Source organism: Vibrio sp. TRT 17S01, from assembly GCF_050113695.1.
GTDB lineage: Bacteria > Pseudomonadota > Gammaproteobacteria > Enterobacterales > Vibrionaceae > Vibrio.
This window is the reverse complement of record NZ_JBNJOG010000018.1, coordinates 1-57671: the sequence shown is the minus strand read 5'-3', so window position 1 is coordinate 57671 and position 57671 is coordinate 1. Positions and strand designations below refer to the sequence as shown.

General features: G+C 44.1%; 49 protein-coding genes (1 of these 49 running past the window's edge). 25 read left to right on the top strand and 24 right to left on the bottom strand.

What is annotated here, in order from left to right:
- Positions 1 to 1078, bottom strand: partial view of a cytochrome c peroxidase gene (locus tag ACQEXS_RS19805; RefSeq protein WP_427014944.1) — the 5' portion only. The gene continues 1283 nt to the left of window position 1, outside the view; only the first 1078 of its 2361 coding nucleotides appear in the window; it begins with the start codon at positions 1076 to 1078; its stop codon lies off the left edge, out of view.
- Between the two features lie 444 nt (positions 1079 to 1522).
- Here ACQEXS_RS19805 and rplY point away from each other — a divergent pair, with 444 nt between their 5' ends.
- Entirely contained in the window at positions 1523 to 1801 is a 279-nt protein-coding gene (gene rplY / locus ACQEXS_RS19800) for a 50S ribosomal protein L25 (RefSeq protein ID WP_367986653.1), read from the top strand.
- Positions 1802 to 2051: 250 nt separating this feature from the next.
- Here the strand turns inward: rplY and ACQEXS_RS19795 are convergent, their stop codons facing one another.
- The 4 genes from ACQEXS_RS19795 to ACQEXS_RS19780 form a co-directional block, all read right to left on the bottom strand.
- Positions 2052 to 3584 carry a leucine-rich repeat domain-containing protein gene (locus tag ACQEXS_RS19795; RefSeq protein ID WP_427014943.1) on the bottom strand — a complete coding sequence of 511 codons (1533 nt, stop codon included), beginning with the start codon at positions 3582 to 3584 and terminating at the stop codon, positions 2052 to 2054.
- 272 nt (positions 3585 to 3856) lie between these two features.
- A complete protein-coding gene (locus ACQEXS_RS19790; RefSeq protein WP_427014942.1) occupies positions 3857 to 4585 on the bottom strand; it encodes a hypothetical protein in 729 nt (242 codons plus the stop codon).
- Between the two features lie 532 nt (positions 4586 to 5117).
- On the bottom strand, positions 5118 to 7124 hold the full coding sequence (locus ACQEXS_RS19785; RefSeq protein WP_427014941.1) for an HD domain-containing phosphohydrolase: 2007 nt from the start codon (positions 7122 to 7124) through the stop codon (positions 5118 to 5120).
- Between the two features lie 110 nt (positions 7125 to 7234).
- Complete coding sequence (locus ACQEXS_RS19780; RefSeq protein WP_427014940.1) at positions 7235 to 8047, bottom strand: nickel-binding protein; 813 nt, start codon at positions 8045 to 8047, stop codon at positions 7235 to 7237.
- Between the two features lie 204 nt (positions 8048 to 8251).
- Between ACQEXS_RS19780 and ACQEXS_RS19775 the strand changes: the two genes are divergently transcribed.
- Positions 8252 to 8827, top strand: a complete 576-nt coding sequence (locus tag ACQEXS_RS19775; protein ID WP_427014939.1) for a hypothetical protein — start codon at positions 8252 to 8254, stop codon at positions 8825 to 8827.
- Positions 8828 to 9011: 184 nt separating this feature from the next.
- Here ACQEXS_RS19775 and ACQEXS_RS19770 read toward each other — a convergent pair whose 3' ends face one another.
- Entirely contained in the window at positions 9012 to 9896 is an 885-nt protein-coding gene (locus ACQEXS_RS19770) for an alpha/beta hydrolase (protein WP_427014938.1), read from the bottom strand.
- 123 nt (positions 9897 to 10019) lie between these two features.
- Between ACQEXS_RS19770 and ACQEXS_RS19765 the strand changes: the two genes are divergently transcribed.
- Both ACQEXS_RS19765 and ACQEXS_RS19760 read left to right on the top strand, forming a co-directional pair.
- A complete protein-coding gene (locus ACQEXS_RS19765; protein ID WP_427014937.1) occupies positions 10020 to 10901 on the top strand; it encodes a LysR substrate-binding domain-containing protein in 882 nt (293 codons plus the stop codon).
- A 252-nt stretch (positions 10902 to 11153) separates the two neighbouring features.
- Entirely contained in the window at positions 11154 to 11324 is a 171-nt protein-coding gene (locus ACQEXS_RS19760) for a hypothetical protein (RefSeq protein ID WP_427014936.1), read from the top strand.
- 430 nt (positions 11325 to 11754) lie between these two features.
- Here ACQEXS_RS19760 and ACQEXS_RS19755 read toward each other — a convergent pair whose 3' ends face one another.
- From ACQEXS_RS19755 to ACQEXS_RS19745, 3 genes are read right to left on the bottom strand one after another with little or no spacing between them, the layout of a single operon-like run.
- The gene (locus ACQEXS_RS19755) at positions 11755 to 12456 is read right to left on the bottom strand and encodes a hypothetical protein (RefSeq protein ID WP_427014935.1); all 702 of its coding nucleotides are present in this window, start codon (positions 12454 to 12456) and stop codon (positions 11755 to 11757) included.
- A complete protein-coding gene (locus ACQEXS_RS19750) occupies positions 12453 to 14519 on the bottom strand; it encodes a lipase family protein (RefSeq protein WP_427014934.1) in 2067 nt (688 codons plus the stop codon). The genes ACQEXS_RS19755 and ACQEXS_RS19750 overlap by 4 nt, the downstream gene beginning before the upstream one ends.
- Before the next feature lie 3 nt (positions 14520 to 14522).
- Positions 14523 to 15341, bottom strand: a complete 819-nt coding sequence (locus ACQEXS_RS19745) for a DUF4123 domain-containing protein (RefSeq protein ID WP_427014933.1) — start codon at positions 15339 to 15341, stop codon at positions 14523 to 14525.
- A 619-nt stretch (positions 15342 to 15960) separates the two neighbouring features.
- Here ACQEXS_RS19745 and ACQEXS_RS19740 point away from each other — a divergent pair.
- Complete coding sequence (locus tag ACQEXS_RS19740; protein WP_427014932.1) at positions 15961 to 16797, top strand: DMT family transporter; 837 nt, start codon at positions 15961 to 15963, stop codon at positions 16795 to 16797.
- 50 nt (positions 16798 to 16847) lie between these two features.
- On the opposite strand, the gene ACQEXS_RS19735 is transcribed toward ACQEXS_RS19740, so the two are convergent.
- Positions 16848 to 18293, bottom strand: coding sequence for a mannitol dehydrogenase family protein (locus tag ACQEXS_RS19735; protein WP_427014931.1), 1446 nt, complete (start codon positions 18291 to 18293; stop codon positions 16848 to 16850).
- A 187-nt stretch (positions 18294 to 18480) separates the two neighbouring features.
- Between ACQEXS_RS19735 and manD the strand changes: the two genes are divergently transcribed.
- From manD to ACQEXS_RS19685, 10 genes are all read left to right on the top strand, one after another.
- Entirely contained in the window at positions 18481 to 19689 is a 1209-nt protein-coding gene (gene manD / locus ACQEXS_RS19730) for a D-mannonate dehydratase ManD (protein ID WP_427009380.1), read from the top strand.
- Between the two features lie 18 nt (positions 19690 to 19707).
- Positions 19708 to 20394: a FadR/GntR family transcriptional regulator gene (locus tag ACQEXS_RS19725; protein WP_427009381.1), complete on the top strand. Its 687-nt coding sequence runs from the start codon at positions 19708 to 19710 to the stop codon at positions 20392 to 20394.
- Between the two features lie 7 nt (positions 20395 to 20401).
- Positions 20402 to 21415, top strand: coding sequence for a Zn-dependent oxidoreductase (locus tag ACQEXS_RS19720; protein WP_427014930.1), 1014 nt, complete (start codon positions 20402 to 20404; stop codon positions 21413 to 21415).
- Between the two features lie 38 nt (positions 21416 to 21453).
- On the top strand, positions 21454 to 22416 hold the full coding sequence (locus ACQEXS_RS19715) for a TRAP transporter substrate-binding protein (protein ID WP_427009383.1): 963 nt from the start codon (positions 21454 to 21456) through the stop codon (positions 22414 to 22416).
- Between the two features lie 125 nt (positions 22417 to 22541).
- Positions 22542 to 23129, top strand: coding sequence for a TRAP transporter small permease (locus ACQEXS_RS19710; protein WP_427014929.1), 588 nt, complete (start codon positions 22542 to 22544; stop codon positions 23127 to 23129).
- The gene (locus ACQEXS_RS19705; protein WP_367986633.1) at positions 23129 to 24403 is read left to right on the top strand and encodes a TRAP transporter large permease; all 1275 of its coding nucleotides are present in this window, start codon (positions 23129 to 23131) and stop codon (positions 24401 to 24403) included. The genes ACQEXS_RS19710 and ACQEXS_RS19705 overlap by 1 nt, the downstream gene beginning before the upstream one ends.
- 16 nt (positions 24404 to 24419) lie before the next feature.
- Positions 24420 to 25355: a sugar kinase gene (locus ACQEXS_RS19700; protein ID WP_427014928.1), complete on the top strand. Its 936-nt coding sequence runs from the start codon at positions 24420 to 24422 to the stop codon at positions 25353 to 25355.
- A gap of 10 nt (positions 25356 to 25365) precedes the next feature.
- Positions 25366 to 25995, top strand: coding sequence for a bifunctional 4-hydroxy-2-oxoglutarate aldolase/2-dehydro-3-deoxy-phosphogluconate aldolase (locus ACQEXS_RS19695; protein ID WP_427014927.1), 630 nt, complete (start codon positions 25366 to 25368; stop codon positions 25993 to 25995).
- A gap of 169 nt (positions 25996 to 26164) precedes the next feature.
- Positions 26165 to 26896 carry a glycosyltransferase family 2 protein gene (locus ACQEXS_RS19690; protein WP_427014926.1) on the top strand — a complete coding sequence of 244 codons (732 nt, stop codon included), beginning with the start codon at positions 26165 to 26167 and terminating at the stop codon, positions 26894 to 26896.
- 17 nt (positions 26897 to 26913) lie between these two features.
- A complete protein-coding gene (locus ACQEXS_RS19685) occupies positions 26914 to 28239 on the top strand; it encodes an LssY C-terminal domain-containing protein (protein ID WP_427014925.1) in 1326 nt (441 codons plus the stop codon).
- A 13-nt stretch (positions 28240 to 28252) separates the two neighbouring features.
- Here ACQEXS_RS19685 and ACQEXS_RS19680 read toward each other — a convergent pair whose 3' ends face one another.
- From ACQEXS_RS19680 to ACQEXS_RS19630, 11 genes are all read right to left on the bottom strand, one after another.
- Entirely contained in the window at positions 28253 to 29608 is a 1356-nt protein-coding gene (locus ACQEXS_RS19680) for an ATP-binding protein (protein ID WP_427014924.1), read from the bottom strand.
- Positions 29598 to 30257, bottom strand: a complete 660-nt coding sequence (locus tag ACQEXS_RS19675; protein WP_427014923.1) for a response regulator transcription factor — start codon at positions 30255 to 30257, stop codon at positions 29598 to 29600. Before ACQEXS_RS19675 ends, ACQEXS_RS19680 begins: the two co-directional genes overlap by 11 nt.
- A gap of 9 nt (positions 30258 to 30266) precedes the next feature.
- On the bottom strand, positions 30267 to 30665 hold the full coding sequence (locus ACQEXS_RS19670) for a PepSY domain-containing protein (RefSeq protein WP_427014922.1): 399 nt from the start codon (positions 30663 to 30665) through the stop codon (positions 30267 to 30269).
- Between the two features lie 107 nt (positions 30666 to 30772).
- Entirely contained in the window at positions 30773 to 32509 is a 1737-nt protein-coding gene (locus tag ACQEXS_RS19665; protein WP_427014952.1) for a DEAD/DEAH box helicase, read from the bottom strand.
- A 161-nt stretch (positions 32510 to 32670) separates the two neighbouring features.
- Positions 32671 to 33387 (bottom strand): glutamine amidotransferase-related protein, encoded by a 717-nt coding sequence (locus ACQEXS_RS19660; RefSeq protein WP_427014921.1) that lies wholly within the window; start codon positions 33385 to 33387, stop codon positions 32671 to 32673.
- Between the two features lie 15 nt (positions 33388 to 33402).
- Positions 33403 to 34569 carry an iron-containing alcohol dehydrogenase gene (locus ACQEXS_RS19655; protein ID WP_427014920.1) on the bottom strand — a complete coding sequence of 389 codons (1167 nt, stop codon included), beginning with the start codon at positions 34567 to 34569 and terminating at the stop codon, positions 33403 to 33405.
- A complete protein-coding gene (locus ACQEXS_RS19650) occupies positions 34569 to 35960 on the bottom strand; it encodes an aldehyde dehydrogenase family protein (RefSeq protein ID WP_427014919.1) in 1392 nt (463 codons plus the stop codon). The genes ACQEXS_RS19655 and ACQEXS_RS19650 overlap by 1 nt, the downstream gene beginning before the upstream one ends.
- 31 nt (positions 35961 to 35991) lie before the next feature.
- Positions 35992 to 37359, bottom strand: coding sequence for a glutamine synthetase family protein (locus tag ACQEXS_RS19645; protein WP_427014918.1), 1368 nt, complete (start codon positions 37357 to 37359; stop codon positions 35992 to 35994).
- Positions 37360 to 37403: 44 nt separating this feature from the next.
- Entirely contained in the window at positions 37404 to 38456 is a 1053-nt protein-coding gene (gene dctP / locus ACQEXS_RS19640; protein ID WP_427009393.1) for a TRAP transporter substrate-binding protein DctP, read from the bottom strand.
- A gap of 62 nt (positions 38457 to 38518) precedes the next feature.
- On the bottom strand, positions 38519 to 39841 hold the full coding sequence (locus ACQEXS_RS19635; RefSeq protein ID WP_367986620.1) for a TRAP transporter large permease: 1323 nt from the start codon (positions 39839 to 39841) through the stop codon (positions 38519 to 38521).
- Entirely contained in the window at positions 39838 to 40383 is a 546-nt protein-coding gene (locus ACQEXS_RS19630) for a TRAP transporter small permease subunit (RefSeq protein WP_427014917.1), read from the bottom strand. Before ACQEXS_RS19630 ends, ACQEXS_RS19635 begins: the two co-directional genes overlap by 4 nt.
- Before the next feature lie 245 nt (positions 40384 to 40628).
- Here ACQEXS_RS19630 and ACQEXS_RS19625 point away from each other — a divergent pair, with 245 nt between their 5' ends.
- The 4 genes from ACQEXS_RS19625 (at position 40629) to ACQEXS_RS19610 (ending at position 44337) form a co-directional block, all read left to right on the top strand.
- Entirely contained in the window at positions 40629 to 41489 is an 861-nt protein-coding gene (locus ACQEXS_RS19625) for a MurR/RpiR family transcriptional regulator (protein ID WP_427014916.1), read from the top strand.
- 92 nt (positions 41490 to 41581) lie between these two features.
- Positions 41582 to 42283, top strand: a complete 702-nt coding sequence (rsuA, locus tag ACQEXS_RS19620; protein WP_427009396.1) for a 16S rRNA pseudouridine(516) synthase RsuA — start codon at positions 41582 to 41584, stop codon at positions 42281 to 42283.
- Positions 42284 to 42463: 180 nt separating this feature from the next.
- Positions 42464 to 43675, top strand: a complete 1212-nt coding sequence (locus ACQEXS_RS19615; RefSeq protein ID WP_427014915.1) for a Bcr/CflA family multidrug efflux MFS transporter — start codon at positions 42464 to 42466, stop codon at positions 43673 to 43675.
- A complete protein-coding gene (locus ACQEXS_RS19610) occupies positions 43675 to 44337 on the top strand; it encodes a DUF2913 family protein (RefSeq protein ID WP_367986615.1) in 663 nt (220 codons plus the stop codon). The genes ACQEXS_RS19615 and ACQEXS_RS19610 overlap by 1 nt, the downstream gene beginning before the upstream one ends.
- 38 nt (positions 44338 to 44375) lie before the next feature.
- On the opposite strand, the gene ACQEXS_RS19605 is transcribed toward ACQEXS_RS19610, so the two are convergent.
- A complete protein-coding gene (locus ACQEXS_RS19605) occupies positions 44376 to 45812 on the bottom strand; it encodes a DUF2867 domain-containing protein (RefSeq protein ID WP_427014914.1) in 1437 nt (478 codons plus the stop codon).
- A 105-nt stretch (positions 45813 to 45917) separates the two neighbouring features.
- Here ACQEXS_RS19605 and ACQEXS_RS19600 point away from each other — a divergent pair, with 105 nt between their 5' ends.
- The 5 genes from ACQEXS_RS19600 to nhaA all read left to right on the top strand — a co-directional run bounded on the left by ACQEXS_RS19600 (position 45918) and on the right by nhaA (position 53039).
- A complete protein-coding gene (locus ACQEXS_RS19600; protein ID WP_427014913.1) occupies positions 45918 to 47291 on the top strand; it encodes an MATE family efflux transporter in 1374 nt (457 codons plus the stop codon).
- Between the two features lie 123 nt (positions 47292 to 47414).
- Positions 47415 to 48086 carry an ABC transporter ATP-binding protein gene (locus ACQEXS_RS19595; RefSeq protein WP_367986612.1) on the top strand — a complete coding sequence of 224 codons (672 nt, stop codon included), beginning with the start codon at positions 47415 to 47417 and terminating at the stop codon, positions 48084 to 48086.
- Positions 48067 to 50520 (top strand): ABC transporter permease, encoded by a 2454-nt coding sequence (locus ACQEXS_RS19590; protein ID WP_427014912.1) that lies wholly within the window; start codon positions 48067 to 48069, stop codon positions 50518 to 50520. The genes ACQEXS_RS19595 and ACQEXS_RS19590 overlap by 20 nt, the downstream gene beginning before the upstream one ends.
- Complete coding sequence (locus ACQEXS_RS19585; protein WP_427014911.1) at positions 50521 to 51645, top strand: lipocalin-like domain-containing protein; 1125 nt, start codon at positions 50521 to 50523, stop codon at positions 51643 to 51645.
- Positions 51646 to 51896: 251 nt separating this feature from the next.
- Complete coding sequence (nhaA, locus tag ACQEXS_RS19580) at positions 51897 to 53039, top strand: Na+/H+ antiporter NhaA (protein ID WP_367986606.1); 1143 nt, start codon at positions 51897 to 51899, stop codon at positions 53037 to 53039.
- A gap of 44 nt (positions 53040 to 53083) precedes the next feature.
- Here nhaA and ACQEXS_RS19575 read toward each other — a convergent pair whose 3' ends face one another.
- Entirely contained in the window at positions 53084 to 53698 is a 615-nt protein-coding gene (locus tag ACQEXS_RS19575) for an OmpA family protein (protein WP_427014910.1), read from the bottom strand.
- A gap of 2 nt (positions 53699 to 53700) precedes the next feature.
- A complete protein-coding gene (locus ACQEXS_RS19570) occupies positions 53701 to 55014 on the bottom strand; it encodes a TolC family outer membrane protein (protein WP_427014909.1) in 1314 nt (437 codons plus the stop codon).
- Between the two features lie 285 nt (positions 55015 to 55299).
- Between ACQEXS_RS19570 and ACQEXS_RS19565 the strand changes: the two genes are divergently transcribed.
- Positions 55300 to 57671: VCBS domain-containing protein (locus ACQEXS_RS19565; RefSeq protein ID WP_427014908.1), on the top strand; the 2372-nt coding region annotated here is incomplete at its 3' end.

Here is a 57671-nt window from a genome sequence, read left to right as displayed (position 1 = left end):
GGAATGTTAGGGGAAAACCAAACTCCGCTTCTTTAAACAACTTACTTAGCTCTTTAACAGTTGGAAGTTTCCAATTGTTTACCTGACATAGGTACGATTGGTTGATGGAAGACACTAAGTTTGTGGCTGTGTCAGCATCAATGTCCGCCATAGAATCATTGTTCGAATACCAAAGGCGCGTACCATAATCACGGCTGGAGACTCGGCGAATATCGTCAACACAGGTCCAAGGCGTTTCCTGATAGCTCAGTGTTTGCGCTTGTATCGGCCATGCGCGTTCATCTAAACGCAGAAAACTGGTTGACTCAGGGTTCTCTGGTTCCTCGATGTTAAACAGATCTCGTTTCGCCTGATGGATCTCATCACTGTTTGTGGCGAAAAACGCACGCTTTACGGCTTCATCTTTCACGAAGTCTGCCATCATGTCATAGCTCGATGGATAGTAGAGCTTGGATGGGTGCTGGTGGATAACCTCCGTCGCGACCATGAGGTCTTGCACATTCTGTTGGTAGGAACCAAGTGCACTATCCGATGTCATTTGCGCAATTTCTTCGTCAGATAAGGCTTGATCGAAGTTCTTATCGGCAAGCGCGTATTCTGCGGTGGACTGTAACGTGATTTGAGCAAGGGGAGTGTCAACTTCATTATCGCGATATGCATTGGGCTCTGCCGAGCGAGACATCGCCTTACGCTCAGAGATGGTTTCTAGGGTATCAACATCCTCACTAAGGTATTTATAGGTATCGACACTCATCGCTACCGAAACTTGAAGAGGGGAGTCTAACGCAACTCCGGGTGGGATCACCGCTTGTATTTCCCCGGCATTGTCAACCGTTCCACTGAGCGTCCAGTTGGTTTGAGGTTGTTGAATGACATAGTCGCTACCAGCAGCTTCGTTGTGATCAACATGTGCGCGAAACAAGAAACTATGTTGAGTTTCGGTTGGTTTTTCTGGTGGGATCACGTCAACAGGTTGAGAAGAGGTGGTGTGATCATGGCAGCCAGAAAGGAGAGCAAGTGAGCTAATTATCACGGCTTGCGTGACAACCACTGAATGTAATTTTATTTTGTTTTTCATAATGCAAATGATAGTGATTACCGTTACGTTTACTTTCGCGAAGGAAGGTAACCATTTCCACGGGGTGCTTCAAATATTTGATATAAGTAATGATGTTTTTCTCATATTTGAACCCGATTAATATTGGGTGGAATGAGCCATGAGGAGAGGGGGAATTGAATAAATATGAGGTTGAGAGCTGCGAGGTTATGGGAAAAATTTAACACTGAGCAGGTGGTCTAAAAATAGTCAAAACCGACTCTTTGATTACTTTGTTAGCACAAAGAGTCAAAACACAGTGTTAAAAGAGATTTCCTTTGCCAGTTTCTCTTGTTTTGGAGCTGATTGAATGATAGTATCCGCGCTCGTTTTGACAGTAATAACTTATTACTTGTTGAAACCATACCACATCACAAGGTCGCATTGTGACGTGAAGTTTTTTACTATTTTTTTGAGAGTAATACTATGAAATTTGAAGCAGTAGTACGTACTGAACTAGGTAAAGGTGCGAGCCGCCGCCTACGTCACGCTGGTCAATTCCCTGCTATCGTTTACGGTGGTGAGGCTGCGCCAGTATCAATCGCTCTAAACCACGACAACGTTGTTAACCAAATGGACAAGCCTGAGTTCTACGAAGGTATCGTTCTAGTGATCGACGGCGCTGAAGTAAAAGTTAAGCCACAAGACGTTCAACGTCACGCTTACAAGCCAAAAGTTGAGCACATGGACTTCATCCGTATCTAATTCCCCACCAAGGAATTATTCGGATTTAATCCAAACCTTTTGCATATAAGATAATCGGCCTTACCAACCGAGACATCTAAAAATTCGAAACCCCGATGCTACCAACATCGGGGTTTCACCGTTTTTGAGCCCTCAATTCTATTCAACTTACTGAAACGCAACTAACCATAAGCACACTATGTTTGGGAAGATTAAACTCAACGTGGTTAAGCACTTCTCTTTTCTTGTCAGTGACTTTGAATATCAGCTTCTAATCACTACACTTACCCGTAACAAGCTTTTGTATCTCTTCGACCGTTGAAGTATCACTCGTCACTCGTATACTACTCGGTAGGTGGTACATACAGAGTTCTTTCAAATTTGGCACATTTTTGAGTACCAGTGATTTTACCGAACCATGGTAGATCTGAAGCTTCTCTAATGCAGGCATATCTTCTAGGTACAGTTCATCTAATGGCGAGCGGCTGAGTATCAGTTTAGTCATTTTTTTCGCTTGCTTAACCGTTATCTTCGGAGTGTTTACTTCATATATACGTAGCAATTCCAGACTCGGTTGTGGCTCGATCGTGAACACGTCTAATTGCTCTAGGTTCTCAACGAATAAGTTAGTAAGTTTAGGTAATGTCGGAATGGTTAAGTTCCTGATATCACTGTCTTCAAGAATGACTTCTTCTAAACTAGAGCCTGTAGGCCATTTGATCTTATTCAGGTTGGTGACTCTCAGATAAACCCGTTCGAGTCCATCTAGAGTCGACATATCAAGGTTTCCGTCGTTGATTCGAGCTTTCAGTGTAAGTGATAACAGACTGTTAAATTGGGTAAAATCACCGTTTTCTACAACATAGCCGAATGACCGATCACACTTAATACGCGATATGTGCGAAAAATAAGGCAGTTCTCCTCCCCTTGTTATGCACGTATATATTCCCGTCCCTTTCGCGAATTTCTCCTCAACCTTCGCCAATGGATTATTGTCCACTGAATATTGGTCAAGATTTGGAAAGATCTTAGCATCAAACGATGACAATTGGTTATTCTGCAATCCTAATATAGTAATGACATTTGGGTTTGCGTATCGCATACTTTTAAGTTGGTTGTTGGCTAGGTACAACTTATCCAAGGCTGGTGCGTCACTACTATCGAGCGATGTTAACTGGTTATCCTGAGCGTTTAAGAAATGTAAGATTGGCAAGTTTTTAAGCGTTAAGTCAGACAGTTTATTATCGTTTAAGTGTGCTTCCGTTAATTTAGGCATATCGGCAAGCGTTAAAGATGATAGTGGAGTGTTGATAATCGTAAGTTCCTCCAACTGAGGAGTATTGTCAAGAGACAAAGACTTTAAGCCAGGCCCATCAATAACCATCTCCGTCAATGCGGGTAGCTCAAGAGTCAATGCTAGGTTCGCTGGTAAAGCCTTATTTCTAGTAGTATCGAGGATAGAAATTGAACGCAATTTACTATGCTGTAAGGATAGGGTGATATCATTTTTAGTCGGTGTCCCTAAAGATATGAACTCTTCAAGTTTTGGTAACTGCGTTTCAAATGTATTTGGCGTGAGATCTGTTTTCTCCAGATACTCGCCTATAACGAATAAAGAAGTAAGTTCGGGTAATGTGCCAAACGTTATTGAACTGAAGCCGTCTTCTCCAACCTGCCCCCAAAGCTCAATGTGTTTCAGCTTAAGGTTATTGCTTACATCTAAGTTATTAAGATAGTTGAGAGAAAGATCTAGGTAATTCAGATCGTTGAAATACTTGATTTCATCAGCCCTTTTTATATTCATCCTTGGGCATTCGATATGCGTTATTTTGGAAAGTTCTTCAACACCTAAATTTAAAACACATTTTTCGAAATTTTTATCTACGAAACGAATTTCTGAAACCTTACTTGGCAGCTTAAATCCCACTAATACTGCTAATAAAGAGACCCCAATAGTGAACGTGCCAAATATATATTTAACCATAACTACCTGTTAATTGACTATATGAACCATCGATCAGCTTACTAAATAAAAGGACTAAATTTCGACCTTCCTTACAAAAAATAGTGATTTTTTTAACTATAATGGTCAAACAACAAGCCATGACGAATCTTTACTTCTTGCTCAGAATCAGAAGAATAGATTTTCTGAGTTTTTCCATCAACCTCAATCGTAACTATACATAATGTGAAGTGACTGGTCATCCCTGTGGTTGAGATGGCTTTTTCTTTCGAACACTTTTCAATTTGAGAAACTTCAATCACAGTTTCAGGATAAGGATAAACGATCTCCAGTAGCAAGATAATCATCACGATATTCATTGTATGTACAGAAAAGCTGATGTGCTTAAGTGCCCAATCAACAGGAAAATGGCGCTTTATCAGCAATATACTAAACGAGGCAACAGTAAAGAATACCCAGAAACTAAAACCGGAAGACATCACTGAAAAGAACAATGTGTTAATAGTAGAAAGAATCAAAAGAGGAGGTAAAACGAATACCGAGAGCATTAACATTGTACCTAGCCGATCTTCTGCATTGACGGAGAAGAGAAATTGCAAATATATCTTAACCATTAGCCAAGAAACAAATAATAGGATGACGACGATAACGGGTACTCCTAACATTACCAATCCTATAACCGGACTTGAATATGCAATCGTAAAACTAACTGATAAGAAGACAGATAAGAGTGTAATAGGCTTAAAAAACAACCAAATAAAAAGACCACCGGCATACTGTTCTATTCCATCTACTATTTTTTGAACTGGTTCTTTCAACATAATCACGTTCGAATCTGACATAACAATATTCCGATCAATAAAACAACAGCGAAAACGCAACAAATCTCACTAGCGGCCAAACCATCATTTTAAGGGAGAATTACTCAATCAGTGCTAAGATTAGCTTGCCTAACTAGCGTAAATCTCATTGTTAAATATGTAAACGCTGAGCATTGAATCTTTAGTTATCATGTCACTCAATAAGCTAGGTGGTACTTAAAGTGCATTGCCAAAGATTAGAAGGTGACGCCGAAGTTTTTTGTTAGACTAACATAACACTCGGAAATATATATTAAATTTTTTAATTGACAGGTTGTATATAGTTAAAAATGCCAAATCATCTGCGTTACAAACTTGAAAGGGGAGGGGCATAAAACCTTTTCTCTTCTCTCGTGCAAAAATGAAGATTATTTAAGAAAAACTATGTATTAAAGTTGTAGCAAGGTTTGTATTACGTGGCAGCTTAATATCACAATGAGTGAACCGAATAAGTTCAAAATACTCTCAACGTCCCTTTGGTGCTTATTTTAAGAGTCTAAGCATCCGATGATATTTAGCTATGATCAAGTAGATCAAAATCACACACATGGTGATGGAAATTACCGCACTCATTACAGTCATTTTTGTACTGCTTATTTTTGATTGCGAGATAGGCTTTTGTATCAATAAATAGCTTCACTAAATCGCCATTTAGCTGACCTTTTTCAGCCTCATTGAATAGAATCTTAAACGCAATATCGTTGGGAAGTGCGTTTTTGTACGGTCTATCAGAGGCAGTTAGCGCGTCATAGATATCACACACGGTCATAATTTGGGAAGCGAGTGGAATTTGTTGACCCGTTAAGCCTCTTGGATAACCACTACCATCTATTTTTTCATGATGTGCACCAGCAATGTGAGGTATGTCTTGAAGGTCTTGCGTCCAAGGGATCTGTTTTAAGAATGTTTCAGTGTGGATGACGTGAGAGCGTATCTCTTCCATCTCACTCAAGGTCAGGCTCCCTTTAGGAATCGATAATGCGTGTAGCTCATCTTCAGTGATGAGTGGTGCCAGCATACCACTGTCATCAACAGCATGATAAGCATGGATCTGTTGCAGATTATCTGAGACCGACTCTGGCAACACAGCTGGTTCATTGGCTTGTAAAATGTCGAGCCAAAACTGTTCTAGTTGAGAGATTTGTTGTTGAATGTCTTCTAATTTTCTAAGGGTAGAGTGCGAGTTCTGAGCGGGCATTTTACCAAACAACTTAAGTTCGATTTCGGCTCGCTGACGAAGCAAGGTTTGTTGTGTGAGGCGAATACGATATTTAATAATATCCAATTGATGGTCAGTTAGCTTTTTCGCTTTGGTTAACACGGACTCTTTAACACCTACTTTACCAAAATCATGCAGTAGGGCGGCGTACTTTAGTTGGCGCAACTCTTTTTTACTCAGATGCTGATTTTGATACTGCTTAAGGTTTGAGTTGGCTAAGCTGTGGGCTAAAGCAATCGAGAGATCAGCGACACGGAACGAGTGACCACTGGTGGTTGGATCTCGTTGCTCAATGGCAGTAACGGAAGCTTGCACAAAACCTTCAAATAAGCGGTGAATACTTTCAATCAAGCGCCGGTTTTCTATCGCAATTGCAGACTGACTGGCTAATGCGCGCAGCAAGGGGCAAATATCTGGCTCAAAAGGAATGACATTTTCTTTGGTCACCGAGTGGGAAGAGAGTAATACCTCTGCACGCCTAGTGTGATTAATAAACTGCAATACACCAATGATTTCTTGCTGGTGATTGAAGATGGGGATTGCCAATAATGATTGGCAGCGGTATCCAGTCACATGGTCAAAAATAGGGTTGAATTGGTAGGGTTTATCGTGAATATCGTAGACATCAGTAATATTTACTTCATGGCCATGGATAGCCACATACCCAGAGATGCTACTGTCATTAAGTTCAAATCGTTGCTCCTTAAAATCAAACTCAATAGATGCATTCTGAGTGAGTTTGAGTACTAAGTGGCGATTTTGTTTGTCTTGATCATCAAGTAAGAATAGCGAAGCTGCATCACAAATCGCCAGTTTTCTCCCTTCATCTAAAATCCGATTCAACAAGGCGCTCAAACTCTTTTCAGCGGAGAGTGCAATGCCAATCTCAGTAAGCCGAGTCAAGCTAGTACTTTTACTACTTAGCAGCTGCTTAAGTTCTTGCTGCTGAACCTGTTGAGTATGAAGTAGTAGGGCTGACTCGATATGCTTAAGGGTAATTCTTTTGTTAAAGCCACTAGGCACGTATAGGTCCGCTTCAACCTCAAGGTGTTGCTCTGCAAGGATGATGAGAAACTGTTGGTTACGCCATTGATTGATGGTTGATAATGTCAAAGTCTCAATAAGAGTTTGATCTAAGATAAGTAGGGTAGGCGTAAGATTAAGGATTTCGTGCTCACTACTGACTTCGACGCAACGCAAACATCTGCGGTTTAACTCACGCGGTATGACGGTTGAAGCAAAGCCGCTACCGTGTGCGATCAGCAGTTTGCCAAGTGCGTTCTTATCATCGGTTAGCTTCATGACAACTCCCATTTGAACTGATGTCGACTCATTCAGTTTGCGCCAATAGACTCTGCCGCATAGAGAGGTTGTGATAAAGGGTTAATGAGAGTAGAGCCTAATTTAACTTGTTAGATGACCTGATAAACCATAGTAGGTTCGTTAAATCCTTTAAATTGCTTTTCACCAAATTCGCGAAACTGGAATTGACCGTTAGAACAACTTTGCCTAACTAAGTCGACCACCAGTATTTGGTCTGATTCAGTAGCATCACAAACCCTTGACGCCATTTGTACTGCGCTTCCAAATAGATCGTTGTTTTCTTCGACAGGTTCACCTGCGCTTAATCCGATACGGACATGCATACTTTGTTCAGGCTTGCTTAAGTTGTGTTGATTGAACGCCAACTGAATGTCTTTCGCACATTCAACAGCATTGTCGGCTGAAGTAAAGGAGACCATGAACCCATCGCCAGTATGCTTAATTTCACGCCCATCATGTGCTTTGATGGCATTGCGAGTGATAACGTTGTGAATACGTAACAAGTGCATTGATTTTTGGTCGCCTAACTCGGTCGTCATGGCGGTAGAGCCGGCAAGGTCTGTAAACATGATGATGCGAAACGCACTGTCTATTTCTGTTGATTGGTGCGGCTCAGAGGCGACTGGGTCTTCGATGCGACCCAAAAATAGTTTAACCACATCAGCATCAACGGGAATGATTTCTCCGGGGATATCGCCATGCGCCTCTTGGTGGACTTGTTTTATTACCGATTCACTTTCCGCTTCGACTAAGCAAAAGGTGGTGCCTCGCGTTTCATCAAACCAATATGTGACAAATTTGACGCCATACTTATCTTGAATATCTAAGTCTTTTTGATGGGCTAATTCAATCGCTTCTCGGGTGGGATTTTCTGAAAAGTGACGATCCATAAATAGAGGCATACTGAAGAACTCCCGATGCTGACTGTTGAATTAACCATAGCACAAGTAAATACGCCGTGATGGGTTTGCTCGTATTATGTGAAAATATGTAGAGAGTAATAAGAATGTGAGAGCATATGTTTTCATCACTTGAATTAATGGAAGGAAAAATGCATGATGTGTTTCAAATGCTTATGGATCGAAAGTTTTAATAAAGGTAGATGCATGTCGGAAATTATATGTAAATGTATATTATTTTTTTTATTACTTTTTCCTAATTTTTTGATGGCAAATGAGTTTGGAGTTCCAGTTAATCAGGAGTTTTTAGAAAGCAAACTAAGTTGTGAAAAATTACAACTATCGGCAATGTGTTTAGATTCCATAGTTTATTATGATGAACCCAAAGCTTACATTTACAAGTTTAAAATAAATACAAGTTACTCTGAATCAGACTTAGAGAAAATTATAAACTTCAGAGTGGACTTTATGTCTTCACTATTGAACCCGATTACAGCTCAGTTTTTCGAAGTGGAACCATTATTCTTAGATAAGATTGATACCCAAATATATCCCGCTGAAAATATTATTGTTGAACTTTCTGTTCTAAATAAAAATAAGAATTATACAGCCTATGTTTATCCAAAAGTTATTGAAAATAAAATAATGCTTATCTCGGGATTTAATGAAGGTCATATAAATACATATCAGTATCTAACAAGTAAGTGTAATGAAATTAAATCTATTACAAAAAATATTAAAAATAAAACTATAATAGAATATTGTGAGTTTTATAATTATTAGCTGGGGCTCTCAATCTGACGGTGGAAGCAATGAAAGTACAATATGGCGCTTTACGACTGCACCTTAGATACTGCACTGTAATTAATTAAGACAAAAATGGCTGCCATTTGGCAGCCATGGTATATCTAAAAAGCTCAAAGATCTTCAGCTTAGGTTCCCTTATCTGATAATACTTCCTATGGCTTTAACGGTAGAACTTCACCAATTTCTCAACAGCTTGATCTACATATTCAGGTACATCGTATAGCCCAATGTGGTTTGCTCCTTCGATGTACGTTAACGCTTTAGGTTCGTTAGCTGCATCAAACATCTGTTTGCTTTCATATGCTGAATCCGCCTGTGCTCCAACAATCATTAACAGTGGGGTTGGCGCTATCTGATCTGCGATATCTAAAGCAGAAAAGTTAACGAGACTCTCATATGACCAAGGGAGGAATTTACTTTCATAGAGGCCTTTAGCACCACGATCGGTCATGTAGTATTCATAGAACTCACGGAAGAGGCGAGGCATTTCTGGATCATCAGATTGAGGTGCATGAGGTAGGTAGTCAATTTTCCCTGTCGTTAAGTAACGTTCTCTTGCTTTGTTCGCTAGTGCGAGAAGTTCTAAGATACCTTCACGTCCCATAATGCTGTGATAAAACCCTCGATGATCGAAATAAGCGCTTACCGTGGCGAGCGATTTTACGCGTCTATCTGTGGCGACAGTATGTGCCAAATACCCACCACCAGAACAAACACCTAATGCATGAATCTCTTTGACATAGTCGAGCGCTGCCAAAAATGTGATGGCATTTCGGCAGTCTTCCGCTTTATTAAATGGATTTTCATGGAATCTGGGCTCGCCTTCACTTGCTCCAAAAGTAGCATGGTCAAACGTTAGTGCAACAAATCCTTGTTCAGCAAGCTTTTGTGCGTAAATTTGAACCGTTTGCTCTTTTACTCCCGCCTGCGGTGCTGCAATGATCACGGCAGGACGTTTGTCATGAATTTCTTTCGGCTGATGAAGTTCTGCTGCAATTCGGTTGCCATTGCTAAAAAAGAACACATTTGTTTTTAATACAGTCATTGTGAAATATCTCTTGTTCATAATCATGTAGGTAGTCTGAGGTCTCCCTCTTCACTTTGACTATGATAAGTAGCCGTATTAGTGTGATATATACATCCATTACAAAATGACTGTTAACTAAAAATGAACAATATCTCTTGGAGAGGCATTCGCGCATTTATATATGTTGTTGAGCAGGGCAGTTTCACGGCGGCGGCTGATGCTTTAGGAGGGTCAAAAGCCAATATTAGTCAGTTAGTTACCGAATTAGAGAGTGCGTTAGGTGTTCCTTTGTTATATCGCACCACTCGACGATTGCGTATGACGGATATTGGCGAAGGCTACTATCAGCGATGCAAAATTGCGATGTCGCAACTAGATGCCGCATCTGAATGGGCAACAGAATCAAGAGGCGAATTGAAAGGGCGCATTCGTATGAATTCGGTTGGTGGTCCTATTGGTGAAGATTTGATTGCACCTTTGGTCATGAGCTTTCAAAAGCAGTATCCGGATATGGAGGTTGAGCTGGACTTTTCAAATCTGCGTGTTGACTTAATTGAAGAACAATATGATTTGGTATTACGGGTAGGAACAATGCCCGATTCCACTTTAATTGCGCGTCATTTATGTCACCTAACAACGCACTATGTCGCAAGCCCAGGCTTTATCAAGCAATATGGCCCCATAGTGACTCCGGAAGATCTAAGGTCGTGTCCATTGATTCATGGAAGTGTTGAACATTGGATACTAAATAAAGGGGCAGAGCAGCGCATTATTCACACCAATAAAGGGATGAAAACGGCGACTGGAAGGACAATGAGGCAGGCTGCTATTGCTGGCTTAGGTGTGACGCGGCTGACAGATGTTTATTGTCATTCTGATATTGAAAATGGCAGACTCGTAGAAGTATTACCTGAATGGAAAGAACAGACGCCTTTGTCGTTAGTTTGTCCGCCAACAAAATATCAATTGCAACGCATTCGAACATTAATAGATTGGATTATTGAGCGATTTGAGAAGAAGTAAATAAATATAAAGCCTACGCATTATTGTTTGGCGGACTGACTATGCGTCTTCTAGATGGTAAGCAAACTAAAATCAATGACATTGTGAAATGGATTCTTGAACTTACTGATGCTAAGTAAAATTAAGTAGTAAGTTCATAAGCGTTGAATGTGTGCATAACAGATAACCGTTTCGAGCCACCGTCATACCATATAACCCTGAGTATATCTGCAAACTATACTTATTAAGGGTGATTGATCTGAGGGTTTGAAAATGGATTTCACCGAGAAACTCAAGCTACGGGGCAAAGCTGAAGAAGATATTTACTTTGCAAAGCTAGATAGGGAACTGATTGAAGCAATGCACGAAAAACAAAAGCGTGAAGAAGAGTTACAACCAAAAGAGGAAAGTGAGCTTCACGTGCAATCGGGATTAAATAAGTAAATTCTTGTGAAGTGAAAGAAGTAGAGATGGTAGAGCACCGCAGACTGCGTGCGTTATGGAGAATAACCATACTTAGATGTATTGACTCATACACGACTTACAATTTTGATTATATAGTGTTATTTGTCGTACACCTACACGGCTCATTTCTGGACAAAACTGAGTCAGTAATTTTGCTAAATTAGTATATTACGGATTATCTAACGTATTGAAAATACTATAACTTAAACTTAATAATCAAGCTCACTCATCCAATACAGCTTTTAGGAAACCCGAAAGGCTCCATGTTATGTTATCGAGCAGTCTACCCAATCATATGAAGCGCATAGAGCAGTTATCGAAGCTCCAATCCCGTTGTATTGAGATACTCAACTAAAGCACGACAAAGTAACTAATCATGACTGAACCACTGCTGTGCTTCTTTCTTGCTTTACTTCCCAGTTTGCGGATCTAACGAGGTACTACGATATTCCTCACCAGGTAAAATGTCGTAGTGAATCACCGTGTCGCTATTAAATTGAGAGAAATCGAAATAAACACTCTGAGCATTCGTTTGTGACTCCTGTGATAACATTTTGTTGTCAATAACGTAATAGCATCCAGTGATCCCTTTCCATATATCCTTAGACCACTGGTATAGATAGCTATTACAGTCTCTAGCTTCTAACTTAGACGTTAACTCTGTTGGTTTGTTATAGTAATCATTTCCAGCTTGATTTATGCGTAAATTAGCAAACCCTACCGTATCGAACTCATTAGTTAACTTCACTTCCATATTTGATAAATGAGTAATGCAGTTTGTCTCTGGCTGTCTGGGTTGATAAGGGATCCTTAGTTCATAAAAATCTTCATCTTTTGAGAAATTGTGCTCGATAGTAAAATGTTCATTATAATTCCCTGTATTTACCTTCCCACTACCTGCATTCCATGACCATCCAGAACAGCTTTCTCCGCGCCCAAAGTAGTTAACCTGAACACTGATCTTAGCATCTGATGGCTTTTTCCCAGCAATTACCATATATGGCTCTTCACCAGCTCCCCATATCCTCTCCGATGGAGCCAAGAAATAAACCAGTGCCATCGCGGTAATAATGATCAGCGCAATCGATAATGCTCGCTGTTTGATGCTCATTGCAATTGCTCCTTCACCGTTTGTATCTCTATGCTTTGATCGCCAAATAGTAACTCTTTATTAGGCAATAAGTCCGGAGTGGTAACTAAAGCATCAAGTTCTTTTCTTACCCTTTGCACGTTCAGTGTGATTTTTTCCGTCAATTTCAGCTCTTGTCTGATCGCAAATAATGCTTGTGTACGTTCATGCTCTCGCCGTGCATGCGCCGCAGGATCTTTTCTTGATATAGCATGCATGACTAAAGCGTTCATTTCATCCTCTTTGAGTGCACGGTGAGCCTTCAGTAATTTTGATTCTGTCTGGTGGATTATATGCTGAGCTGATTGATAATTCTCCGTCATGGTATTTTCAAGCATCAAAGCGAGTTGCTGTCTCAAGTTTGGAATGTATTCACCTAGCACATGATCCGCTCCCGACTTCGTTATAGTGTCAACGTAACCATTAATATCAATATGATCGTTGTTTAATGTTTTAGCTAAACGATAAGAGTCTTCTGTTTTGTTAGATGCCAGTGTCAAGCTGGTGATGTGCGTCTGTTTTTCCGTTAACATGACTTGCTTTACTTCGTCAGGCCGATGTTTAGTTTGGCTATAGGTTAACAACTGAATAAGGTCGCCATGGTGTTGATAATTATCCTCATCACAATCCATTGTTCTCTCTTTAAGAGAGTCCCAAAGGTATAATACAGGTGACAGATATTTCCATAACGTTGATGAATCGCACTTGTTGTCGAGGTTAGTGTTCATCCAACGCATTGGGAGTTGGGGAACAAGATCGTGATTGTTTACATGTCGATAGTGAACGAGGGAACGGTAACGAAGAACAAAACTATGCGTACCAGTTCGCGGCATGCCGTAGGTATAGAGACGCAATATTGAGGGTGAATAGGTATCCTGAATTAGACCGCTCAGTAGTAAAGCACCAGCACCTCCTAGGCTATGACCACAAATATATATGCGTTTTTGTTTGTGTCGCTCTAATTTATCCCCTATTGCGCTCCGTAAAGCCATAGCATATTGATAAAACCCTTCGTGAACATACGTCCCTTCAAATTCTGGTGGTGCAACTTGAGATGCATTAATGTCAGTAGCCACATCTTGATAACCCGGCGATCCAACTGCCGCAAGTACCCCATCCATGACCTCAGTCACTTTCAATATCGGTAGCTTGGAACTCACCTCAGCCATCAAAGCAGCTTCTTTGTTACTAGAGAACTGAAATGCATCATCATTATAAAAGTACGTTTCTGTCCCTCTGACACCGATAATAGCGATATCATCATTACTGAAGATATAACCTTCAGAGCCAATGGTGTCATCACGGTAAAACTCCCCTTTCAATGCTTGCGAGTAGGGTATTTCGTCCAGCAACCAAGTGACTTCATTATCCGCTGAATACATTGGACGCAACTTCTGTTTGAGTGATTTTAAAACAGCATCATGCCCACCTTGCGGCACCTTTTCGTTTCTTGCATCACCATACTCTTTATTGGCATAAGCTAATTGCGACAATAACGCAAAGGTATAACTGTTAACCAAACTAAATTTGTCCGTATCCACAATCATGGGCATATAGCTGCGCAGGGCTTTGATTTCAAAAACGTAGGTTTGGTTATGACTGAGCCTAAACCCTGCATTTTCCGCAGAGGCATTAATGTCTATCCCTTTGTGATGCTCTTGCAAAAACTCCTCTTGTGGCGCTTCATCCCAGAAATCGCCAATCGTGGTGTAGCGATACTGTTTCACTTTATTATCTTCGGCATCAAGCTCCGTTATAGCTCGTTTTTTTACCGGTGATTCTTGTTCTTCAGCTCGACTCGGATATTTTTCGACTTCAGTTAATAGAGACGCTTGGCTCACCGAGGCTCTCCACTCACCAGCAGCAATGTTCCTAAACAAGACCTTGCCAGAACTTGTGGTTTGCGTGTATGTGCAGGAAGGGGTAATACGGCTCGTGATGGTGACCATTAAGCCATCAATCGGTTCATCCTTCTCACTTCGAAACTCTAGCTCTAACCACTTATCTTCAGGATTGCACTGCACACAGTAATTAAATGAGTCCATAGATTATCCCTTCTGTTCAAATTGATGAGTTAAAGCATGCAGAGCGAATTGAACCTCTTCATTTTCATGCTCTTGGAGAAACTCAAGCATACTGTGTTTAGTGAGTAGTTCTGGTCCAGCGATACCGACGATAGCAGCACTCATCACACGATATGTTAAGGTTTGTTCAGATGCGGTAAGGAACGGAGCCAGTATGGAACTGACGTCACGACCTTGAGCTAAGTGTTCGTTCATCATGTCTGGGTAATGCTGCCACAACCAAGACTCAAGGTTGGTTTGAATAAGAGAAAGGTCAACCGAACTCTCTAAATGATGCGGCTTAACGACCCACCAAGTCGTCTCATGAGCGGAAAACGGAGTGTTCGATTTATTAGTAAAGGTCACAAACTGGGCCTGCTCTTGGTTGTCGAGTGCCGCTAACTGGTTAATATTGCCCAAGAACTGATTCTTCTCGGTTTCGTCCATTCGAGTAAGCATCGGAATGATGACCTGCCTATCATAAAAACGAAACAAGACCTCCTCACCTTCTAAGGCCGCTAGCAATAAGCTGCGTAAATGGTCTAAAACCGATTGGCTGCTTTCGCTACTGGATAAAACCAGCCCTTTTTCTAATAAGGACTCTGGTAGCGATGAGACTGACTTTGAAACGGGAATTAACCATGGAGAAAGCGACATGACCTCAGCAAACATTGCCCCGTCAAATAACGGTATAGAATCTTCAAAGCCAATACTGCCATTTTGCCGTAATGCTTCCTTATGAACCTGATAGTCTACCAACCAATATTGATCCCCGGTTTGTTGTTGGAACCATGATGCAAACATTAATATTCCCCTCTGGATAAGTAGGATTGCAATGCTCGATAACATGAAAAAACAAAATACAAATTAGAAATTGGGAATTGTTGGATTTCACCTTGAAAAGTTGGATATACCACGGTCGACATTACAAATACCTCAATAAAGTCAGTCAAGGCAACTCACATCGTTACCTAGGGGGATCACATACGCAAATATAACACCAATCTTAACCCCTTATATTTCAATAAGTTAAAATGCCACCATCTTCTTTTGAGCAATAACTTGCCCAACGCAAGCAACTTATAGCCCACAATATGCCATGCGACGTCCTGTTCTGCCCAAAACATCGCTTTTTTGAGCGAGCTTTTCGGCTTGGAGCATAGCAAACTTGCAATCTTTCATCTTAGTTTCAGAGATTTATAGGGTCAGGTTTTGACATTTGCCTGCGCACATTAGCTTTCGTTATGCAAACGTTCGTTTAGAGGGAATTTACTTCTATTGAGTTCAGCACGTTTTGGGGCAGAAATTAGTTAGAGCAATCTGTCGGATCTGATTGCATCGTGATTTAATATTGATAGTTTGAATCTAGACTAATCCACATAAGAGTGCAGGGAGGAGCCTTATTATTAAAGCCGTATTCTGGATGCTGGGCACACTCGCGTCATTTTGCCTAATGGCAGTGGGAGCAAGAGAATTAAGTGGAGCGGTTAGTACGTTCCAGGTTCTTTTTTTCCGCAGCGTGATTGGTTTATTCGTCGTTAGTGTGGTGATTCTTAGCCTTGGTAATTTTACGCTGTTTAGTTCCCGACGAATGAAACTTCATAGCACCCGCAACATCTTTCACTTTGCCGGGCAATATGGCTGGTTCGTGGGGATTGGTTTATTGCCGCTTGCGGAAGTGTTTGCGCTTGAGTTTACGGTTCCTTTATGGACACTACTTATTGCCTGCCTGTTTTTGAATGAAGCGTTAACTAAACGAAAACTGTTGTCCATCGTGATGGGCATTTTGGGCGTGATTATCATTGTTCAACCCGGTGTTGAGGTGATGAATATCGCGTCGTTGATTGTGTTAGGGGCAGCGGTAGCCTATGCCGTTTCTCATGCCTCAACCAAATCACTGGCTTCTACCGAACATCCATTAACGATCTTGTTTTACATGTGTGCTATCCAATTACCCATTGGTTTTAGTTTTGCCATTTTTGATTGGCAGTTTCCTAATCAAACGCAATGGTTGTGGATTGTTGTGATCGGTCTCACCGCCATGTCAGCTCACTACTGCATGACCAAAGCGATGCAGTTTGCGGAAGTCAGCACTGTGGTGACGATGGATTTTCTACGCCTACCTTTGATAGCGGTTGTTGGCGTTCTACTTTACTCAGAACCGTTTGAATTGTCGCTGTTGATCGGCGCTGCTTTGATGTTGGCAGGGAATCTGATTGGTTTATACAAGGGGCGGGCGGTAAAAGTGACTCAATCCTGACTGAACCAGAAATAAGGCCGCTAGATGATGCGGCCTTATTATGTTGTAGCTTATTGCTGCACCAAAAAAGCCACCGCTTTTTTAGCGCCAACACGGTCCAATAATAAAGAGCTTTCAGTAATGGCCTTGATGAAAGAAACATTGGTGCCAATTTCACAAGGAAAGATACTTTGATTGCTTAGCATATGAGTAACACGTGCGTCGACATAAGTGTGTCGATCAAAATCCGCTTTTAACTGTGTGGCCTGAGGATCTCGTACATCAATCACATTACCTTGTTCATCAACGCCACCCACGTATTTTATCCAAGCTGCGATGGCGAGAGCGGTAAAAGGATAAGCTCTATCTGCCTTTAGGTGTTGTTGGACTGATTCCAACAAACGTTGAGGAAGTTTCTGACTGCCATCCATGGCAATCTGCCAAGTTCGATGCTTGATATTTGGGTTGCAATAGCGCTCTATTAAAGAGTGGGCATACGCGCTCAAGTTAACGTTATCAGGCATGTTGAGTGTGACAGCCTGTTCGCTCATCATGAGTCGATAGGCGGCTTGTTTAAATTGTTCGTCTTCCATGCAATCAGCAATGTGCTCGTAACCAGCTAAATACCCCAAATATGCTAGGAACGAATGTGACCCGTTGAGCATGCGCAACTTCATCTCTTCATAAGGAAGCACGTTTTCTACCAATTCTGCGCCGACCAATTCCCATTCTGGTCTACCTGCGGCGAAGTTGTCTTCAATGACCCATTGTCTGAACGGCTCACAGATGATCCCGCAAGGTTCGTGAAAGGCAAGTAAAGTATCAATTTCCTGTTGTGATTCAGGAGTTAGCGCGGGCACAATTCGGTCAACCATGGTTGATGGAAAAGTAACATATTGCTCAATCCATATCGCAAGCTCGGGGTCAACGGTTTGGGCAAAATCGACCACTGCATTACGTGTAATTACCCCATTTTCTGGCATATTGTCGCAAGACAAGACGCTAATAGGAGACAAGTTTCTCTGTTTTCTAAGTTGTAACCCTTTCACAATACAGCCAATTGCTGACTTAGGAGAATTGAAATTGTCTAGGTCAATTCTGATGAAGTCACAAGTGGGATCTAACCGCTTTGTTTGTAGGCTAATCCCATACCCTTTTTCAGTAATGGTAATAGAGACAATACGGGTTGTTGGTGCCGCAATTTGCTCAACGACCGCCTCGCTGCCGTCGAGGGCAATATGCAATGAACCACAAACACTATTCACCGTTTTGATCACTGGAACATTGCTGCCTTTTTCTATTACATGAAACTGATGTTCCTGAGCTCTCAGGTTCTTGATAAGCTCTTGGCCTCCAAGCAAATTGATTTCGCATATTCCCCAATTAGAGTTACCAAGTCGCGCCAGTTCGTCGGTATATAAGGCTTGATGGGCGCGGTGAAATGCGCCAAATCCAATATGGACGATCTGTGGGGTGAGTTTTTCCTTTCTATAAGTTTCTGATTCTGTCGGCTGCATGTTGTGGTCTCTTTACCTGTTAGATTGATGACCATTTTGATTTCAAATTTATAAAAATTAGTGATCAAGATCGTTAAAATTGTACAGACCAATTTTTGATTGTTGGTTTTACAATATTGATCACAAAATAAACCACAAGATCGGTATTTAATAGTTTCATCAATTAAATGCTTGGAAACGCCACTCAATGAAAATTACAAATGCGAAGGTCATCGTCTGTTCACCTGGTAGAAACTTTGTCACCTTGAAAATAGAAACAGAATCTGGAATTTATGGCATTGGTGATGCGACAGTTAATGGGCGTGAGTTGGTGGTGGCCAAGTATTTGGAAGAGTATGTGATTCCATCACTTATTGGCCGAGATGCTGGACGAATTGAAGATATCTGGCAGTTTTTCTTCAGAGGGTATTACTGGAGAAAGGGCGTTATCGATATGAGCGCCATTGCGGCGGTGGATATGGCACTTTGGGACATTAAAGCCAAAGCTGCTGGCATGCCGTTGTACCAATTACTCGGTGGTAAGAGTCGTGAATATGTGAATGCCTATACTCACGTAAATGGTGAAACGGTAGAAGACGTTTTAAATGGCGTAGAAAAAGCGATAGCGCAAGGTTATCGATACATTCGTATCCAATGTGGTGTGCGTGGGCTGGCTAAAACTTACGGTGTGGCGAAGAAGGGTGAAGCGTATGAACCCGCCAGTGCCAGCTTGCCAGAAGAACATGTCTGGAATACCACAAAATACTTCAATTGCGTTGAAGAGGCTTTTAAAGCCGTACGAGAAAAATTTGGCTGGGAGATTGAGTTACTAACGGATGTTCATCACCGCTTAACGCCAATCGAAGCCGCGCGTTTAGGTAAGTTACTTGAACCTTACCAGCTCTTCTGGATGGAAGATGCAACGCCAATTGATAACCAAGAGAGCTTCCGCTTAATACGCGAACACACCACGACTAAATTGGCAGTCGGTGAGGTAACTAGCTCTATTTATGATGTCAAAGATCTCATTACTAACCAATTAATCGACTATATCCGAACCACTATTGTTCATGGTGGCGGCATTACCCATGTTCGTCAGATCGCCCATTTGGCAGCCTTGTACCAGATCAAAACCGGTTTCCACGGTGCGACCGACCTTTCTCCTGTCACGATGGGATGTGCACTTCATTTAGGTACGGCGATCAATAACTTCGGCATTCAAGAACACATGGCGCATTGTGAATTGACCGAATCGGTGTTCTCTCATGCGTATCGTTTTGAAAATGGTGCGTTTGAACCGGGAGAAATAGCGGGACATGGAGTAGACATTAACGAGGAGCTTGCCGCACAATATCCATACAAACGAGCGGCTTTACCAGTCAACCGCTTAGAAGATGGAACGCTCTACCCTTGGTAATGAAGAAAGAGGTTAATTGTGTCGGTTAATGAACGCCTGTACATCAAAGTTGCGTCAGATATTTTGGCGAAAATTCAACAAAAAGAAATAGAAGTGGGTACACGAATTCCCCCAGAAAGAAAGCTCTCTGATGAGCTGGGGGTGAGTCGGACGGTCATTCGCGAGGCGATGGTGTATTTAGAGCTTATCGGCGTTGCGGAGATCAAAAAAGGATCGGGCGTTTACGTGGTCAATGATAAGCCGATTCAACTGCCAAGTGATTTGCCAGAAGTAACGCCGTATGAAGTGACGTTTGCACGTCGCAGTTTGGAATCTCAACTAGCAGCTTTAGCGGCTGAGCACGCAACAGACAAATTGATCGGCGAGTTAGAAAATTGCTTAGTTTTAATGGAATCCGCGAAATGTTTTTCCACCGCTGAGCTTAGGAAAAGTGCTTCTGTGGATGCGGATATGCAATTTCATAAGTTGATCGCACAGGCAAGTAACAACCCATTTTTAATTAAGTTTCATGAAGAACTGATGAAGCATCACATGGGTGGAACCATGTGGAACCGACTCAACATCATGGCAGATGAACCCGCAGAGCGAGGTATCTGGACAACTGATCATCGCGTCATATTCGAGGCGATTAAGGCCAGAGACCCGAAAGCGGCGTTTGAGGCGATGGAAAACCATCTAAATAATGTAATCACTGAAATTACATAGGAAAATTATGAAAGCGCTTGTTATCGAGAAACCAAACCAGAGCAACTTCCATCAAAGAGAGCTTCCTCATTGTGGGGCAGACGAAGTTGTCATCAAAGTGGCTTATGCCGGGATATGTGGCTCTGATATGCATATCCTTCACGGAGACAATCCGTTTGTGGTGTATCCGCGTGTCAGTGGACACGAATTTGCTGGTGAGGTAGTAGAAACAGGCGAACAAGTGACCCACTTAGCGAAAGGTGATCAAGTTGCGATTGATCCGGTGATCAACTGCAACGAGTGCCCTCAATGTCGTCGCGGTCGCGCAAACTGTTGTATCAATCTTCAAGTAATAGGTGTGCATCGAGATGGTGGTTTTTGCCACTATCAGGTTGTTCCGGCCAGTAATGCTTATAAAGTTGCTAGCCACATACCGCTGCGCAAAGCCGCCCTTATTGAACCATACACCATTGCCGCAAATGTATTTGAAAGGCTCAATCCCAGCTCAGGTGACTCCATTCTTATTTACGGTTCAGGCGTAATCGGCCTGACCTTAGTTCAGGTTGCGAAAGTCCTTAATATTCCTTCAATTGTGGTGGATTTGGTCGATGAGAAACTCGCTAAAGCCACCCAGTTAGGTGCATCTCATGTGATTAATGCGAGTCGCCAAGATGTCGAACAGGAAGTGTTGAAACTGACCGACGGGCAAGGTGTTCCATTGATTGCTGATGCTGCGTGTATTCCATCTTTGTTGCCCCAAATTCTCAAGCTCGCTGCGCCTGCTGGCAGTGTCTGCTTACTGGGCTTTTCGAGTGAACCAAGTGCACTAACACAAATTGAAGTGATCAAGAAAGAGCTCACCATTGTTGGCTCACGGCTGAATAACAAGATGTTTCCCCGAGTGATATCGTGGTTAGAAGAAGGGAAGCTCAATACAGAAGAAATCATTAGTCATGAGTTTGAATTTGAAAACTTTTCCGAGGCGTTTGCTCAAATAGAACAACGCCCGGAGAGCACGATGAAGGCATTAATTTGCTTCTGAAGAACCTCTTACCCTCTATAACTTAAGAGATTATAACTATGAAATTGATTTCGACTATATCGCTTGTTGCTGCGTCAATACTTTCGGTTTCCACTTTTGCAGCGGATTACACCTTAAAGCTTGGTCATGTAGCAAATGAAGAGCATGTATGGCACAAGGCATTTGAGCAATTTGCTCAAAACGTGGATGAAAAATCGAAAGGTCGTTTGAACATCGAGATTTACCCGAACTCTCAGCTTGGCGCTGAGCGTGATGTGATCAGTGGTATTCAGTTAGGTACCGTTGATATGACCATGAGTGGCGAGACTCTGCAAAACTGGGCGCCTAAGGCGGCATTACTTGCAGTGCCATACGCACTACGAGACAGCGAGCATCTGGCTAAAGTGGCAAATGGTGAAATTGGCCAAAGTATTGAGAAAGAAATCACTGCTCGAACAGGGTTAGTGCCAATTGCTTGGTTTGAGCGTGGCGCGCGTAATTTAACCAGTAACAAACCGGTGAAAACGCCAGAAGATCTTAAAGGGATGACGGTACGTGTGCCGAATGTGCCAATCTTTGTGTCAGTATGGAGCAAACTTGGTGCGAAACCGACACCAATGGCGTTCAGCGAGGTGTTTACTGCGCTGCAACAGGGCACAGTTGATGCACAAGAGAACCCACTTTCATTGATCAAAAGTGCATCGTTTTTTGAAGTACAGAAATACGTCAATAAAACAGAGCATGTCAGAAGTTGGATTTACGTGTTAATCGGTCAGCAGCAACTCAACAAACTCCCTAAAGATCTGCAAGAGATTTTGTTGCAGAGCGCTAAAGACATGCAGAGCTACGAGCAGAAGCTGGCGACAGAAGCGGAAACAAAATTGGTTGGAGAACTGCAAGCTAGCGGCATGACATTTGTCGATGTGGATCAAGACAAGTTCCGTGAAAAAGCCCTACCGGCGGTCAAAGCGAGCCTAAAAGGCGAAGTTTTAGACCTATTTGAGAAAATTCAGAAACTATAATCAATAAAATAAGGGGAGTATTTGCTCCCCTTGTTATTCGTAATAATAAAAACTCTATCTAATTAAATATAAATAATTGTTTGATTTTTAATGGGAAATAGCTAAGCCCTAGCGTAGGGCTATATATGCTAAATTTTGTTTGCTTGTTATTTTATAGGCAGCAATGGAATGGAACAATGAATATAACTGAGCCCGAAAAATTGCCAAATCAATCTCGAGGAATGGGCATTATTGCTTCTCTGAGTATTGGCATTGAAAAGTTTCTGAGTGTCATTTCAGTGACCACGCTGGTTTTATTATGTGGCGTGGTACTGCTACAAATCTTTGCGCGGCTATTTCTGGAAACGCCCCCAGTATGGACGGAAGAGCTTTCGCGCTACTTATTTATTTTTCTGGTTGCCTCTTCGGTTGGTATTGCTTATCGAAGAGGGGAACTTGTCTCTGTCGATCTTTTTTACAATGCGCTTTCTGACAGAGGTGCATTGATATATCGATTTACCTCTGCACTCTTTATTGCCTCCTTTTGTATTATTTTAATTCCTTATGCAATTCAGTTTGCCATGATCGGTAAATTTCAGTCATCGCCAACCATGTATTTTCCAATGAGTTACGTGTTTTATTGCACGGTCATTATCTTGGGGAATATTGCTTTGTTTGCAACGCTTTCATTTATTAAAGCTTGCCTTGAATTATTGGATAAGAGGGTCAGCTAATGGAAGTATGGATCTTATTTCTCGTCTTTTTTGCCTTACTCGCTTTAGGCGTGCCAATCGCGATTACATTAGGGGCAGCGTCATTAACCTATTTGTTTTTGATGGAGATCCCCTTCACCGTGGTGCCTCAAAAAATGTATGCCGGAATGGATAGTTTTGTTTTGCTGTGTGTGCCGGGATTTATCCTTGCGGGTAACTTGATGAATCGTGGCAACATTACCGAACAAATCATTAATTTAAGCAACGCAATGGTTGGCCATATCCGTGGTGGTTTGGGGCTGGCTAACGTTGCCGGATCAATGCTGTTTGGTGGTGTTTCCGGAACCGCTGTTGCGGATACCGCAAGCATTGGTGGGGTGATGATCCCGGGAATGTCGAAAGCAGGCTATGACACACCGTTTTCAGCGGCGGTGACTGCCGCGTCTTCGACCATCGGGCCGATTATCCCTCCAAGTGTGCCGATGATCATTGTAGGAACGCTAACGGGTATCTCTGTCGGACAAATGTTTTTAGCTGGCGCTATCCCCGGTGTGTTACTTGGGGTAGGTATGATGATCACGGTTTATATCTTGGCCATCAAACGAAATTATCCTAAAGAACAAAAGGTTGGCTTTAAGCAACTCTTGGTAGAGATGCGTAAAAGCAGTTGGGCAGTATCACTTACCTTATTGATTCTGGTTGGCATCATCGGTGGTTTCTTTACCCCAACGGAAGCATCAGTGGTTGCAGCTTTCTATGCCTTAATCATTGGCTTATATGTTTACCGTGGTTTGAAATGGCGTGACGTACCGCAAGTATTAGTCGCGACAGCCGTCACCAGCTCGTCTTTGTTGATTTTAGTTGGGTTAGCCAATGTGTTTGGCTGGATTTTAACCTCAGAACGCATTCCACAGATGATTGCTGATGCCATTTTAAGCCTCAGTGAAAACAAAATTGTAGTGTTGCTCATCATCAACTTGGTGCTGCTGTTAGTGGGTTCATTTATGGAGACCATCGCGGCGCTAATCATTTTGTTCCCAACCCTACTTGGGGTCGCGACATCAGTTGGTGTGAATCCGGTGCATTTCGGCATTATTGCTGTATTGAATTTGATGATTGGTTTATCAACACCTCCGGTGGGAGTCTGCCTCTTTGTTGCCTCATCCATCGGTAATATTTCGATGGAGAAAGTCGCCAAAGCCATCATTCCTTTCCTCGTATGTAACATCATTGTGTTGTTGCTTGTCACGTATATTCCGGCATTGTCACTCTGGCTGCCTGGACTATTTTATTGAGCATAGGAGAGCAGCAATGGAGCCGTTTAAAATCGCAATCATTGGTGAGTGTATGGTTGAGCTACAGCGTCGAGGCGTCAGCCTTAAGCAGAGTTTTGGCGGTGATACGCTAAATACTGCGTTGTACCTTGCAAGGCTTGCTGATACGAAAAAACTTGGTGTGAGTTATGTGACCGCACTGGGTGAAGATCCATTTTCACAGCAAATGCTGCAAGCGTGGCAAGCGGAGGGCGTTGACACACATTTAGTGCTGCGTTTGAAAGATAAAATGCCCGGGCTTTACCACATTGAAACAGATGATAACGGCGAGCGTCGTTTTTTCTATTGGCGGAGCGATTCGGCCGCCAAATATATGTTTGAGCAACCTGAGTCGACATATCTGATCGAAGCACTTATGACTTACCATGCCGTTTATTTAAGTGGTATTACACTTGCCATATTGACAAAACAAGGGCGTGATACGCTTTTTGAAGTGCTACAAACCTTTAAGCAGCGTGGCGGTAAGGTATTTTTTGATAACAATTATCGGCCGTTATTATGGGCGTCAAAAGATGAAGCAGAAAAATACCATCGTGAGATACTGAAGCTGACGGATATCGCTTTACTGACTTTTGATGATGAGCAAGCGCTATTTGGTGATGAGAAAGTCGAGCAATGCATCACCAGAGCGAAGCAGCTAGGCGTCGCAGAAGTGGTGGTTAAGCAAGGAGACAAAGCTTGTATCGTGGTGAGTGAAAACGGAATGGATCATATCTCGCCAAACAAAGTGGAGAGTGTCATCGATACGACCGCTGCGGGAGATTCGTTTAGCGCTGGGTATCTTGCTCGGCGGCTTACCGGTGGCAATCCTGCTCAGTCAGCGATAATGGGCCATAAATTAGCGGGTGAAGTAATTCAGCATCGTGGGGCGATTATTCCCAAGTTTGCTACCCCAACTATTGATGAAGTGTAGGGAGATTGTAATGAGTACTTTAGATGAACAACTTGCCCGATTTAAGGTAATCCCAGTAATTGCGATTAATCATATCGAGCATGCCATCCCATTGGGGAAGGCATTGATGGATAACGGCCTTCCTTGCGCTGAAATTACGTTTCGTACGGAATGTGCTGCCGAAGCCATTGCCATCATGCGCCGTGAGTTTCCTGATATGGTTATCGGGGCGGGGACAGTGTTGACGAATGAACAAGTCGATCAAGCCGTGGAAGCCGGAGTGGATTTTATTGTCAGCCCTGGTTTTAACCCGAGAACAGTGCGCTACTGCCTAGAAAAGGGTGTGCCGATCGTTCCTGGGGTAAATAACCCAAGCCTCGTTGAGCAGGCAATGGAGATGGGGCTGCGTACCCTCAAATTTTTCCCGGCCGAGCCTTCAGGCGGTGTTGCTATGCTAAAAGCACTAAGTGCCGTTTATCCGGTCAACTTCATGCCAACAGGTGGTGTGAGTATCAATAATGTGGCGGATTATTTGTCAATCTCTTCAGTGTTGGCCTGTGGTGGGACTTGGATGGTACCAAGCCAGTTAATGGAAGAGGGTAATTGGCAAGAGCTCGGACAATTGGTGAGTGATGCCGTACATTTGGCAGAACAACTTTAATTTTCTATGACAGCGCTCCCACTCACCTGAGTGGGAGCATCTTATATTTTCCCTTCTGCGTTGCCGTTTTTCACGGCTGAACTGAATCTGAACAGATAACTCAGTCTTAATTAAGCCACACCATTTTATTCTTGTGTTGAATATTAAACATGAGCACAAGGAGTCTATTATGGGACCGTTAAGTATTGTTGTTATTACACTAAATGAAGAAAAACGAATTGGACGATTGCTGGACGATCTAAGCAAGCAAATGTATCGAGATTTTGAGGTTATCTTAGTTGACTCAAATAGTGACGATGCAACCTGCGATATTGCTAAAGCGTATGCTGCGTCACTACCGAAGTTAGTGATCCATAAAATGGAAAAGCGTGGTGTAAGTCTCGGGCGTAATACTGGTGCGACGCTGGCAGAGCATCAGAGATTATTGTTTCTAGATGCGGATGTGCGATTGGCACCTGACTTTCTTTCTCGTTCAATTACTTTGTTGGAAGAGAAGAAGCTGGAAGTTGCTGGTGTTTACATGAGTGCAAAATCACTCCCGTTAAATCACAAGCTGGGTTATGGACTGTTTAATCTCGGCTTCTTCGCCACACAATTTGTTTTCCCTACCGCGGTGGGTGCGTGTTTATTCTCGACACGTCGAGTTCATGATGAAATTGGCGGTTTTGATGAGCAAATCGTGCTGTGTGAAGATTGTAATTACGTTAAACGCGCTTCGAAGACATGGCGTTTTCGTTTTCTGCCCGTCAGCTTTGAATTTGACCCTCGCCGATTAGAGCAAGAAGGCTCACTAAAAATGGGGGCGACCTACCTTAAAGCGAATCTACGTCGAATGTTCTTTGGTGAAATGCGTAATTGCGAAATGGAATATCAGTTCGGCCATTACAAAGAACAGAAATAAGGTAGAAGGGCAATAAGATGGTAGAAGGATTCGGCCTATTTTTCGGCGCATTGTTTGATGCGCTGATTGGCCCCAATTTATTTGTTCCCGGCGAGCCATTCTTCCTTGCGGCGGGCTACCAGCTCTTTCAGGGAATCTGGACAGGTGTCATCGCAGTTGTGCTTGGTGCATGGCTGGGTGATCAACTCAGTTATTTAGCGGGTCGACGATTTGGCTTGAGTGGTCAAAAACGTTTAGTGCGTTGGCAACCTAAATTGCGTCGTGTGTTTGCGCGTTGTCGCCTGCTGTTGCACAAGAGAGCGAATTATATTTTGGTCTTTTCTCGTTTATTAGGGCCATTAGCTTGGGTCGTTCCATTTATTGCAGGAAGTTATAAAGTGACATGGTCACGTTTTTCGCTATTCTCCATGATTGGTCTGATACTTGGTGTGGGGCAGTTTGTGTTGTGGGGTTACCTGCTTGCACTTGGTGTGGGCTCGTTCACATGGTGGGATACTGTATGGGCATTTGCGCAGGAGCATTGGTTATTGCTCGTGAGTGCTGGTGCTTCTCTTCTGTGTTATTGGTATGGCCGACGTAAGCAATGGCGATTCACTTTGCTAAAAAGTAGTGCTGTATTTGTACTCGGTGTGGCGTTTGCTAATTACAGTTACTTTTTCTGGTATGCCGATGACAATATTGCGCCGCAGAGCGCGGCTGTGGATGTTTTTAATCGTGATTTAAGCTCAGACCCGAGTCATTTCAAAGTGTATGCCGGGCAAGCGTCATACTTCAATGCACAGCCTATCAATGTCGCGTATGTTGGTGACAATCCTGCTGATTTAATGCGGAGCTTAGGTTGGATTGAAAACAAAACGTTTTCACGAAACGAAATCGAATGGAAAGATTACCTTGCTTTGTTGAAAGCCAGTACGCCACCTGTATCTGACCTATTTTGGCGTGGTGTACCTCAAGAGTCTGCTTACCAGAGGCCGGGAGATTTGTTGACGAGAAGCCACATTCGCTGGTGGCAAAGTGGTTTGGATTCAGCAACAGGCGAACGCATTTGGCTCGGTGCGGTTAGTTATGATGATGGCTTAAAGATCACGCCGTACTCTGGCATCGTGACGATTCTGCATAGCATCGATCCGAATGTTGATAAGGAGCGTGACTTGCTTGCTCAGAGCATAACTGGTGACTTGAAAAATGGCTGGGAGATGGGGTATTACAGTGCCAACTCAGTGGCTGTATTAGATAAAGATCACGACTATTTTTCAGATGGGAGAGTACTCGTGGTAGGGAAATCACTGACCCAAACACAATTAGCTGCAAATGTTGAGATTGCAGGAATTGAGAGTTATTAGCCAAGCCCAGCACTTAACGCTGGGCTTTGGTGACCTTCTTAAGTTTTAAAGTTGCTTGTAAGCCCCCCATGCTACTGTCACTGAGTGACAGATCACCTCGGTAACTGTGGGCCATTTCACACACAATGTTTAAGCCAAGGCCAGTTCCTGGTGTGGTTTCATCAAGGCGAACCCCACGTTGAATGGCATGCTTTCTTTGCTGTTGCGGAATGCCCGGGCCATCGTCACACACATGGATGTTGATAAAGTCATTACCCAATTCTTCGCTGTACACACGAATAACTGAACTCGCCCATTTATAGCCGTTTTCCAGTAAGTTCCCGATCATTTCATCAAAATCGGTTGGATCGACAGCGACTTCAAGGTCAGTATCCAGCTCATTAATTAACACCACTTCACGCTGGGCATACACTTTATCAAAGGCCATAGAGATGGTATCGACGCGATCGGATGGGTTTACTTTCACTGAGAGAATATTGGCCGATCCTGCCATACGAGCTCGCCCTAAGTGGTAATCAATTTGGCTCTGGATTTGCTCGACAGGAACAGACAGACGCTGTTTCTCTTCATCACTAAGTGCGGTGATGTCATTTTTCAATACCGATAGCGGCGTTTTCAGCGCATGAGATAAGTTTCCTGCGTGCTGGCGAGCCCGTTCCAATAACTCTTGATAGTGGAAGAGTAACGCGTTGAGATCTGACACCAATGGCGAAACTTCGCTTGGGTAATCTTCCTCTAAGCTATCTCGCTTACCTAACCGAAGTTGGGACAGTTCATTGTGCATTTTGTTGAGCGGTCTTAGAGACCAACGCACCTGCAATTCAACAAAGATAAGCACCCCAGCAAACAGCAAACCGAGAATGATCCAAAGTTGGCTCACCAAACTGGTTAACGTGTGTTCGAGCGGGTCTTCATCTAAACCAATAATGATTTCAACGGGGTGAGTGAAATCGGGTAGGTAAATGGCTTGGCTAATATAGATCAGCTTTTCATTCTTTGCGCCACGGACAATTTCCTTCAATCCTTTTTGTTCCACTTGGATATCACGGTCCCAAAGTGAACGTGATCGTAGAACCTGATTATCTGTTGAGGCGGACCAATAAAGGCCACTGTATGGTCGGTTAAATCGTGGGTCTGAGAGTCGACTGTCTAGCGTGAGGCGTCCATTTTTATCCACTTCAATGTTCGCAGTAATCTCATCCATGGATAAGTTCAACTGGCTTTTGACATCATTGATCAGGTAGTCGTTAACTAATCGTGGAATACCGATACCAGCGGCGAGGATCATGGCGCTTAACCATAGAACAGCCGCCAAGAAAAGGCGGCCTTTTAAACTGAGTCGTTTGAATCGAGAGCGGTTAATTTGCATTGAGTTGGTACCCTAAACCACGCACTGTCTTAATGATTTTCGGGGCGATTTTTTTACGAATGCGGCCAATAAATACTTCGATAGTATTGGAATCGCGGTCGAAATCCTGTTTATAGATGTGTTCTACCAGTTCGGTTCGGGAAATGACCTTTTCAGGGTTATGCATAAAGTAGGCAACGACCTTATATTCCAGAGCCGTTAGGCTAATGGCTTGTCCTTGCCACATCACTTTCGAGCTGCGAGTATCAAGGCTTAAATCGCCAATTTGCATGATAGGGGATGCATTGCCTGATGCTCGGCGCAGTTGGGCGCGAATGCGGGCAATAAGTTCAACCACTTCAAAGGGCTTAGTTAGATAATCATCGGCACCAGCATTTAAGCCTTCAACGCGTTGAGTTAAGGTCTCGCGAGCGCTGAGTATGATGACCGGAGTATTGATGTTTTCGTCTCGGATACTTTTTAGTACAGTAAGGCCATCGAGTTTTGGTAGACCTAAATCAAGCACAATGACGTCCCACTCTTCAGAGGTAGCGCGATAGAGTGCGTCGATACCATCCTGCGACAACTCTGGAACCCAGCCCGCTTGCTCTAATGTCTCACAAACTTGTTCCCCTAGGCGAGGGTCATCTTCTACTACGAGTATTTTCATTATTATTCTCTATTTTTTGATTACGTTGCGAAGGTTACGGCCTTTAATTTCGATCATTTCTAACGTGGCAGCATTGTATTCCACTTTAATGACGTTGTTGTCATGCACTAGTTTAAGTTCATAGATCCATTCATCATCGTCTTCATCCAACTCGACCTTAATAAGGCGGCCATTAAGCTCTTGGTCGATGGTGGCGTAGAGTTCAGAAAACGGTTTAATCAAGCCACTTTGCACGGCTTGATACACTTCGTCTTGATCTTCATCGATCTCCACGCGAGTTCCTGATTTATAGGCATCTTGCACCAGCTCGTGACCGTCTGGCTGATGCTGTGGCTCGGCAAACACTGGTGAAGCGATAAGCCCAATGAGTAGCAGAGACACGATACTTTTTACCTTGTTAATCAGCATATTGATACCTTCAGGGGAAAGACACTCTGAGTATAAATGAACGAGAATGAATAGAAAGTGAACGGTGCCTATTAATTGCTAGGGTCCCTTCACTTTGGCCTCAAAAATTAACGTAGCTCGTCTTCAAAGATTTTATCGCGCATTTTCCAAAATCGTCCGACCTTTCTGGCAATGACAAATTGAGGTGGACGAAAGCGATGCTGGTGGGAGACCACCTTGGTTGGGGAGGCTTCTTCGAAAGGACGATGTTTATCAGCAAGGTGAGGGCGGACAAACTGATCTTTGAAGGTCTGTTTCTGTTTTTTTGTGGTCAGAGGCCAGAACTCATGGACTTGGGCTTGATTATCGCCGATGTAAGTCACTTTGAGCTGTGACTTGCCATTTTGGTCTTTATGCACGTTTAAATCCATTTCAAGGCACTCAAATACCAGTGCGTCTTTAAGGTTTAACGCTTCCTTAAGCTTTTTGTCTGGGTCAACAAGTGTGGCGTCACATTCATGACATATACGAGCGGCAATGTCATTGTCAGCACCACATTCGCCGCAATATTTCGCTCTGAAGCGGTAGCCACAGTGTTCTCGCTCGCCGGTTTCTTCATCGGTAAAAAAACCTTGGCAACGGCGGCCAAAATGTTCCAGTAAGAAACCGTTCGAATCTAATTTTCCCCAGAAGTTATTATTAAACCCGCAAGCAGGGCAGGGAATAGTAATGATTTCACTGTCTGAGTCAGGTTTTGGGTCGCCCACTTCAGGTTGGTATAAATCATAGCTGTTGCCTGCGTAATCAAGCACCAAGCATTCCGTTTTCCCGGGAGAAAGTCGTAAACCGCGTCCGACAATTTGTTGATACAAACTGATCGACTCCGTCGGACGGAGTATTGCGATCAAATCTACGTGTGGCGCATCGAACCCCGTCGTTAAAACCGAGACGTTGACAAGGAATTTGATCTCGCGGTTTTTAAAGCGAGAGATGATGTCATCACGTTCTAGGGTCGGCGTATCGCCAATAACTAAGGCAGTTTCTCCCACAGGCAACAGGCCAAATATCTCTTGAGCATGGCGTACGGTTGCGGCGAATACCATAATGCCTTGTTTGTCTTTCGCAAGGTGGATGATCTGCTCAACAATTTGAGGGGTGGCACGCTTGGCTTGGTCGATCACCATATCCAGTTCCGCTTCTTTATAGCGTCCTGTACTTGCTGGCTTGAGTTGTGAGAAGTCATAACTCAGCACTGGAGCATCCATCATTTTTGCTGGGGTAAGGAAGCCTTCATCAAGTAAGTAGCGAATCGGCAGTTCAAAAATACAGTCTCGGAAAAATCGAGTGTCTTCAGAGCGAACTAACCCACGTGTGTGGTATTGGTAAATCCAGCCCATGCCAAGACGATAGGGCGTTGCAGTCAGGCCCAAAACCTTCATTCCGGGGTTGAGCTCGCTTAAATGGCTGATGACTTTTTGGTAGCTGCTGTTTTTTTCGTCCGGGACACGGTGACATTCGTCAATAACCAATAAGGAAAACTGGTTTTTGAAAGCATCTAGGTTACGAACGACCGATTGTACAGAGGCAAACACCACTTGTTGATCGGTCTCTTTTCGGCCAAGTCCGGCGGAAAAAATCGCGCCTGTTAATCCATAGCCTTCATACTTTGCATGGTTTTGTTCTACAAGCTCTTTTACATGAGCCAGCACCAACACGCGTCCTTTAGCAAGCCTTGCTAACTCGGCGATAACCAGACTTTTTCCCGCACCCGTTGGCAGAACAATCACCGCTGGCGTAGTGTGTTTACGAAAGTAATGGATAACCGCTTTGACTGAGTCGGCTTGATAGGGGCGTAAGGTGTACATTGGGAGTGTGGGTTCATTCAACAACAGGGACATCGGCATTCATCATACCTGACCAAAGCGTGATGAGGTATCCACATTGCTGACAAATCTATCTCAAAGCCCCATTTTTGTATCGGCTGTTTTTGTGATTCTTTCTGTGATTAAGCTTTGTGAGGGTATTATCATGGCGTTTTCTTGGCCTCATTGATAAAGTTCAACATCCACTGGGTGACCAATAACCCGTCGGTGGGCAGTTTCAACGAGGTTACGCCTTTGGCTTGAACAGCTAATGGAATGGCGTCTTTCCTTACCTCAATCAATGCTTTGGAGTAGGGGGCGCAAAATTCAGGATGGGCTTGAATACCCAACGCCTTTGAACCGACTTGCATCATTGATATAGGACAAAAGTCATTCCCTGCTAATACCACTCCGTCTTTTGGCAATGAGAGCACTTGATCTTGGTGGCTAACCAGTAAGTTGACCTGTTTTTGAAAGGGCACCATCCATGTTTTCGGAGTGAGGATTGGGGTGGTAGCAGCGCCAACACCCCAACCAACATGCGCTTTTGCAACCGTTCCTCCGAGGGCTTTTGCTAACATTTGATGGCCAAAGCAGATCCCGATAAAGGGAATATGCGCATGATAAATCTGGCAAATTAACTGCTCCAGTTCATTTATCCATTGTTCGCTATCCAGTACGCTGGACTTACTGCCAGACGTGATATAAGCATCACATTCATGAATATCAGTTGGAAACTCTCGCTTATTGACCCAATAAAACCGTAAATTGAGCTGGTTATCTACAGCGTGCAATAGTTTCTGGAACATGTCTTTATAGCTACCATATTCGCCTTCTAATGCTGGATTTACGTTGTCGCAGATTAATACGCCAATTTTCATTGCCATCACCATTTATTATTGTTGTGATTTTTGACCTGTCAGTGCATACATAAACAGTTGCGTGTATTCTTCCGCCGTAAACGGTATTGGATTACCACCTGCCGCCGCGTCTAGTACCGCGAGCTCACCCACTTTTTTAGCCTCATCGGCGTTAATTCCTATTTCGGTGAGAGTGTGAGGAATATCTAGGATTTCTCGCATGCTTAGGATCCACTGATGAACCGCTTCAAACCCCGGTGACTGAAGTGATAACGCTCTGGCGAGCACCACCATTTTATCTTCAATCTCTGAGCGATTGGCCTCCAATACATAGGGCATTAAAATGGCGTTGAGTAAGCCATGATGCTTGTCGTACAGACCACCTAGAGTATGAGCCAGCGCATGCATCGCTCCCAGTCCCTTTTGAAAGGCTGTAGCGCCCATGCTTGATGCGACCAGTAGCTGAGTACGAGCGTTGATGTCGTTACCGTCAAGAAAGGCGGGGTATAAGAAGTGTTTTATCAGCTTCATTGACTCGATCGCGATGCCATCTGCCATTGGGTGATAACTCGGCGCACAATAAGCTTCCAAGCTATGGGACAGCGCATCCATTCCCGTTGCCGCTGTGATGTGAGCCGGTAGTCCAATGGTAACAAGCGGGTCTAAGAGTACTTGTACTGGCATCATTTTCGGATGGAAAATAATTTTTTTAACGTGGGTAGTTGCATCCGTAATCACCGACGCTCGACCAACTTCAGACCCTGTTCCCGCGGTGGTCGGAATCGCGATCACCGGGACAATTTTTGACTCGTCAGCTTGTGTCCAGTTATCACCAACATCTTCAAAACTCCAAAGAGGTAGAGTTTGGCAAGCGCATAAAGCAATGGCTTTGGCGGCATCCAAACTCGAACCACCACCAAAAGCGATGATGCCATCATGAACGTTGGCATTGTAGGCATCGATTCCGTGATTGACATTGGTATCGGTTGGGTTGCCTTGAATGTCGGAAAAAACCTGTATCTTGATATCTTGCTGCTGACATTGCGTGACGAGGTTAGTCGCGATGTCGAGTCCGGCTAGAAACGGGTCTGTGACCAGCAAAGGTGCATGCATATTGAGCCTTTTACAATGCTCAGGCAGAGCATCTAATACGCCTTCGCCGACACTGATTGACGTGGGATAGTTCCAGTTTGTGAAAGTCATCAGCCTTCTCCCAATGTTTTAATATGGAATGATTTTGGACGAGTTAACATGTCAAAGCCGATCTGAGAAAGCGTGCAGCCTCTGCCAGAGTTTTTGATTCCGGTCCATGCCAGCTCTGGATCGAGATAGTCACAGCGATTGACAAAAAAGGTGCCGGTTTCAACTTGTTCTCCCAGTTTCACACCAAGTGCTTCATCAGAGGTAAAAATAGAAGCGGTGAGGCCAAATTCTGAATCGTTCATTAATCGGATAGCTTCATCATCATCGACGACCGCTTGAATACCGACGACAGGGCCGAAGGATTCCTCCGTCATTACACGCATTGAATGGTTCACCTGAGTTAGGATTTGCGGTGCGAGATAAGGCGTACCAATCGCACTGGCTGGAAATAAAGCTTCATCAATATGGGGCTCGGCACCCTGACTTATCGCGTCTGCAATTTGCTCTCTCACAAAATCAGCCGCTTCAGTACGAACCAGTGGACCCAGAGTGATGTGACTGTCGGTTGGGTTACCAAGTTTATACTGCTTAGCTAGCGTTACCGCTTTTTGCACAAACTCGTCATGGATAGATTGATGAACATAAATTCGCTCGATGCCGCAACAAGATTGTCCTGAATTGAAAAATGCGCCATCAACCAACGTGGCGACCGCGTGTTCAAGATCTGCATCTTGACGTACATAGGCTGGGTCTTTGCCACCCAGCTCTAAGCCAACACCAATGAAACGGCCTGCCGCATTTCGTTCAACCATCGCTCCACCTGCTACAGAACCAGTAAAGGCAACGTAGTTAATTTTTGGGTGTTGGATCAGTTTTTCCGTTGAAGGATGATCGGTGTGCAGATATTGAAACACACCGTTTGGAATTCCCGTATTTTTAAAGGCTTCAACTAAACGTTCTGCACATAATGGGGTTTGTGCTGAATGCTTAAGCACCACACTATTGCCTGCCAATAAGGCTGGAATTACTGCGTTGATCGCCGTTAAGTATGGGTAGTTCCATGGTGCGATGACCAATACAGTGCCAACAGGGACCCGTTTGATGTAGCGCTGGAAGCCAGATTTTTGTGGCAATTGAATATCAGCAAGTGCGGCTTCAGCTTGCTCAATCATCGAAAGGGCTCGCTCTGCGACACCATGGACTTCCCCTTGGGTGTAGCTAATGGGCCTGCCCATCATCATGGTGATCTCTTGAGCAATCTGCTCTTTTTGAGCGACAAAGTTTTCAATTGCTTGTGTGCAAATGGCTTTGCGTGTATCCAGCGGTAAATTTTGCCACTGCTTTTGACTTAATGACGCTGTGCTCACGGTGGCTTCAATCTGCTCGGCAGTGGCAAGCGGGCGTGTTACACAGACCTTATTGTCGATTGGCGATAGGGTATTTTGTTCCATGCGTTTTTAACCTATTCAGTCGTGTCATTGATCAGATGATTTCGAAGTAGCGTTTCAGTTCCCAGTCGGTCACAGCTTTTCTAAACTCTCGTTCTTCCCATTCACGGCTGGCTGCAAAGTGGTCGACGAATTCATCACCTAAGACTTCTCTGGCATGTGAAGAGGCTTTTAGCCGTTGAGCCGCATCCCATAATGTAGGTGGAAGTTTTAGTTCTTCAGGAATCTCTTGGTCGTAAGCGTTACCTACAATAGGTTCGCCCGGCTCCCATTTATTGATGATCCCGCATAGGCCACTGGCCAGCGCGGCTGCGAGTGCGAGATACGGATTTCCATCTGCCGCTCCGATGCGATATTCCACACGTTGGCTTTTGGCAGAGCCGGGGATCACGCGAAGTGATGTCGTGCGGTTTTCAACTGCCCAAGTGGCATGCGTAGGAGCCCAGAAGCCCGGGATCATGCGTCGATAACTATTGACGGTTGGGGCAACCATGCATAAAAAATCGGGCATTAAGCGCTGTAATCCTGCAACAAAGTGACGTTGAAGCGCACTCATATTGTGTTGGCCATTCGGATCGTAGAAAGCAGAGCTGCCATCTTTGTTTTGCAGCGAAATATGAATGTGGCCGCTTTGACCGGGATAGTCATTACTCCATTTCGCCATAAAGGTCGCCATCAAATCATTTCGTTGGGCCAGTACCTTTGTGTAGGTTTTGAAAAGGGCCGCTTTATCTGACGCGTTCATTGCCGAATCGACCGACAGTGCTGCTTCAATCACACCGGGGCCGGTCTCAGAGTGGATCCCTTCGATGGGGAAGTCCATGGTCTGGCTTAAGTCTAACAGTTGTTGATAGAGCTCTAGGTACGTCGAGTTTCGGATCATGGAATAGCCGAACCAGTCGGGCGTAATTGGCTCAAGATCGTGATAATGCTTTTCCCTAACCGAGTGAGGCGTTTCATTGAACACAAAAAATTCATATTCGAAGGCAGCAAAAGCATTCAGGCCTAAATCATCATATTGTTTTAATACGCGGTTCAAGGTTGCTCTTGGGCATACTAGTGATGCTTTGTCATCGAATTCAGCAATAAAAAGCAGCATGCCTTCTTCATCCAAAACATCGCGGCAGGTGTCTGGAAGAATCACCACAGGCGCATCGGGGTAGCCTGTGTGCCAGCCGGTGTAGGTGGTGTTGTCGTAGAGCTGGTCTTTTGCGTCCCAGCCTAAAACCACATCGCAAAACGCAAAGCCGTCATCCAGTGAAGAAAAGAACTTGTCTTTCGACATGTACTTTCCGCGCATAATCCCATCGTTATCGAACAGACCAACTTTGACATGGCTTAAGCCACGTTCTTCAACAATTTTTTTGGCGTCTTCGATGGTTTTAACTGATCTTGCATCCATTTTATTGTCCTCTGGGCACCGGCATGATGCCGGTGCATTCCCTATTAGCTGTAGCGGTACGGTTTTCCTGCTTTTTCCATATCGGCGGCATACTGCTTAAAGATGTCGACGACACGCTTCGCTCTGGGGCTGGTTTTGGCAATCTCATCCCAAAACACCAGAGCTTCTTGTTCAACGGTTTTCCATTCGTCATCCGGAATGGTGGTTAACTCAAGTTTTGTTCCTTCTACACGAAGCTTAGCTTCTCCGCCCCAATACCAATGTTGTCGGTAGTAGTGCGAGCTATCCATGCATAAACGCCATAGTGTTTTCAGGTGTTCAGGAAGTGCATTCCAGCGCTCGCTGTTCGCAAAGAACGATCCGCACCATGCTCCAGAGATGTTGTTGGTCAAAAAGTACTTGGTCACATCAGCCCAGCCAACGGTGTAATCCTCGGTGATACCTGACCACGCAATGCCATCGAGCTCTCCCGTTTGGATCGCGACTTCGACGTCTTCCCAAGGTAAGGTCACGGGAATAACGCCAAAGCGAGACAGAAAACGGCCAGCTGTTGGGAAGGTAAACACGCGTTTCCCTTTGAGATCAGCTAGGCTTCGAATCGGTTTGACGGTAGCAAAGTGGCATGGATCCCACGCCCCAGCGGACAACCAAGTCACACCTTTGACTTCGCCATAGGCTTCCTGCCAGATCTCTTTTAAGCCGTATTGCTCAAACAGGACGGGAACATCAAGGCTGTAGCGAGTCGCAAATGGGAAGTAGCCACCAAATACAGAGACATCAACCGGAGCGGCAATGGAGTCATCGTCACTTTGTACTGCGTCAATGGTTCCGCGTTGCATTGCTCGGAACAACTCACCGGTTGGTACAAGTTGATCGGCGTAAAACAGCTCGATGACCATTTCACCATTGGCAGCTTTGTTAAACGCATCCACAGCAGGCTTAATGACATGTTCGCCAAGGGCAGGTCCGGCATAGGTTTGCAAGCGCCATTTTATGGTTTTCTTGCTGTTAGCGATGGCGGGAGCTCCGACAATTGCGGTCGCACCAACGGCCGAAACCGCTCCTGCTTTTTTAAGGAAATCTCTTCTACTAGACATGGTTTATTCCTCCGTGGAATGCGTTTGCTTGTCCAAGTTAAAGGTCGTTACTTAGGTCATAGTTATTGGCCGTAGTGGTACTGCGGAAGCCATAAAGCCAATTGTGGGAAAGCCATCACCAGAATCAGCCCGAATATCATGATGAGCACGAAAGGGATGATTGAGACGTAGATGTCTTTCAGCGAAATTTCTGGGGGTGCCATCGCACGCATGAGGAACAAGTTGTAACCGAAAGGTGGGGTCATATAAGCAATCTGACAGGTAATGGTGTAAAGCACGCCATACCAAAGCAAATCAAAGCCTAATGCACCGACCAAAGGCACGTATAAAGGCGCGACGATCACCAGCATTGCTGTGTCATCGAGAAATGTTCCCATGATGAGATATGATAATTGCATCAAAAGCAGCACTTGCCATGGTGTGAGATTTAATCGCTCAATAAAGAATGCTTCGATGGCTTTAACTGCGCCAATACCATCAAACACAGCGCCAAAACATAAGGCTGCCAGTATGATCCACATAAACATGCAGCTAATGGCAAGGGTCTTTCTTAAGGTTTCTTCCATGACATTTCGAGTCAGGCGCTTCTTTGCGATCGCAGCGATGGTAGCGGCAACCGCGCCCACAGCTGAGCTCTCAACCAAGCTTGTGACTCCCAGCAGAAACAGCCCCGTCATGGAAACAAAAATCAAAAGTGGTGTGATGCCTGCACGTAATAGCAAGAGCTTCTCTTTCAAGCTAACATTTCGTTCTTCTTCTGGTAGCGCAGGACCCAGCTCCGGACGTAACTTACAGCGTATGACGATATAGATAATGAACAGGGTGGCCATAAGCAGCCCGGGAAATACACCGGCAAGCCAGAGTTGTCCAACGGGTTGGCGCGCAATCATGCCATAAAGAACCAACACCACGCTGGGGGGCACTAAAATACCAAGCGAGCTGCCTGCTTGAATGACACCGGTGACCATAATTTTGTCGTAACCACGTCGAAGCAGTTCGGGCAACGCAATGCTTGCGCCAATCGCCATACCTGCGACACTGAGTCCATTCATTGCAGAGATAATCACCATCAGTCCAATGGTGCCGATAGCGAGGCCGCCATTTAGGTTGCCTGTCCATACGTGGAACATGCGATAGAGGTCTTCAGCAATGCCAGATTCCGACAACATGTATCCCATGTAAATAAAGAGAGGGAGTGTGAGCAGTGGGTACCATTTCATGAGCTTAATAGCTGAACTGAAAGCAATTTCAGAGCCACCATTTCCCCAAAGCAAAAGGGCTGCGATCACTGCAATTGACCCAATGACGGCAAACACACGCTGGCCCGTCAGCAGCATTAGCATCATCGCTGAAAACATAAGAAGTGCGATCATTTCGTAGCTCATGAGTTTGCCTCCGTCTTATTTCCATAAACAACGGTGGCGATATCTCTCAACCAAACTGCGATTGCTTGAAGTAACATGAGAAATACGCTGACACACATTATGATTTTTATCGGTGCCATATAAGGCCGCCATGCTGAGTAGCTACGTTCACCATACTCAAGGGCATAACTGGTACTGGATAACCCTCCGTAGAGAAGGATCGCAAGGTAGGTGATTAACATGATCACCGTAATGCTATCGATGATGGCTTTTTTGCGGACACTCCAATTGCCATAAATAAGATCCATGCGAACATGGCTATGCAGCTGCATGGAATAAGGGCCACCCAACATATAAAAAGCCACCATGACGAATTGGGCCATTTCAAGTGTCCACAAAGAAGGGTAGAAAAACGTTTTGGACACGGATGAATAGAGCAAAATACCGATCATTACGAAAATGAGGTACATGGCAAAACGGCCAATTTTACGATTAATCGCCTCGACAACCTTCACGAACTTAATGATGGGTTTAGGCAATGAATTGATGGGATCCGGCTTCATTAACAACTCCATTTTCTTACTGATAGCACAAGAAACTACATGGCTTCTCTGTATGCTTTTCTGAACTTAAATTGATCATTTTTGTTAATAAAAGGTTAAATATTGATCAATTTGTATCCATAATTACAGAAATTATGATTCTGTCAATATAATTACAGAAAATATTTTTTTAATTTTTGATGGGGTGTAATTTTTGTTACAATCCTATTGTTGGCGGGTCATATTCATTAGGTGGCATGAGAAATATGTTGAAAGTTTCGGAAAGAATTAAAGCGGGTTTTGCTTCGCTCACTCGGGCAGAAAGACAGTTAGCGAATGTGATGTTAGAGAATTACCCGGCATCCAGTTTGGGGACGGTTGTATCGCTGTCGGAGGCGGCAAAAGTTTCTTCTCCAACCGTGGTTCGTCTGGCGAAGAAGCTTGGTTTTTCAGGTTTTCCTGACATGCAGCGGAGTATTCATGAAGAAATAGGGGATACCTTAAAAAGCCCAATTGAGAAGCATGCATCAATCCAAAATGTGGATGAAAAACTGCATTTACTCGATAGGTTTGCCGACATGGCCGTCAATAATATACGCCAAACCGTTGGCCAAATTGATGAAGCCATGTTCAACCAAGTGGTTGATGTGTTGAGTGACCAAGAACGTTCACTTTACATCGTGGGCGGCCGGATCAGCCACTCCATTGCTGAATATATGTTTACTCATATGCAGGTGGTGAGAGCTAATGTCACCATGGTGGGGCCGAATGCAAATTGTTGGTCACATTATGTGATTAATATGAAACCCGGAGACACCTTAGTCGTGTTCGATGTTCGCCGTTATGAGAATGATATTCTTACCTTGGCAGAGCTCGTACGAAGCCGTGGTGTGAATGTGATTTTGTTTACGGATCAGTGGGGCTCTCCGGTTGGAAAACTGGCGCAACATGTTTTTCATGCACGGATAGAAGCGCCATCAGCATGGGACTCAACCATTGCGATTACATTTTTGGTTGAAGCCTTAGTAGAAGCGGTTCAATCAGCGACGTGGTCTGAAACCAGCAATCGAATGCGAGATCTGGAAGGGCTGCTCGATAAAGCAAAATTGTTCAAAAAGTTTGTGTGACTTAAACAATCAATAATCAGTTGTATCGCGAAACCATTCAACTAAATAAAGAAAGGTGTCTATAATACCCGCCCTGATGAGATGAGGTATTCATGCGTTTAGATAAATATTTGTGTGACGCGCTGGGCGCAACACGTAAAGAAGCCACTAAGATCATTAAAAGTGGTGATGTCACCGTTAACGATGTGATGCAAAAAAGTGGTTCTTATAAAGTCACGGAGTCCTGCGTTGTTGAGTGGCAAGGGCGCGAGCTCGCAAAGCCGGGGCCACGTTATATCATGTTGTTCAAGCCTGACGGTTTTGTATGTTCGCATGAAGATGGATTCAACCACACTGCGTTTGTTTTGCTCGATGAAGTGAAGATGGAAGATCTGCACTTTGCTGGCCGTTTAGATGTGGATACCACGGGTCTTGTACTGATCACAGATGATGGTCAATGGTCTCATCGAATCACCTCGCCAAAACACAAATGTGAGAAAACATATCGTGTGTGGCTAGCTGATCCTATTCAGCCTGATTATTGCGAGAAATTTGCCGAAGGTATTGAGCTTCGTAATGAAAAAGAGCCGACTCTACCTGCGCAATTAACCATCATTGATGAGGAAGAGAAAGAGGTCTTGCTGACCATTCATGAAGGAAAATATCACCAAGTAAAACGGATGTTTGCAGCTTTGGGGAACAAAGTAGAGCATCTGCATCGTGAGCGTATTGGTGAGATTATTCTGGATGAAAATCTAGAACCGGGTGAGTACCGTAACCTTACTCAAGAAGAAATTGATTCGGTGTGGAAATAATCATTCTTAAGCAAGAATAACTCTTGTAGGAAATACTTTAATTCCTATTGGGAACTAGTCAATAGCACGAAAATACGTCAAGATCGCATGGTGACTATCAGCATATTGAGCATGCTGATTTTTATTTCGTTTGGTTGCAGCAGGGAGCGCTGCATTCACACGCAACCAATCAGGAGACTTATGTCAGATAACTCTGCGGCAATGAACCCTTCTTCGGCACCTAAAATCAGTTTTTTGCTCTTCCTTGTGCTTGGTGCCATTGGTGCACTTACACCCCTAGCGATTGATATGTATCTTCCGGCGATGCCAACCATCGCAAAAGATCTTGGTGTGACTGCGGGCCAAGTTCAGATCACGTTGACAGCATATACAGCTGGTTTTGCTCTTGGTCAGCTTATTCATGGTCCGCTTGCCGACAGCTTTGGCCGTCGCCCTGTATTAATCGGCGGTGTGTTTTTCTTTGGTATTGCCGCCGTTGTCAGTGCGACAACGCAAGATATCGAATCACTTACGTATGTGCGTGCCGCACAAGGTTTTGCTGGTGCGGCAGCGGCTGTGATCATTCAAGCGGTGGTGCGAGACATGTTTGACCGCGAGGACTTTGCTCGCGCTATGTCGTTTGTCACTTTGGTTATTACTATTGCGCCACTTGTGGCTCCAATGATCGGTGGACACGTAGCAATTTGGTTTGGTTGGCGTTCTATTTTTTGGATTCTAGCTGCGTTTTCGGTTGTCGTTATTATGCTGGTTTTCTGGAAAATTCCAGAAACCTTAGCGGTAGAGAAACGCCAACCACTGCGTTTAGGGGCAACCATACGTAACTACACCAGCTTGTTTCGCAATCCTGTTGCCATGGGGCTGATCCTTTCTGGGGCGTTCTCTTTTGCAGGCATGTTTGCATTTTTAACCGCTGGTTCTTTTGTATATATCGATTTATATGGGGTTCAACCGGATCAGTTTGGTTATTTATTTGGCTTGAACATCGTTGCGATGATCATCATGACCAGTATTAACGGTCGAATGGTGAAAAAAGTGGGTTCACATGCCATGCTTCGGTTTGGCTTAGCTGTGCAGTTGCTTGCGGGTGTCGGGTTGTTTGTCGGCTGGCTACTTGATCTTGGATTGTGGGGCACCGTACCATTTGTCGTTTTATTCATTGGTACCTTATCTACTATTGGCAGTAACTCAATGGGGCTGTTGCTGAGTGGTTATCCGCATATGGCGGGCACCGCATCGTCTTTGGCAGGCACATTGCGTTTTGGTACAGGGTCACTAATTGGTGCTATCGTGGCTGCCATGCCAAATGGGGTCGCGTGGCCAATGATTGTTGTTATGTCTGCCTGTTCTGTAATATCGGCAGCTTGGTATTGGATTTTTGGAAGAAAGGCTTAATGTCTGTATACACAATTGAAATACAAAAACTTGTAAATAGCGCATTAGCTGAGCTACGTGCTGAGCATCAATCAGGGAAACTGGCCGATGCACCAGTCTCTAATAACCATTTTCTGGTTCGTTGGGTTACAAAGGCTTTAAAAGGACAGCGTTTTGATCGCTCTGTGGTCGGGGATTTAACTCGCTGGCAAAAAGCAGGACGTTCAAAAGGTAACGATGCTGGGTTAATTTTTATCTTCAAGCGTATTTCTGCTTTTTACGCCAGTTTCTTTACGGAAGGAGAAACACCAGCAGCAATCACCGATAAACAAATCGAAGCTTTCTTGGATGCTATGGAAGCATCAGAATGGGAAGTTTCAACAGGTGAGCCTTTGGTGAATTGTGGCAAAGTTCAGATTTTTACGGAAGGTCAAAACTCATTAGCCCTTTGCTCGGAGCAGTGTGAAGATTGCTTCGATAATGAAACGCTGGTAAAACCGATGAGTTGGTTTGTCCGTGGCAACCATGCAGAGTTTGTGGAAAAGGCAACCGCAGCGGGCTTTATGGTGCATAAGGTAACGGATTATAAATCGAACGTTAAATATCACGGTGAATACCTTATTTTCCCAGCAAATATGGGAACACAATTGGCTGAAATTCCATTGTCGTTTAAAGCGGATTAAGGCTCGTTTACGAGTCGTTGAACAACCAGCAGTGCCTTTTACTGGGGCTGCTGGTTTGCTTTTTGTGCAATTGCTTTGACCATACCTTTAAAAATAAACAAGTGTGCAGGCATCATGGCAAACCAGTAGAGCAGACCAAGAAACCCTTGCGGGTGCCACCAAGCTTTTATAGTTAACTCGCTTCCTTCGTCGCACTCTTCTAATGTAAATTCCAACCTCCCCAGTCCCGGTCCTTTCATTCCAAATAATAGAGAAAGAAACTGGTTCTCTTCACAGCGAATCACTTTCCAAGAGTCGATATGATCACCCACTTTCAACTCTGGTCCGGGTGGTGAGCAACGAACGGGTCTCTGGCCGCCAAATAATACATCAAGCCACTCTCGAGTACGCCACAACGCATTGGCAAAAAAATACCCTTCGTTGGGGCTGCCGACCTGTTTTACTACTTGCCATAATTGCGCCTTACTCAAACCTGTTTTAATACTGGCTCCAGTTTGTTTTGGATAATACCCGTATCCGGGTTGCCAACGGATGAGCGCAGCAGGATCGAACCCCCATACATTACTACGAATGAACTTACCTTCATGTGCAATGCTTTGTTCGACCATCTCTTTGTAGGAGATGAGTTGTTGGGGGTACTTTTTTTCTAGCTCTTGGCTGTTCGCCACATAATCATGCTCAAGCCCAGCAAGGAGCGCTTGACCAATGCTGGAGGGGACCGAAGTCACCATTCCAAGCCAATGAGAGGCCATTTTTGGGGTAAGTAATGCCGTTGACCATAACCTGAAAGGGCGCTTTGCTGTATCACAAATGATTTTAAATTGTTGTCGATAGCTCAGGGTATCTGGGCCACCTGCTTCATAGATGTGGTTGCATGTAGGATTTTCTTTGGCAAGCTCTAACAGGTAATGGTTTAGGTTATCTAAGGCGATTGGATTTGCTTTGGAGTCGACCCACTTAGGCGCTATCAAAATAGGGAGGTTGTAGACAAAATCTCGCATGATTTCGTAAGCCGCCGATCCCGGACCAATAATGACACCAGCGCGCACTTCAGTGATAGGAATACCAGCCTGACGAATGATCTCGCCTGTCATTCGGCGTGCTTTTAAATGCTCCGAGTTTCCAGTTTGAGGTTGAATCGCACTGAGGTAAATTACGTGTTTGACTGAGCTTCCTTGAAGAGCAAGCTTAAAGTTTTCTGCCAAAGAAAGTTCGTAGTCGATAAAATCATACCCATGAGCCATGCCATGAACGAGGAAAAACACCAGCTCAAACTGAGGGATAAGTTGCTGGGTTTCTGAAAGGTCAGCTAAGTCGAGGTATTGAATGTTGATATTGGCATGCGGTTCGGTTCGTGCTTGTAAATAGTTGACGTGACGGGAAGCTGCCGTGACACAATAGCCTTGCTGTGCGAGTTTTTTTAAAAGTTGTGAGCCAACGTAGCCTGATGCTCCCAATACCAGCACTTTTTTCATCAATATCCCTTATGAAACTCGTGGTTGTTTTATAATCTACACCGTATAATGGTTAACTTGCTTTTCTCAATATTTTCAAGGCGTTGTACGCTAGGTGGTGCTCAAGTGTTAGCTTCTCAAGTTCTCTTCCATACTCGAGGTGATTTTTTACGCCGCCTCATCGCTATCGCACTACCTATTACATTGCAAAGTATCATGTTTTCTAGCCGTGGTCTTGTTGATGTACTCATGCTAGGTCAGTTAGGTGAAGCTGAAATTGCAGCGGTTGGTGTTGCTGCTCGGGCAACTTTTGTTACGACAATTATGTTAGTAGGCGTGACAACGGGGGGAGCCATGCTCACCGCGCAATATTGGGGAGCATCTGATAGAAACGGTGTACGAGAAAGTACCGCGTTAACCTGGCTAGTCGCGATGTTCTTTGCGGCCTTTACGGTTGCGTTATTTGTTCTCTTTCCTAGTCAAATTATGGCGTTAACAACGGATGATGCTGAAGTCATTGCATTAGGGAGCGAGTACCTTGTTGTAACTGCTGTAACAATGTTTGCTGTGGCTTGCGTTGCGAGTATGGCCGTCGGCTTACGGGCGATGCACAAACCAGGTATCAGTACCTTCTTTAGTGGTATTGGTATTGTGTCTAACATTTTCCTTAACTGGGTGTTTATTTTCGGTAAGTTGGGCTTCCCACCTATGGGGATCAAAGGCGCTGCGATTGCGACGGTATGCAGTGGCGCTATTGAAGTTGGTACCTTATATGGCTACTTATATCTGAAAAAACATTTGCTGGCTTTTGGTTGGGCTGACATTCGTGCGGTGATGTTGTGGAGCAAGGTTACCCGTTTCCTTAAGTTATCAATGCCAACAACATTTAATTTTTTAGCATGGGCTGGGGGATTATTTGTTTACCATGCCATTATGGGGCACTCTGGTGTTCAAGGGTTGGCTGCCTTATCGGTGATGACACCTGTTGAATCCATTGCTTTAGCAATGATGATAGGGCTTTCGAATGCGGCTGCGGTATTAGTTGGAAACCAGTTAGGTGCTAAGAATTATGACCAAGTGTATTACCAAGCACTTGGTATGACTGTGCTTAATTTAATCGTTGCGATTGTTGTTGCGATCCTGCTTTATCTTTGTCATAGCTTAGTTTTAGATGCCTTTAGCGCGTTGACAGCGGAAACGCGTGCATTGTCTGAAAAATTTATTGTTATTCTAAGTGTTGGTATCGTTCTTCGTGCTATTCCCATGATGGTGATCGTTGGGGTGCTGAGAGCGGGAGGCGATGTGAAGTTCTGTCTCTATCAAGATTTGATTGCACAGTGGGTCATTGGTATTCCCGTAGCAGCATTTGCTGCAATGAGTTTGGGCTGGAAGCCTGAATGGATTTATGTTCTGTTTCTCACTGAAGAAGTGATCAAATGGGGTGGCTCGCTATACCGTATGAAAAGCAAGAAGTGGATGCGAAATTTGATTGAAAATTAGACATCGCACGACCAGTTATTGCAAATAAATGCATATCTTGTGATCTAGTATCCAAAAAGCTTCCTACTGTGCGTGATTTAGTGTAGATTCTCATACCTCTTTGAAGCAATTGTGAGACAGTTAATGTTACAGCTGACAGACCTGTGTAAAGGCTATGTAGATGGCGGTGAATTTCATCCAGTTTTACAAGGTGCTGAACTGTCTCTTAAGCAAGGTGAACAAATTGCGTTGATGGGAGAAAGTGGGTCAGGCAAGAGTACATTACTGAACCTTATCGCTGGCTTAGACACGGTCGATTCTGGTGAAATTTGCTTTCCAAAATTTACCATGCATCAAGTCTCAGAAAGCAAACGTACCGCCTACCGCCGTAATAACATCGGTCTTATCTTTCAACAGTTTAACTTGCTTCCTACCTTAAATATTGCTGATAACATTCGCTTTTGTCGCCAACTCAAAGGTCTACCTGATGATCAAGGGTTATGGCGTCAGATTTTATCCGCGCTAGATTTAATGCCACTCCTTGGTCGTTATCCTGAAGAAGCCTCTGGTGGGCAGCAGCAACGCGCAGCTATCGCTCGTGCTCTCTACATGGAACCCAAATTGTTGTTAGCGGATGAGCCAACAGGAAGTTTGGATGAACGTAATGCTGAAGCCGTGATGCGTTTGCTCACCACACTTACTCGCCAATTAGAGTGCACTCTATTGCTTGTCACCCACAGTGAGAAAGTTGCCGAACATATGGAAGGTCGTGTGCGCCTGCAAGGAGGGCAGTTGCATGTTATGGCCCGTAATTAAAGCATTACTTGGCCATTACAGACGTTATCCTTTTCAAATTCTTCTTGTCTGGCTAGGTCTTACTCTTGGTGTCTCTTTACTCGTAGGAGTGACGGCAATCAATGATCACGCTCGGCAAAGCTACGAGCATGGCGAAAAGCTATTTTCTAATCCACTTCCTTATCGCATCCGCTCTAAACACGAAAACAATAAAATTCCTCAGGGCTTCTATATTCAGTTACGCAGGGATGGTTTTAACCAATGTGCGCCATTCTCTAGTCTTCGATTGAATAATAATGACGGTCATGATTTGACCTTGGTGGGTATTGACCCGGTTGCGATGCTGCAGCTTCAACCCGGTATCCATCTTGATGATCTATCTACATTAGAGTTGATGAATCCCCCATACCCCATTTTAGTCAGTAACGATTTAGCGAACCATATGGGGTGGGAAGACAACGACTTTATCACTCTGGAAGATGGTAGCCGCTTAGGTCCACTGTATGTTGATCAAAAACACATGCTTAATGGGACGCGTATTATCGCTGATATCTCGTTACTGCGTATGCTTGACCGGACATCGGGCATCTCTGTTATTGCTTGTGGCGAAATGTCGCAGAAAAAACTCAATAAACTAAAAGACAGCTTGCCAAATGGCATGCTGATGTCACGCAGCTCACGTGCAGAACTTGAGTCTTTGACTGAAGCTTTCCATATGAATTTAAGTGCGATGGGGATGCTAGCGTTCCTTGTTGGACTGTTTATTTTCTATCAAGCGATGTCTTTGTCCCTTATTCAGCGTCAGCCATTGGTCGGCACGCTTCGCCAAACTGGGGTTTCAGGTTGGCAATTAACTCAGGCTTTGTCTTGTGAGTTGGTGGTATTGGTTTTATTAAGCTGGGCATGCGGGAATATATTAGGCACCTTGCTTGCAAACCAACTTCTCCCTTCAGTATCTGCGAGTCTAGGTGATCTTTATGACGCGAACGTTGGGCTAGCCATTCAGTGGAGCTGGCGCTCGTCCGGATATAGTTTGGGAATGACAATCATTGGTGCCTTTGTCGCGTGTGCATGGCCGTTGGTGCGTTTGCTGCGCTCGCAACCAATTCGACTGACAGCACGTTTGTCGCTTGTACGATTTGCAGGTACGGAATTTACACTTCAGGCGTTGTTATCGTGTGCACTTTGTGTGGCTGCGATTGCTATCTATCAAGCACCGCAAAGCCAAGAGTCTGGTTTTGCCATTATCGGCTTAATGCTACTCAGTGTTGCATTGTTTACCCCGTATATTATTTGGAAAGTGTTCAATAGTTTCTCTTATTCACTGCGTTGGGTGAAAGTACGTTGGTTTTTCGCTGATGCAGCGGCCAGCATGAGCTATCGTGGTATTGCAACGATGGCATTTATGCTGGCTATGGCGGCTAATATTGGTGTTGAAACCATGGTTGGCAGTTTCCGCGATACGACAGACAAATGGCTGAGTCAAAGGCTGGCTGCGGATCTTTATATCTACCCGAATAATAATGCGGCAGCACGAATGAGCGGCTGGCTTTCAAATCAACCTGAAGTGTCATCAGTGTGGTGGCGCTGGGAAGATGAAGTTCAAACAGATCATGGCCCGTTACAGGTAGTGAGCTCTGGTGCGTCTGAAGGTGAATTAGACTCTCTTACTGTAAAATTAGGCGTGCCAAATTACTGGTACCATTTACACCATTCAAAAGGGGTGATGGTCAGTGAGTCGATGGCGATTAAACTAGATATCCGACCTGGTGACTATATTGATTTAGGCGAACAACTTGGCGGTGGTTGGCAGGTTGTTGGTGTGTATTACGACTATGGAAATCCTTACCATCAAGTTCTATTGTCTCACCGAAATTGGCTGTATTCGTTAGCAGGAAGTGGCAGCGTTGCGCTTGGCGCAGTACTCAAAGATGGAGTTAATCCAGATGGGCTTAAACGTCGATTAGAATCCGTGTTCCGAATCGATTCTGATCGCGTGTTTGATAATAGCCACATTCATAAGCAAGCTATGCGGGTGTTTGATCGTACATTCTCTATTGCGGATACCTTAGGTAATATCACGCTGGTTATCGCCGTGTTTGGCATTTTCTTTGCGACCTTGGCTGGTGAAGTCTCGCGGCAAAGGCACATTGCCTTGTTACGCTGTTTAGGAATGTCAGGCAGAGAGCTCTTGTTGATGGGTGGTTTGCAACTGTTTGTATTTGGCGCAATTGCTGTCGTAATTGCGATGCCCTTAGGTTTGCTACTTGCTCAATTAGTGGTTGATATCGTCATCAAGCAATCATTTGGTTGGACGTTGCAACTGCAGTTTATTCCACACCAGTATTTGCAATCCATCATTTTGGCAATGGTTGCACTCATGATTGCTGGTGCGATTCCTGTGACTCGTTTAATTAAAAATACCCCAATGAAGCTATTAAGAGATGCGCTGTAAATGAAGGCTAGGCAAAACATAAAATCAGTGCTGGTGTTAGTTTTTGTATTTGCATTGCTAGGAGCGTGTCTCGCAATCTATCACGCATGGGACAGAGTCTTTGCTAAAGTGGGGAGTTCTGATGATGTGACGGCGGTTTTCTCACAGGCCCAGAAGAAAGTATTTGAGCCTGTACTACCCAATGAACCCGTGGTATTGCCTGATGACTTTCAATTTCACAATGAATATCAGCATGAATGGTGGCACTTTTTTGCGAATGTGACAGACCAGTTTGGTGAATCTTATGGTATTCAGTGGAGTTATTTCCGCATTGCGAATGATGAACATCAGCGAACTGGGTGGCAAAACCCTCAGCTCTATGTCTCTCACGTTGTGATTTCAAACCAGTATAAAACATGGAAGGAACAACGCATTGCTCGAGGTGGCATTGGCCAAGCGGGAATGACACAAAAACCGTTTCGTATTTGGATCGATAACTGGAGCTGGCGTTCACTTGGTATGACCCCATTTCCAGGGCAGCTACGAGCGGGTACAGATACGTTCCGCTTAGATCTTCGAACCATGGCATCAGGGCCATTTGTCTTGCCTGGTGACAAAGGTTATGTCGAGAAGCATGACTTACTACCTATTGCATCATATAACCTTTCCGTTCCCTTCTTGAATGTAAACGGCTACCTGCAACTGACCAATGGGAAAGTATTGAAAGTTCAAGGTTCGGGTTGGATGAGCAAGGAATGGGGCAGTGGTCTGATGGCAGAAGGTCAGCAGGGTTGGGATTGGTTTGTGATCCATTTAGATGGGGAAAAAACTTTGTCAGTCAATCGCTATCGCCATGAAATGCAACTTCCCCATGTATTTGGCACACTCTCTACCAATGATGGCAAGGTGATTACACTTACGGAAGAGCAATTACAAGTGAATCCGCTGCGTAATACGACGTTATCCAATGGCAAAGTGCTTCCATTGGATTGGGAGATAAAAGTGCCAGCCTATGGGATTGATGTGACCACAAAACCAATGAACACAGAAAGTTGGCTGCCATTTGTGATCCCGTACTGGGAAGGGGCAATTGTGACGGAAGGTTCCCACCAAGCTAAGGGCTTTATGCAATCAACAGGCTATTAAGCATAAATAATTGAGACATGAGTCTAAATAACTTTGAACGCAGCTTTTGACAGGATCAGGAGCTGCGTTTTTAATATTAAGTAATATAAGGATAACTGGATAAGGAATATACGCACTATGATGGTGTTTTTATCGGAAAAACCGAAATATATACTCCGAACAAGCGATTTTTCCTGTAGAAAGGTTATCGATACACTCATCACTATTCTTGGTTAATCGTTTATTAACACAATAAATATAAGGGCGATATCATGAGCGATATTATTCGCGATTTCTTCAAAATGGAGTCTGCTGGTGGCATTCTTCTGGTAATTGCAGCAGCAATTGCGATGACCATTGCAAACACTCCTCTTAATGAAACTTATCAAGCTTTCTTACATTCTTATGTGTTTGGTATGTCTGTCTCGCATTGGATCAATGATGGTCTAATGGCGGTCTTCTTTTTACTTATTGGTCTTGAAGTTAAACGTGAGTTACTTGAAGGCGCATTGAAGTCAAAAGAGACAGCAATCTTCCCAGCGATTGCCGCTGTCGGTGGTATGTTAGCACCGGCACTTGTCTACATCTTGTTTAATGCTGGTGATGCTCAAGCGATTCAAGGGTGGGCGATCCCAGCAGCTACCGACATTGCTTTTGCACTTGGTATTATGGCGCTACTCGGTAAGCGTGTTCCAGTCAGCTTAAAAGTGTTCTTGCTTGCACTTGCGATTATTGATGACCTTGGTGTTGTCGTTATCATTGCACTGTTCTACACCGGTGACCTATCAACAATGGCGTTGATGGTTGGCTTTGCAATGACCGCGGCGCTGTTTGTGTTAAACGCCAAACATGTGACGAAACTGACGCCCTATATGATCGTAGGTGCCATCCTTTGGTTTGCAGTACTGAAATCTGGTGTTCACGCGACACTGGCGGGTGTGGTGATTGGTTTTGCTATTCCATTGAAAGGGAATGCAGGAGAGAAGTCGCCACTAAAACACATGGAGCATGCATTACACCCATATGTAGCGTTTTTCATTCTACCTTTGTTCGCATTCGCTAACGCAGGTATTTCACTAGAGGGTGTCTCAATGTCAGGCTTAACCTCTATGCTACCGCTAGGTATTGCGCTTGGACTATTGGTTGGTAAACCATTAGGGATCTTCTCGTTCAGCTGGGCGGCAGTTAAGTTTGGTGTGGCGAAGCTACCTGAAGGCATCAACTTTAAACATATATTTGCTGTGTCAGTGTTATGTGGTATCGGTTTTACTATGTCGATCTTCATCTCTTCACTGGCGTTTGGTCAGGTAAATGTTGAGTTTGATACTTACGCTCGACTAGGCATTTTGATGGGCTCAACTACCGCAGCAATATTGGGATATATCCTTCTCCATATATCATTACCTAAAAAGTAAACTAAAAAGCGCTCCCAAATGGGAGCGCTTTTACATTCGACGACTTATTTTTCAATTTTGGAGAAAATAGTCCACTCATCAATAACCCTTTCAGTTAAACCAACAACCGTCGCAGTTACTTTTCTATTAACGGCATGAGAAGCAGGATCATCCCCCTCTGCCTCTAACCGCGTTTCTCCGTAACCTACAATACGAACACGTTTAGGGTCGACACCGTAATCGAGAAGCAGCGTTTCGACTGCATGGGCTCTGCGTTTGGAAAGCGCCAAGTTATATTCTGGAGAGCCGACTTTGCTGGCAAACCCCTGAATTTCAATCGATGCGGATTTATATTGTTCAAGAAAATCTGCCATTGTTGCAATTTGTTCAGTGAAGACAGGGTTAATCTCATCTGAGTCGTGGGAGAAGAGAATGCGCAGCTGTCGCTCATCTTCTTCTCTAACCGTTTCTCCACAACCCTCGTTGTCCACTTGCGCACCTTGTGGTGTTGCAGGACATATATCACGAGCATTAACCACACCATCTCGGTCATCATCTTGCAAATCCGCAATCTGATCTGCAGTTGGGGTATCGATGTAAGTGTACTCTTCCTCTGCATTGGCTGTTGCCAGTAGGAGAGAGCAAAGAGTACAAGTGGTGACAAAAAAGGCATTAGTCATAATTAGTACTCCATTGGTCTTGTCCACTCTTCAGGTATATCGACAAGGAGTGCATCCAGTAACCCTCCTGTCGCGTTCATTACGCGGTATTTTGCATACTGCTCAGCGTAATGTGCATCTAAATAGTCTTTCCGTGCTTCAAATAATTCATTTTCGGTGTTGAGTAAGTCCAGTAAGGTACGCTGGCCAATTTGGTATTGCTTTTCGTAAGCAATCACTGTGTCTGATGCGGCATCAACATGGTCAGCAAGGAAGTTTTTCTGTTGTAGAGTTAGGTCAAGAGCACTCCACGACAGGCGCAAGCTTTCTTCAACTTGACGGTACGCGTTTTCCCTTAAATCTTTTGCACGATTCAGTTGGTATGCAGAACGCTCAGATAGGGCACTATCACTTCCACCATTGTACAAGTTGTATCTCATGCGCAGCATCGCAAGGGTTTCTTCACGAGTACCCTCATCACCGGCGGCGTCGTTACGCCATGTCTGACTGGCTTCAATTGAGAAGGTTGGGTAGTAGTTACCTTTCGACTGTTTATATTGGAAGCGGGCTGAATCAACATCGGCTTTTGCAATTTTAATAACAGGGTGATTGTCGAATGCATCATCAAGTGCATCTGTTAATGATAGAGGAATCTTTGAAGCATCAGCGCGAGGATAGATCAGGCCAATGGGCTCTTGACCCACAAGACGTCGGAATTGGGTATGGGTATCAACTAGGTTGTTTTGTGCTGCAAGCAAGTTACCATGAGCTTTGGCAACACGAGCTTCAACTTGCGTCAAGTCTGCTGTTGAACCTATTCCTGAATCGGCTCTGCGTTTTATATCTCTGTAAATATCTTTATGAACAGCAAGGTTACTTTCTGAGAGGGCTAATACTTCGGTTGCTTTTACGGCATCTAGATATATCTCAGTGACTCGTAATGCGATGTCAGAAGCATCTGCTAGGATTTGGAGGCGGATAGACTCGGCATCCGCAGCAGTACGGTCCATGTCATTTAATGTCGCGGACCCATCCCATATCAGCTGAGTCAGTGTTATTGATGCCTCTTTACGGGTTAAATCGGTATCTTCTCGTCCGCTTGAGCTTATCGGGTCAATACCCTCGTAACCTATACCTGCATCTAAATCTAAGCTGGGTAGGTATGCACCGCTTGCGGCATCATGTTGTTTAACGACACTGGCATACTCATTAAATATGCCTTTGATTTCAGGGTTAGTCGCCAGAGTGATCGCGACGGCTTGTTCGAGTGTTTGAGCCTGAGTGTGTAGGCTGAAGGCCACCGAACAGCTTAGCAATATGGATGATTTCCAGTTCACTGTTCTTCCCTCGTTCGTTTATGGATTTTAGTCGGTCAGCGTGTAATGAAATGACCATGCATTCTTGTTATTTAATGGAAGCTTAGATTACTTGAGAGATATTTGAGAATTTAATCACGCGATATAATAGAAAAGATTATTGACTTTGCATTTATTTCGTTTGGACTTTCTTATTATCGAGTTGAATGTCGGTATTTGCTGCCCTAGTTTTACAAGTAGGATAGGTGGTGAAGCTGTGTCTGTTTGTCTGTGAAGATGCGACTCACCTTAATAGGGACAGACGCTATGAATACTGCAACTCTCGCTCCATTCGTGCTTGCGAACACGACGATTGTGATTGATACGAACGGACAAATTCGTCCATTGCTGCCTGGCGAAATTCCGGGACCGGGAGAGGTCATTGTTACCGTAGGGCGTGGAGCTACTGCGGCAACAGAGTCTTCAACAGAAGGGGCTTCTTTTCCTGATATAAGCGCTGAATTTGTGCAGGATGGAGGTACAGGTTTACCGTTGGATCTCGACAGTGAAATTGCGTCGATCATTGAACAAATTGAAGAAGGGGTCGACCCGACTCAAAATGAAGACTTCGCAACAGCCGCTGGTGGACAAAATGGTTCAAGCTTGACTGGTTCAGGCGATATTGACCGAACTGGGGCTGAAACTCAGGCCGAGACCTTTTTCGATACGTCAGGTCTGGAATCTCAAGGATTGTCTGAAACTCAAAGTTTGGCACTCATCGATGTTGTTGAAGAAAGTTTGGTTAGCTCGCAAGCAGTTATTATTGGTGACGATAACGTTGCAGTATTTGAAACTGACGAACCTGTTGTTGTTGAAGGCACGCTTATCGCAACGGATACCGATGATCCTACCTTTATCCCGCAAACAGACACTCCCGGAACCAATGGTCTGTTTTCGATTGATGAATTTGGTAACTGGACTTTTGTCGCAAACAGCGCATTCGATGAATTGAATGTTGGAGATTCTTTAAGTGAAGACTTTGAAGTAACCGCCAGCGATGGAACCGTTAGTACGGTGACTGTCACTATTAATGGTACCAATGACTTACCAGAATTCAGTCCTAACGATGGTGACCAGTATTCCTTTAGCTATGAGGAAGGTACAGCAGAAGGTGTCACTGTAGGGCAGGTATCTGCGACTGACCCAGACAATGAAGTGTTAGCTTTCAGCATTAGCAGCAATATTACCGATGGTGAAGGTAATGATCTTTACCAAATTGATCCGGTAACAGGAGAGATCAGCTTAACCGCTGAAGGTGCAGCTGCATTTTCAAACGACTTTGAAGTACTAAATAATGCTCACAACTTAGTGGTAACTGTTATTGAAGTTGATGGACTGGGAACCCCTCAGTCGGTTGATGTTGACGTTGTATTGAATGAATTAAATATAGACGACAATGCCCCAATCTTTAACGACACTAATGGTGATGGAGACTACGTCTTCAATTACGATGAAAACTCTACTGATGCTTATGTGATAGGTACCGTTTCAGCAACCGATGCGGATGGCGAAGATGTCACTTACAGCATTAAAACCAATGTGTTTGATGCTGATGATAATCCATTGTTTGAAATCGATGAGCTGACTGGCGAAATCAGCCTGACAGAAGATGGTGTAGCTGCATTCAGCAACGATTACGAAACGCTGGCGAATACTCATAACTTAGTCGTGACCGCAACCGAAGTGGACGGATTAGGTGAGGTTAAAACCACCGATGTTGATGTGATCCTTAATGAACAGAACCTTGACGATAATGGCCCAATCTTTAACGACACTAATGGTGATGGAGACTACGTCTTTAGCTACGATGAAAACTCCTCTGATGCTTACGTGATAGGTACCGTTTCTGCAACCGATGCGGATGGTGAAGACGTCACCTACAGCATTAAAACCAACGTTTATGATGCGAGCAATAACCCCCTCTTTGAAATCGATGAACTGACTGGTGAAATCAGTCTGACAGAAGATGGTGTAGCTGCATTTAGCAACGATTACGAAACACTGGCGAATACTCATAACCTAGTCGTGACCGCGACCGAAGTGGACGGATTAGGTGAGGTTAAAACCACCGATGTGGATGTGATCCTTAATGAACAGAACCTTGACGACAATGGCCCAATCTTTAACGACACTAATGGTGATGGAGACTACGTCTTCAATTACGATGAAAACTCTACTGATGCTTATGTGATAGGTACTGTCTCAGCAACCGATGCAGATGGTGAAGATGTCACCTACAGCATTAAAACCAACGTTTATGATGCTGATAACAACCCATTATTTGAAATCGATGAACTGACCGGTGAAATCAGTCTGACAGAAGATGGCGTAGCTGCATTCAGTAATGATTACGAAACACTGGCGAATACTCATAACCTAGTCGTGACTGCGACTGAAGTGGATGGGTTAGGTGAGGTTAAAACCACCGATGTTGATGTGATCCTTAATGAACAGAACCTTGACGACAATGGCCCAATCTTTAACGACACTAATGGTGATGGAGACTACGTCTTCAATTACGATGAAAACTCCTCTGATGCTTACGTGATAGGTACCGTTTCAGCAACCGATGCGGATGGTGAAAACGTCACCTACAGCATTAAAACCAATGTTTATGATGCGAGCAATAACCCCCTCTT

Excerpts from the sequence above, each read along its gene's own strand:
- ACQEXS_RS19780 (WP_427014940.1), bottom strand. The coding sequence starts at position 8,047 with ATGCCTCTATTTATGGATCGTCACTTTTCAGAAAATCCCACCCGAGAA.
- ACQEXS_RS19765 (WP_427014937.1), top strand. The coding sequence starts at position 10,020 with ATGAACAATATCTCTTGGAGAGGCATTCGCGCATTTATATATGTTGTT.
- ACQEXS_RS19610 (WP_367986615.1), top strand. The coding sequence starts at position 43,675 with ATGTCTGTATACACAATTGAAATACAAAAACTTGTAAATAGCGCATTA.
- ACQEXS_RS19790 (WP_427014942.1), bottom strand. The coding sequence starts at position 4,585 with ATGTCAGATTCGAACGTGATTATGTTGAAAGAACCAGTTCAAAAAATA.
- ACQEXS_RS19655 (WP_427014920.1), bottom strand. The coding sequence starts at position 34,569 with ATGACTTTCACAAACTGGAACTATCCCACGTCAATCAGTGTCGGCGAA.
- ACQEXS_RS19590 (WP_427014912.1), top strand. The coding sequence starts at position 48,067 with ATGTTATGGCCCGTAATTAAAGCATTACTTGGCCATTACAGACGTTAT.
- ACQEXS_RS19675 (WP_427014923.1), bottom strand. The coding sequence starts at position 30,257 with ATGAAAATACTCGTAGTAGAAGATGACCCTCGCCTAGGGGAACAAGTT.
- ACQEXS_RS19685 (WP_427014925.1), top strand. The coding sequence starts at position 26,914 with ATGGTAGAAGGATTCGGCCTATTTTTCGGCGCATTGTTTGATGCGCTG.
- ACQEXS_RS19700 (WP_427014928.1), top strand. The coding sequence starts at position 24,420 with ATGGAGCCGTTTAAAATCGCAATCATTGGTGAGTGTATGGTTGAGCTA.
- ACQEXS_RS19795 (WP_427014943.1), bottom strand. The coding sequence starts at position 3,584 with ATGAATATAAAAAGGGCTGATGAAATCAAGTATTTCAACGATCTGAAT.
- ACQEXS_RS19650 (WP_427014919.1), bottom strand. The coding sequence starts at position 35,960 with ATGGAACAAAATACCCTATCGCCAATCGACAATAAGGTCTGTGTAACA.
- dctP (WP_427009393.1), bottom strand. The coding sequence starts at position 38,456 with ATGTCTAGTAGAAGAGATTTCCTTAAAAAAGCAGGAGCGGTTTCGGCC.
- ACQEXS_RS19785 (WP_427014941.1), bottom strand. The coding sequence starts at position 7,124 with ATGAAGCTAACCGATGATAAGAACGCACTTGGCAAACTGCTGATCGCA.
- ACQEXS_RS19645 (WP_427014918.1), bottom strand. The coding sequence starts at position 37,359 with ATGGATGCAAGATCAGTTAAAACCATCGAAGACGCCAAAAAAATTGTT.
- rsuA (WP_427009396.1), top strand. The coding sequence starts at position 41,582 with ATGCGTTTAGATAAATATTTGTGTGACGCGCTGGGCGCAACACGTAAA.
- ACQEXS_RS19585 (WP_427014911.1), top strand. The coding sequence starts at position 50,521 with ATGAAGGCTAGGCAAAACATAAAATCAGTGCTGGTGTTAGTTTTTGTA.
- ACQEXS_RS19705 (WP_367986633.1), top strand. The coding sequence starts at position 23,129 with ATGGAAGTATGGATCTTATTTCTCGTCTTTTTTGCCTTACTCGCTTTA.
- ACQEXS_RS19680 (WP_427014924.1), bottom strand. The coding sequence starts at position 29,608 with ATGCAAATTAACCGCTCTCGATTCAAACGACTCAGTTTAAAAGGCCGC.
- ACQEXS_RS19690 (WP_427014926.1), top strand. The coding sequence starts at position 26,165 with ATGGGACCGTTAAGTATTGTTGTTATTACACTAAATGAAGAAAAACGA.
- manD (WP_427009380.1), top strand. The coding sequence starts at position 18,481 with ATGAAAATTACAAATGCGAAGGTCATCGTCTGTTCACCTGGTAGAAAC.
- ACQEXS_RS19760 (WP_427014936.1), top strand. The coding sequence starts at position 11,154 with ATGGATTTCACCGAGAAACTCAAGCTACGGGGCAAAGCTGAAGAAGAT.
- ACQEXS_RS19605 (WP_427014914.1), bottom strand. The coding sequence starts at position 45,812 with ATGAAAAAAGTGCTGGTATTGGGAGCATCAGGCTACGTTGGCTCACAA.
- ACQEXS_RS19770 (WP_427014938.1), bottom strand. The coding sequence starts at position 9,896 with ATGACTGTATTAAAAACAAATGTGTTCTTTTTTAGCAATGGCAACCGA.
- ACQEXS_RS19665 (WP_427014952.1), bottom strand. The coding sequence starts at position 32,509 with ATGTACACCTTACGCCCCTATCAAGCCGACTCAGTCAAAGCGGTTATC.
- ACQEXS_RS19615 (WP_427014915.1), top strand. The coding sequence starts at position 42,464 with ATGTCAGATAACTCTGCGGCAATGAACCCTTCTTCGGCACCTAAAATC.
- ACQEXS_RS19630 (WP_427014917.1), bottom strand. The coding sequence starts at position 40,383 with ATGAAGCCGGATCCCATCAATTCATTGCCTAAACCCATCATTAAGTTC.
- ACQEXS_RS19575 (WP_427014910.1), bottom strand. The coding sequence starts at position 53,698 with ATGACTAATGCCTTTTTTGTCACCACTTGTACTCTTTGCTCTCTCCTA.
- ACQEXS_RS19735 (WP_427014931.1), bottom strand. The coding sequence starts at position 18,293 with ATGCAGCCGACAGAATCAGAAACTTATAGAAAGGAAAAACTCACCCCA.
- ACQEXS_RS19720 (WP_427014930.1), top strand. The coding sequence starts at position 20,402 with ATGAAAGCGCTTGTTATCGAGAAACCAAACCAGAGCAACTTCCATCAA.
- nhaA (WP_367986606.1), top strand. The coding sequence starts at position 51,897 with ATGAGCGATATTATTCGCGATTTCTTCAAAATGGAGTCTGCTGGTGGC.
- ACQEXS_RS19715 (WP_427009383.1), top strand. The coding sequence starts at position 21,454 with ATGAAATTGATTTCGACTATATCGCTTGTTGCTGCGTCAATACTTTCG.
- ACQEXS_RS19670 (WP_427014922.1), bottom strand. The coding sequence starts at position 30,665 with ATGCTGATTAACAAGGTAAAAAGTATCGTGTCTCTGCTACTCATTGGG.
- ACQEXS_RS19745 (WP_427014933.1), bottom strand. The coding sequence starts at position 15,341 with ATGTTTGCATCATGGTTCCAACAACAAACCGGGGATCAATATTGGTTG.
- ACQEXS_RS19625 (WP_427014916.1), top strand. The coding sequence starts at position 40,629 with ATGTTGAAAGTTTCGGAAAGAATTAAAGCGGGTTTTGCTTCGCTCACT.
- ACQEXS_RS19635 (WP_367986620.1), bottom strand. The coding sequence starts at position 39,841 with ATGAGCTACGAAATGATCGCACTTCTTATGTTTTCAGCGATGATGCTA.
- ACQEXS_RS19750 (WP_427014934.1), bottom strand. The coding sequence starts at position 14,519 with ATGGACTCATTTAATTACTGTGTGCAGTGCAATCCTGAAGATAAGTGG.
- ACQEXS_RS19740 (WP_427014932.1), top strand. The coding sequence starts at position 15,961 with ATGCTGGGCACACTCGCGTCATTTTGCCTAATGGCAGTGGGAGCAAGA.
- rplY (WP_367986653.1), top strand. The coding sequence starts at position 1,523 with ATGAAATTTGAAGCAGTAGTACGTACTGAACTAGGTAAAGGTGCGAGC.
- ACQEXS_RS19710 (WP_427014929.1), top strand. The coding sequence starts at position 22,542 with ATGCTAAATTTTGTTTGCTTGTTATTTTATAGGCAGCAATGGAATGGA.
- ACQEXS_RS19595 (WP_367986612.1), top strand. The coding sequence starts at position 47,415 with ATGTTACAGCTGACAGACCTGTGTAAAGGCTATGTAGATGGCGGTGAA.
- ACQEXS_RS19775 (WP_427014939.1), top strand. The coding sequence starts at position 8,252 with ATGTCGGAAATTATATGTAAATGTATATTATTTTTTTTATTACTTTTT.
- ACQEXS_RS19695 (WP_427014927.1), top strand. The coding sequence starts at position 25,366 with ATGAGTACTTTAGATGAACAACTTGCCCGATTTAAGGTAATCCCAGTA.
- ACQEXS_RS19660 (WP_427014921.1), bottom strand. The coding sequence starts at position 33,387 with ATGAAAATTGGCGTATTAATCTGCGACAACGTAAATCCAGCATTAGAA.
- ACQEXS_RS19755 (WP_427014935.1), bottom strand. The coding sequence starts at position 12,456 with ATGAGCATCAAACAGCGAGCATTATCGATTGCGCTGATCATTATTACC.